The following is a 57,671-nucleotide window of genomic DNA, read 5'->3' on the forward strand; positions in this document are numbered from 1 at the left end:
CCACCACCGCCATGCCGGCGGGGATCAGGAAGGTGAGGATGCCGAGCACCCACATCGGAATCGCGGTCCAGCCTCCGCCGGCCATCACCGACGAGCCGGTGATCCAGCAGATGATGAACACATAGGCCGCCGTCAGGCCGAATGTGGTCATCACCTTGGGAAGGATCTGTTCGGGGACCAACTCGGTGGTCATGAGCTTGTCACGCTCGACGTTCGGCGAAGGCTCCGTTTGTGTCATTCGACGTCTCCCACTTGCACTTTGGTCAGTTGACGATCTGTCCGTCTTTCATCCGGACGACACGGCTCGCTTCGTCGGCCACCGTGGGGTCGTGGGTGCTCGCGACCACGGTGACTCCCATGGTCGAGCACAGGTCGCGCAGCATGCGCACCACCGTCTCCCCCGTGCGGTGGTCGAGGTTGGCCGTCGGCTCGTCGGCCAGGACGAGGGTCGGGCTGCTGATCAGTGAGCGCGCGATCGCCGTGCGCTGCTGTTCGCCGCCCGACATCTTGGTCGGCTGATGGTTGACGCGATGCCCGAGCCCGACCAGCTCGAGAAGCTCGGTGGCCCGCTTGCGCAACGATTTCCGGTCGTAGGGCTCGAACATCAGCGGTAGCTCGACGTTCTCGACAGCCGACAGGAACGGGATCAGGTTGTAGCTCTGGAAGATGAAGCCGATGGTGTCGTGCCGCAGTGCCGCGTACTGGCTCTCGGTCAGCGTCGCGGTGTCCTGCCCGGCGATCTTCACGGTGCCCTTCGTCGGCCGGTCCAGCCCGCCGATGATGTTGAGCAGAGTGGACTTGCCGCTGCCGCTCGGACCCATCAGGCAGACGAATTCGCCTGGTGTCACGGTCAGTTCGGCGGCCATCAGCGCCTTGACGACCTCGTCGCCGAGCTTGTGCAATTTCCACACGTCGGAGATCTCGATCACGGGGGCGGTGCCGGCGGTGTCGTCGAGAGCGGTCACGGTCAGCCTCCTGAGGCCAGGGATCGAATGGGCGGTCGCGACGCGGCCTTCCAGGTGGGCACGATGCTGGTGGCCAGCGCGGCGGCGATGCTGACGACGACCGCGATCCCGCCGCCGAGGGCCAACCCGGGGTAGGACACCCCGGTGGCGACGATTCCCAGCGCCGCCAGCACGATCCCGGTGACGACGGCCAGCCCCACGCCCGCCAGCGCGCCGAGCACGGCGGCGACGACGGGCTCGACGAGCAGTGCGGTCACCACCGGTGCGCGCGGAACGCCGTTGGCGGCGAGCACCCCGAGTTCGCGGGTGCGGTGGGCGACGGTCCTGGTCGTCGCCACGGCCACCTCGGCCACTCCGACGAGCAGGACCGTGACGGCGATCAGTACCACGGCGCGGGCGATTTCGTCGCCGTGACCGAGTGACGCCGACTGAGCGCGGATGCCGTCGGACATCCCGAAGACGAGGACCACCAGGAATGCGCCGGTGCCAGTCGTGACGGCCGGCAACACCATCTCGCGGACCCGGCGTCGCGCTGCCAGCCACCCGTAGGCCAGGCCCTTACCCGCACTCATCTATCGGTCCCCCAGCAGAGACACCGGCCGCTGCTGCAGCAGCCGGTGCACCGGGACCAGTGCACCGACGATCGCCATGGCCGGCAGGAACATCGCGGTCAGCGCGGCCCCCTGCAGCCACGACCCCACCGACGCGATACCCGGGATCACCAGCGCGACAGCGATTCCGGCGGCCGCGATCCCGACGACGTATGCCGCGAGGAAGACGATCGCCGACTCGACGAGGAAGAAATAGAGGACCTCGTCGGCCAGGCCGATGCTCGACATGATGCCGAACTCACGGCGCCGTTCGGTCACCGCGGCGAGGAATGACGACACCGCGATGACGAAGCCGAGACCGAGACCGATCGTGGAGATCAGACCGAGTGTCGAACTCGTCACCTGACCCGAGAACAGGGCCGAGTACTTCTGTTCGAACGTCAGCGGACCGGACCCTCCGACGGTGTCGTAGATCAACCCCGCGCCACCGGCATCCGGTTGCACCGCGGGATCGGCGGTCCACGGCAGGCCGACGGCAGCGCCGAAAACCTGGGCCAGATCGCGGCGCTGCTGCTCCCCCGCCGGCGCGCGCACCACCCACCACCCGTTGTCACCGACCGTCGCCTGAGCCACCGGCGTCGGCACCGTCACCGACTGCCCGGGCCCGCTGACCCGGACGTCCAGCTGTTGCCCGCCGATGGTCACACGGTCACCGTCGGAGACCGAAAGTCGCTCCGCTGCAGCAGATCCCACCAGCGCCTGGCCTGCGGTTGCCTGGTCTGTGCCCCGCAGCGCCACGGCTTGACCATTGACCTCGACGAGGCCCGATACGACGTGGGTTGCCGTCCACCCCTCGGGGGCGGCGAGCGCGGGTGCCGGCCCGTCGGCGATCAGCGCCTCGGCGGCGGGGTCGTAGTGCACACCGGCAGCGGGCACCACCCACAGCTGGCCGTCGGCCAGCACGTCGGCCACAGAGGCCTCACCGGTGGTCGCGAAGCCGGCCGAGATGGTCCGGACGATCGTCACGCACGCGATCGCCAGCGCGATGCCGAGCACCGCGAGCACGAACCGCTCCGGACGACGCCGAATGTTGGCCAGCGCGAACCGGACCAGGCACGTGAAGGTGTTCCCGGACCCGGCGGGGATCTGCGGTGATCGGACTGCGACCGGCGCGCTGCCGACCTGAGTGGCCTCCACGAGAAGCGATGGTGCGCAGGAAAAGTTTCGCCCACGGCCGCGCGCAGTATCGGCGCTGTTAACAGGGCCGCGGTCCCGTTACGTCAACATGTCGTGCCGCAACGGGTTTCGCCGGTCGGGCGGGTCCGTCAGTCCTGAATACGGCGCCAGGGCTGCGCCTGTTCGAGCTCGAACGCGAGCTCGAGCAGACGGGCCTCCTCGCCCACACCCGCGGCGAACATCATGCCCACCGGCAGACCCGACTGAGACTGCCCGAGCGGCAACGAGATCGCCGGCTCGCCGGTGGCATTCTGTAACGGCGTGAACGCCACCCACTCGATGAGCCGCGCGATGATCTGCTCGTACGGCGCCGTCGGATCGAGGTGTCCGACACGGGGCGGGACGTCTGCCAGGGTCGGCGTCAGCACCACGTCGTAGGTGGACTGCAGCCGCGACGTGACCCGGCGCATCCGCGCCAGCCGGGCGATCGCCGTCGGCAACCGGTGCAGGTTTCGGGCAGCGTGCCGCTCCAGGCCCAGCGACAGATTGTCCAGCCGACCGCGGTCGAAGCTCGGCCCGAACGTGCGACGGCCGCCACGCACCAAGGCGAAAGCCAAAAACGACCAGTACAACAGGAAGTCGTCCATAAACCGTTGCGGCACAGGGTTGTCGATGACGGTGATCCGGTGTCCCAGCTGCTCGAGCAGCGCCGCGGTCTTGAGCGTCAGCTCGCTGACCTCTGGACTGGCCTCGTGCAGGATGGACTGCGTGCACACCGCGATGCGCAGCCGTTGCACACCGGGACCCGTGACATCGCCGACAGGAGGCAGCTTCGGGTTCGCGACGACCTTCTCCATCTCGCGGTAGAACGCGGCGGTGTCCCGCACCGACCGGGTCACCACGCCGTTGGCGACGATGCGCAGCGGCATCTGCCGCATGTCCTTGTCCAGCGGAAGCCGGCCACGGCTCGGTTTGAGGCCCACAAGTCCGTTGCACGACGCGGGAATCCGGATGGAACCGCCGCCGTCATTGGCGTGCGCGATCGGCACCACGCCGGCGGCCACGAACGCGCCCGACCCCGACGACGAGGCACCTGCCGTGTGATCGGTGTGCCACGGGTTGCGCACCGCGCCGAGCCGAGGGTGTTCGGCGGCAGCACTGAAACCGAACTCCGACATCCGCGTCCTACCGACGGGGACCAGACCGGTCGCCAGATAGGCGCTGGCGAAATCACCGTCGTGGGCGGCGGGGACGGGCTCCCAGGCGTCGGTGCCGTTCATCGCCGGCATCCCGGCGACGGCCACGTTGTCCTTGACGAACGACGGCACCCCGTCGAAGAAGCCACCGTAGGGGCGGTGCAGTCGGGCCCGCGCCTTGGCCCGCTCGTATGCCTCGAAGGTGAGTCCGTTCAGCGCCGGGTTCGCCTTCTCGGTGCGCGCGATCGCGGCCTCGACGAGTTCGCTCGCCGACACCGCCCCGCGGCGCAGTTCGTCCACCAGACCGACGGCGTCGAGGTCACCCAGGGCGTCGTCGCCGAACGCGTTGACACGATCCATGGCCCGAACGGTACCAAAGCGTACCGGCGGGGTCCGCAATGTCGCGAAGGTCGCGCCCCGGGCTCACTCGGCCCGGCGCAGCACCGCCCCGACGGTCATCGCCAGGATCTTCCAGTCCAGCAACACCGACCAGTTCTCGATGTAGAAGTTGTCCCACTCGGCGCGGTCGGCGATCGACGTCTGCCCGCGCAGGCCGTGCACCTGCGCCCAACCGGTGATCCCGGCCTTGACCCGGTGCCGGTCACCGTAGCGGGCGATCTGGACGTTGAACAGGTCGACGTACTCCGGGCGCTCCGGACGCGGACCGACCAGACTCATCTCGCCCCTGATGACATTGATCACCTGAGGCAGCTCGTCCAGCGAATAGGCGCGCATGAACTTGCCGATCGGGGTCCGGCGGTCCTCGCCCTCGACGCCTCCGGGCGCGGAGTCGGGATCGGGGGTGAACGCGGCGTCGGACTCCGTCGGCGGGCGCATCGAGCGGAACTTCAGGCACTGGAAAACCCGGCCGTCGCGCCCGATCCGCGGCTGACCGAAGAAGATCGGGCCCGGCGAGGACAACCGCACCAACAGCATCAAGGTGAGGAACAGCGGGGAGATCAGCACCAGACCGACGGTGGCGACCATCCGGTCGGAGATGTGCTTGGCGGCGAACTGCCAGCTGCGCGGGTCGGTGCGCGGAGCGGCGATGAGCGGCAGACCGCCGATGTGGTCGATGCGGGCGTGGACGCCGATGGTGTCGTAGATCCGGGGCACGATCCACACCGCGATGCCGCGCCGGTGGGCGGTCCTGACCGCGATGGACATCGCCTCGTCCCGGGTGCGGGAGAACGCGACGATCATGCACTCGGCGCCGGTGCGGGTGATGATCTCGTCGATGCGGTCCAACTTGCCCAGGTACGGGATGCTGGCGGGCTGGTCCCGGTCGATCCCCATCGACGGAAGGTCGTCGTCGACCAGCCCGATCGGCCGCAGACCGTACTCCGGGGTGATGCGGAGCCGGTCGACCACCTTCGCGGCGATACGACCGTTGCCGACAATGAGCGTCGGTGCACTCAGCACGTTGCGCCGGAACTGATAACGCCTGTACCACAACCACAGTAGCCGGCCGAGCGGGATCAGGATCGCCGCCCACAACCACACCAGGGCGACAGCTTTACCCGCCCCTACCACCTCCGGGTTGAACACGAGGCCACTGAGCAACAGCATCGCCGTGATGGCCGCGACCGCCTCAATGGTGGGCAGCTCGTCGAGGAACGAGCGCGCGACGGACCGGCGGTACAGTCCGCGCATCGCGCTCAACGCCACCACGGTCGGCGCGAAGAAGAACATCATCCAGATGGGTGGCAACTGCCACTCGAGGAAACGGTCGGCGATGGCCATTCCGGCGGCCACCGCCAGTGACGCGGTGGTCAGGTCCATAAGCGGACCGACAACCGGCACCCGCGCCCTGCGCGTCCGCAACCGACCGGACTCCGTCGGCACGTCGTCCGAGGATTTCACCCTGGCAGCGATGTCTGCCGTCCCGCGGGACTCAACTGTATCGGTCACCACGGCCACAGCAGTTCTCATGATCCCCCATAGAGTGAGGCTAACTCAGCAAACGTCGAAAACCACCGTACTCGCCACCTTACGGCAGCGTCAGAATGGCAGCCGGGTTAGCTGGACCTTTTGCCCGCAGTCCTTGCGTGGGAAAACAGGCAAACGCGACCGAGGCCGGCCACCCATCCCTTGACCTCCCCTGGCCGACGCGAGCAAACACACCGGTGGTCCGGATTTGTTTCCCCACCGCGACGACAGGCCGACCACGAGATCCGCGTGTACCGCAGATCACGGCGGGCGAGGGCATCGCCGGGACCCTCAGTACGAAAGCACGAGGCCCCCGGGACCGTGGTCCCGGGGGCCTCGCGTGAATTCAGACCTGTCAGGCCTGACCGACCTCGAAGCGGACGAACCGCGTCACGGTCACCCCGGCCTCGTCGAGCAGCGCCTTGACCGACTTCTTGTTGTCGGACACCGCAGGCTGATCCAGCAGCACGACGTCCTTGTAGAAGCCCGTCACCCGGCCCTCGACGATCTTCGGAAGCGCCTGCTCCGGCTTGCCCTCGTTGCGGGCGGTCTCCTCGGCGATGCGCCGCTCGTTGGCGACGATGTCCTCCGGCACGTCCTCACGGGTGAGGTACTTGGCCTTCAGCGCGGCGATCTGCAGGGCGACCGCGTGAGCGGCCGACGTGTCGCCACCGGTGTACTCGACCAGCACACCCACCGCGGGCGGCAGATCGGCGGCGCGCTTGTGCAGGTAGGTCTCGGTCGTGCCGTCGAAATACGTGGCACGACGGAGCTCCAGCTTCTCGCCGATCTTGGCCGACAGGTCGGCGATCGCCTGCTCGACCGTGGTGTCACCGAGCTTGACCGCCTTGAGCGCGTCGACGTCGGCCGCCTTGGCCGCAGCCGCCGCAGCGACGATCTGATCGGCGAGCGCCTGGAACTCGCCGTTCTTGGCGACGAAGTCCGTCTCGGAGTTCAGCTCGATGAGCGCGCCGTCCTTTGCGGCGACCAGGCCCTCGGCGGTGGCGCGCTCAGCGCGCTTGCCGACGTCCTTGGCGCCCTTGATGCGCAGCAACTCGACGGCCTTGTCGAAGTCACCTTCGGCCTCGACCAGCGCGTTCTTCGAGTCCAGCATGCCGGCACCGGTCAGCTCCCGGAGGCGCTTGACGTCGGCGGCGGTGTAGTTAGCCATAGAAGTCTTTCCTTTGAGGCGTCGCGGGTGTCAGGACTGTTCGGGTGCTGCGGTCTCGCCGGCGGCAGCCTCGGGTGCGGCGGTGGTGGCACCGGCCAGCAGCTCCTGCTCCCACTCGGCAAGTGGCTCGGCCGCCTCGGCCGCGGCCTTGTCGGCACCGGCACCGGCGCGGGCCTGCAGACCCTCGGCGACCGCGGAGGCCACCACCTTGGTCAGCAGCGCAGCCGAGCGGATGGCGTCGTCGTTACCCGGGATCGGGTAGTCGACGAGATCCGGATCGCAGTTGGTGTCCAGGATCGCGATGATCGGGATGTTCAGCTTGCGGGCCTCGGCCACCGCGAGGTGTTCCTTGTTGGTGTCGACGACCCAGATCGCCGACGGCACCTTCTGCATGTCCCTGATGCCACCGAGGCTGCGCTCGAGCTTGTTCTTCTCGCGGGTCAGCATCAGGATTTCTTTCTTGGTGCGACCCTCGAAGCCACCGGTCTGCTCCATGGCCTCAAGCTCCTTGAGGCGCTGCAGGCGCTTGTGCACGGTGGAGAAGTTGGTGAGCATGCCGCCCAGCCAGCGCTGGTTCACGAACGGCATGCCGACGCGGGTGGCCTCTTCGGCGATGGATTCCTGCGCCTGCTTCTTGGTGCCGACGAACATGACGGAACCGCCGTGCGCGACGGTCTCCTTCACGAACTCATAGGCCTTGTCGATGTAGGTCAGCGTCTGCTGCAGATCGATGATGTAGATGCCGTTGCGGTCGGTGAAGATGAACCGCTTCATCTTGGGGTTCCAGCGTCGGGTCTGATGCCCGAAGTGCGCGCCGCTGTCAAGCAGCTGCTTCATTGTTACGACAGCCATAATGAGTCCAGTGGCCTTTTCTTTGTTGTCGGTTGTCGTCCGGCATCGGGTGAGCCGGACCCTGGCGACTGCTTCGATGCCGGACCCGTCTCTTGGAGGCGGGACCGCCCGGCATGCGAGGTGACGAGCTGGTGAGCCCGTGCTGCAGACGCGCGAAGTCAGCCCGCGCAAACGAGCTGCGGGTAGGAGTTTACACGCTCGGAACAGGTGCTTTTACCACCGAGCAGCGCCCCAACCGGTGATCCACAGGTTCGCAGGTTCGGGCTTTCCCTGTCCTGCGCCGGTCCGCTGAACTGGACGGATGCGGGTCCTGGCGAGTGCGATCGCCGTCGCGGTGGTGACGGCCGCGCCGGCCGCTGCCGACGACGTCCGGCTGGGCTGGCCGCTGCAACCGTCTCCGGCGGTGGTGCGCCAGTTCGACGCACCCGCCCCGAACTGGCAGCGCGGCCACCGCGGTGTCGACCTTGCCGGGACCGACGGGCAGCCGGTGTACGCGGCGGCAGCCGGCACGGTGGTGTTCGCCGGCGATCTGGCAGGCAGGCCCCTGGTGTCGATCGCGCACCCGGGCGGGCTGCGCACCACCTATGAACCCGTGCGGCCGGCGGTGCGGCGGGGACAGCAGGTGACCGCCGGGTCCGCGCTCGGCGAACTGGCCGCGGGACATCCGAACTGCGCGGCGCCGGCCTGCCTGCACTGGGGAGCGATGTGGGGGCCGGCGTCTCGGGCCGACTACGTCGACCCGGTGGGACTGCTCGGCACCACCGCGATCCGGCTCAAGCCTCTGCGCTGACGGTCCGCGGTCGATCGTTGTGAGCGCTCACGCGGGCAAGTAGATGGGTTTGAACAGGAGTTTCAGACGTTGACAGGTCACAGACGTTAACGTTAACATTCGCCAAATGTAATCCAGGCCACACCAGGAGCAAGGAGCGACCGTTGAGGAAACGAGCACTGTTCGCGGCACTGTCATTGGGGGTCGCGATCGCCACCACGCTGGCGGCATGTGGCAGCGGGCCGGCGCCCGACGGCGCAGGCGACGGCACCATCACGATGGGTTTCTCCCAAGTCGGCGCGGAAAGTGGATGGCGGACCGCCAATACCAAGTCGGTGCAGGAGGCGGCGTCAGCCGCCGGTGTCGACCTGAAGTTCTCCGACGCCAACGGAAAGCAGGAGAACCAGATCTCGGCCCTGCGGTCGTTCATCCAGCAGGGCGTCGACGTGCTGGCGTTCAGCCCCGTGGTGCGCACAGGTTGGGACGCCGTGCTGTTGGAGGCCAAGAACGCCGGCATCCCGGTGATCCTCACCGACCGCGCCGTGGACACCACGGTCCCCGACGCCTACGTGTCGTTCCTGGGCGCCGACTTCGTCGACGAGGGCCGCCGCGCCGGCCGGTGGGTGGTCGACGAGTATGCCGGTCAGACCGAGCCGGTCAACATCGTCATCCTGGAGGGCACCACCGGGGCCGACCCCGCCATCGACCGCAACACCGGCTTCGAGGAAGCGATCTCGGCATCGCCGAACCTCAACGTGATCGCCTCGCAGACAGGAGATTTCACGCGGTCAGGCGGCAAACAGGTGATGGAGGCCTTCCTCAAGGCGCATCCCGACATCGACCTGGTGTTCGCCCAGAACGACGATATGGGCCTGGGTGCGGTCGAGGCGATCCAGGCGGCGGGCAAGACCCCCGGTCAAGACATCAAGATCGTCGCGGTCGACGCGACGAGCGACGAGCGACGGCATGCGTGCGCTGGCCGACGGCAAATTCAACTTTCTCGTCGAATGCAACCCGTTGCTCGGCCCCCAGCTGATGGACCTCGCCGAGAAGGTGGTGGCCGGCGAACCGGTGCCCGCGCGCGTCGTGGTCCCGGACGAGACGTTCACCACCCAGCAGGCGATCGAAGCACTTCCCAACCGGCAGTACTGAACCCGGACAGCGAACCAGCCGACATGGACCGAGTCGACGAACCGGTGGTGCTGCTGTGCGGCATCGACGTCACCTTCCCCGGGGTGAAGGCGCTCGACGGTGTGGACTTCCGTCTGCTCCCCGGCGAAGTGCACGCCCTGATGGGTGAGAACGGCGCCGGCAAGTCCACGCTGATCAAGGCGCTGACCGGCGTCTATGACATCGACGGCGGCCAGATCACCGTCAATGGCGTCCCGCAGCGGTTCACCGGGCCGAGGCAAGCCCAGGACGCCGGGATCAGCACCGTCTACCAGGAGGTCAATCTCTGCCCGAACCTCACGGTCGCGGAGAACATCCTGCTGGGACGCGAACCCCGCCGTTTCGGCCGCATCATGTACCGGGCTGTGCATGATGCGGCGCGAGCGCTGCTGGCCCAACTCGAACTCGACATCGACCCGCGCTCGACGTTGGGCAGCCATCCGATCGCCATCCAGCAGCTGGTGGCCATCGCACGCGCCATGTCCGTATCCGCCAGGGTGCTCGTCCTGGACGAGCCCACGTCGAGCCTGGACACCGACGAGGTCGCCGAGCTGTTCCGCGTCATCCGCAGACTGCGCGACGACGGTACTGCGGTGTTGTTCGTATCCCACTTCCTGGACCAGGTCTACGAGATCTCGGACCGGATGACGGTGCTGCGCAACGGCAAGACGGTCGGCGAATGGCGCACCGCCGAACTCGACCGGCACCGGCTGATCTCGGCGATGGTCGGTCACGAACTCGATGTCCTCGGTGAGATCGCCTCCGAGGCATCGGAACTGCGTGTCGACGGGTCCGCCACCGCGTACGTGTCGGTCCGCCAGATCGAGCGTGCCCCGCAGGTCAAGCCCACCGACCTGGACATCCGCGCCGGCGAAATCGTCGGTCTGGCCGGGCTGCTCGGATCGGGACGCACCGAACTGGCCCGGTTGGTGTTCGGCGCGGACCGCGCCACCGGTGGCGACGTCAGCGTCGACGGTGCGCCCGCGCAGATCCGCTCACCACGCGCCGCGATCGGCCACGGCTTCGCGTTCACGTCGGAGAACCGCAAGACCGAGGGCATCATCGCCGATATGTCGGTGCGCGACAATCTCGTACTCGCGCTGCAGGCCCGCCGCGGATTCGCCAGACCCCTGTCCGCGCAGGCCAAGAACGACCTCGTCACCCGCTACATCGAGATGCTCCACATCCGCCCGGCCGACCCTGACACCCCGATCAAGAACCTCAGCGGGGGCAATCAGCAGAAAGTGCTGCTGGCCCGCTGGCTGATCACCCGGCCCCGGCTGCTGATCCTCGACGAACCGACCCGCGGCATCGACGTCGGCGCCAAGGCGCAGATCCAGAAATTGATCACCCAGCTGTCGGCCGACGGGATGGCGGTGCTGTTCATCTCCGCCGAACTCGATGAAGTGGCCCGCATCAGCAACCGCATCGCGGTGCTGCGCGACGGACTGACCGTAGCCGAAATCGGCGGTGGCTGTTCGGTTTCCGACCTCACCGCATTGATCGCCGGAGGTGGACGACAATGACCGGACCCACAACGAGGCTGCCGGCCCTGCGCCGGATCACCGCGTCGCCGCTGATCTGGCCGGTCCTCGCGCTGGTCGCGCTGATGGCGCTCAACGTGCTGCTCACCCCCGGATTCCTCAGCGTGCGTATCCAGGACGGCCACCTCTACGGAAGCACCATCGACATCCTGCGCAACGGTGCGCCCACCATGCTGGTCGCGCTGGGCATGACGCTGGTCATCGCCTCACGCGGGATCGACCTGTCGGTCGGTGCGGTGGTAGCGATCTCCGGCGCGCTGGCGTGCTCGCACGTGGCGGGTTCTGCCGACCCGACGAACGGCGCCACCATCGCCGCTGCGATGACGCTCGCGCTGGGCGCCGCGGCAGTACTGGGTCTGTGGAACGGCGCGCTGGTGTCGATCTTCGGGATCCAGCCGATCATCGCCACGCTCGTCCTGATGACGGCGGGCAGGGGTATCGCTCTGTTGATCACCGAAGGCCAGATCCTCACGGTCACAGGGGAACCCTTCAAGGTCCTCGGCGCCGGACACGCCTTCGGGTTGCCGGTGGCGGTGCTGGTGAGCCTCGCGGTGTTCGCCGCGGTGGGGTTGATGACCCGCTGCAGCGCGCTGGGCACGCTGTTGGAGGCAGTCGGGGTCAACCCGGAGGCCAGCAGGCTCGCCGGGGTGCGGTACCGAAGCATCGTGTTCGCGGTCTACGTGTTCTGCGCGGTCTGTGCCGGCATCGCGGGATTGATGATCGCGTCGAACATCGCCGCCGCCGACGCCAACAACGCCGGCCTCTGGATCGAGATGGATGCGATTCTCGCCGTGGTGATCGGCGGCACGTCACTGCTCGGCGGAAAGTTCAGTCTGACCGGAACACTGTTGGGCGCGTTGATCATCCAGACTCTCACCACCACGGTCTACACCGCGGGCATCACTCCGGAGACCACCTTGGTGTTCAAGGCCGCCGCGGTCATCCTGGTCTGTCTGGCGCAGGCGCCCAAGTTCCGGGCGCTGCTGCGACACGGACGCATCCGCCGGGGCCCCCGGCCGACAGCTGCTCCCACCGGGCCCGCCGGGTCCGACGCGCACCGCGCGGTCGGGACGACAGCCGAGTCGCAGTCGCAGTCGCAGTCGCAGAAGGTGACCACGTCATGAGCCTCGAGATCGCGCCCCGCCCCCGGCTCCTCGCCATACCCGGGAGAGCGGACTTCGGCGGACGCTTCCGGCCCCTGCTGGCGTCGTCGGCGTTGTTCGCCGCGCTGTTCGGCTTCGTCGTCCTCCGTTACGAATTCTCCAGTCCCACACAGCTGTTCCTGAATCTGTTGATCGACAATGGCCACCTGGTGGTGCTCGCCGTCGGGATGACCTTCGTGATCCTCACCGGCGGCATCGACCTGAGCGTCGGGTCGGTGGTGGCGCTGTCGACCGTGATCCTGGCCAAGACCCTGCAGGTGGGTTGGCCGACCCCGGTCGCCGTGACCGTGGTGCTCCTGGTCGGACCCGCGCTGGGCCTGGTGATGGGGCTGATCATCGAGTACTTCGAGGTGCAGCCGTTCATCGTGACGCTGGCCGGCATGTTCCTGGCCCGCGGATTCTGCTACCTGGTCAGCGTCGAGACGCTGCCGATCGACGATCCGGTGTTGCGCGTGTTCGGGTTGCAGTACCTCTACGTGTGGGCCGACAAGTTCATCCGCCCCACCGTCATCGTGATGTTGGTGGTGGTCGCGGTCGCGGTGTACGTCCTGCACCAGACCCGCTTCGGACGCACGGTGTACGCCGTCGGCGGTAACCGTCAGTCGGCGATGCTGATGGGTCTGGCCGCCGGCCGGGCGCGGGTGTCGGTGTACGTGGTCAGCGGCCTGTGTGCCTCGCTGGCCGGGCTGCTGCTCAGTGTGCAGAAGCTGTCCGGGTACAGCCTCAACGGGGTCGGACTCGAGCTCGACGCCATCGCCGCGGTCGTGATCGGCGGGGTGCTGCTCTCCGGCGGCGTCGGTATGGTCCTCGGCTCGGTGATCGGCGTGCTCATCCTGGGGACCATCCAGACCCTGGTCACCGCGGAGAACCTCGACTCGTACTGGACCCGGATCGTGACCGGCGTGCTGCTGTTGCTGTTCGTCCTGGTGCAGCGCGCGTTGTCGAGGGACACCCGGTGAGCGCGGACCGGACTTCGCGACGCCCCGTGATGGCCGACGTCGCCCGGCTGGCAGGCGTGTCACACCAGACGGTGTCGCGAGTCATCAACGGCGCGAACAACATCAAACCCACCACGCGTTCGCGGGTCGAGCATGCCATCGCCGCGCTGGGTTACCGGCCCAACACCGCGGCGCGCACGCTGGTCACCCGCCGGTCCAGGACCATCGGCATCATCAGCAGCAACACCTCGCAGCACGGACCGGCGCGTATCCAGCACTCCCTGCAGGAAGCCGCCCGGTCAGCGGGCTACTTCAGCAGCGTCGTGACGCTCTCCGAGATCACCCATCGGGAACTGCGCGACGCCGTCGAGCACCTCGACCGCCAATCGGTCGAGGCGATCGTGATGATCGCGACGCAGAGCGACGCGCTGGCGGTCGCGCACGCCGAATCCACCTCGACGCCGCTGATCCTGGTGGAGGGCGACCTGTCCGGGCGCGGATTGTCCGTGGGCGTCGACCAGATCGCCGGGGCGCGACTGGCGACCCGGCATCTGATCGAACTGGGGCACCGACGAATCGTGCATGTGTCCGGGCCGATGAGCTGGACCGAGGCCCGCGCCCGCCGCATCGGCTACGTCGAGGCCATGCACGGTGCCGGCCTGCCTGCCGACGCCGACTTCCAGGGCGACTGGAGCCCCGCCCGCGGTTACGCGATCGGTCGCGCGCTGGCCGAACGGCGCGACTTCACAGCGGTTTTCGTCGCCAACGACCAGATGGCCGTCGGAATCCTGCACGCCTTCGCCGAACTCGGCCTCGCCGTACCCGACGACGTCAGCGTGGTCGGCTTCGACGACATTCCCGAGGCCGCCTACACCAATCCTTCGCTGACCACCGTGCGCCAGGATTTCGCCGGGGTCGGGCGGCGCGCGATCGAGGTGGTCACCGCCGTCCTCGACGGAGCGCAGGTGATCTCCCCACTGCTGGCGCCGCAGTTGGTCGTCCGCGGCAGCAGCCGCACGCTCTCCAATCAGCAGAAAGGACTCATGGCATGATCGGTTCCCGCCTCGTCGACTCCGAGGTCTGGTTCGTCACGGGCAGCCAGTCGATGTACGGTCCCGACACCCTCGAGCAGGTGGCCTCGCAGTCCCAGGAGATCGCGGCCCGACTCGACCAGTCCGCCGAGATCCCGGTCCGGGTGCGCTGGCGGCCCACCGTCGTGTCGTCCGACGAGATCGCGGCGTTGGTCGCCGACGCGAACCGGGATCCGCACTGCATCGGGATCATCGCCTGGATGCACACCTTCTCCCCCGCCAAGATGTGGATCCGCGGACTGCGCGCACTTCAGCGGCCGCTGCTGCATCTGCACACCCAGCACAACGTGCAGCTGCCGTGGAGCACCATCGACATGGACTTCATGAACCTCAACCAGGCCGCGCACGGCGACCGCGAGTTCGGCTACATCCAGTCACGGCTGTCGATACCCCGCAAGACCGTCGCCGGCCACGTCGGCGATCCCTTGGTGCGCAATCGGATCGGTGACTGGGTTCGGGCCTCACTCGGCTTCGCCGAGGTGCGGACGATGAAGGTGGCCCGGTTCGGGGACAACATGCGCAGCGTCGCGGTCACCGAGGGCGACAAGGTGGAGGCCGAGGCGCATTTCGGGGTTTCGGTGAACAGCTTCGCCGTCAACGACCTCGCCGAGACGGTGTCGCGGGTCGCCGAGGACAGCGTCGACAAGCTGATCCGCGAGTACCGCGACCGCTACGACGTGGCCGAGGAACTGCTGCCCGGCGGTGCGCGGCACACCGCGTTGCGCGACGGCGCCCGGATCGAGGCCGGATTGCGGCGCTTCCTCGAGCAGCACGACTTCCAGGCGTTCACCACCAATTTCGAGGATCTGGGCGCGCTGAAGCAGCTGCCGGGGCTCGCCGTCCAACGACTGATGGCCGACGGATACGGTTTCGGGGGTGAAGGAGACTGGAAGACCGCGGTGATGCTGCGGACCGTGAAGGTGATGGCCGACGGGCTGCCGGGAGGCACGTCGTTCATGGAGGACTACACCTACGACCTGACGCCCGGGCGGGAACGGGTGCTCGGCGCGCACATGCTCGAGGTGTGCCCGACGATCACCGAGTCCCGGCCGTCGCTGGAAGTGCATCCGCTGTCCATCGGCAACCGCGACGACCCGGTGCGGCTGCGGTTCACCGCCACCCCCGCCGACGCGACCATCCTCGGGATCTGCGACATGGGTTCCCGATTCCGTTTGGTGGCCAACACCGTTCGGGTGGTCGAGCCGACGGCTGCTCTCCCGAAACTGCCGGTCGCGTGCGCGGTATGGGAGCCGCTGCCGAACTGGACGGTCTCCACCGAGGCGTGGCTGGCGGCGGGGGCACCCCACCACACCGTGCTCACGACCGCGTTGGGTACCGCACCCCTCGAAGATTTCGCCACCATGACCGGCACCGAACTCCTGGTCATCGACACCGAGACCACGGTGAGGTCCTTTGCGCGTGAATTGCGTTGGAACAACGCCTATCACCATCTGGCGGCCGGCCTGTGACGACCGCTCCCCCGGTTGCCTCGGCATCGACCTGCGGTGACGAATACGAGCTGACTCTGCCCGGTCCACGACCGGTACGGGCGGTGATCACCGAGGTCGGCGCCGGCCTGCGGGAGCTCTCCGTCGCAGGGGTGGCGCTGACACCGGGATACGACACCACCACGCTGCGCCCGTTCTACAGCGGGGTGGTGCTCGCGCCGTGGCCGAACCGGGTCCGCGACGGCCGCTGGACGCTGGACGGGGCACCCCAGCAACTCGACATCACCGAGCCCGAGAACGCCAACGCCCTGCACGGCCTGCTCTGCTTCACCGCCTACCGACCGACCGAGTACAGCGCCGCGGCCATCACCCTGGGCGCGCGGATCCACCCCCAGCACGGTTACCCGTTCAGTCTGCGGACCCGGGTGCGGTACGCCCTGACCGGCGACGGGTTGAGCGTCACCCACACGACCGAGAACCTCGGTGATGCGCCTGCACCCGTCGCGGTGGGCGCGCATCCGTTCCTGACGATCGGCGACGTCGCCGCCGACGAGCTCGTGCTGACCGTCGCGGCCGACCGGCACATCGACGTCGATGCCAGACTCAATCCGATCGGGACGACCGCGGTCCCCGGCACCGGGTGGGACCTGCGCCGCGGACGGCGGGTGGGCGAGTTGGATCTCGACGACTGCTGGACTGATCTGCACACCGTCGACGGCGTCAGCACCCACACCCTGCGCGCACCCGACGGCCGGTCCGTATCGCTTTGTGCCGGAGCCGGTTTCGACTACGTGCACGTCTTCGTCACCCGGCGCTACCCCGGGCCGGGCGGATGCGTCACCGCCGTGGCCGTCGAGCCGATGACCGCGGCGGCGGACGCCTTCAACAGCGGCTCGGGGCTGCGTTGGCTTCATCCGGGCCGGCACTGGTCGGCGTCGTGGTCGATCCGCTACCGGACCCCCGATCAGTAGACGCGGCGGGCCGCGGATCAGTAGACGCGGCGCGCCGCGGCCGCGCAGGTGGCAGCCAGGAACCGCGGCTCGGGCATCCCGGCTTCGCGAGCCGCGCGCAGGACGGTCTCCGCGACGACTGGGATCCGGTCGACCTCGGTGAGTGCCAGCACCGATCCGCCGAATCCGCCGCCGATCATCCGGGCGCCGAGCGCACCGGCGCCGACGGCTGCCTCGACGGCCAGGTCGAGTTCCACCGAGCTGACCTGAAGGTCGTTGCGCAACGACCGGTGCGACGCGGTCAACAACGGCCCGACAGCGGCCAACTCACCCGCACGCAGCCGGTCGACGGCGACGTCCACACGCCGGAACTCGGTGAGGACATGCCGCAGCGGCCTGCGTAGATGATGGGCGCCCAGGGTGGCGAGGTCCACCATGTCCTGCACGTCGCCGACGGCGTGCAGGACGCGGCGATCCACCCGTGCGCACGCCTGCTCGACCAGAGCGCGGCACCGACCGTAGCCGCCTTCGACGAGGCGGTGCGGCGCGTTGGTGTTGATCACCAGCAGCGCCAGTTTCGGGTTCACGCCGTCGAGTGCGACGTGGTCGACGCCGCCCACGGCGCAGTCGAGCACCATGGCGTGCCCGGCGCGGGCCCGCAACGACACGGACTGGTCCATCAGGCCGGTGGAGGCCCCCACCACCACGTTTTCCGCGGTGGCGCAGTCGCGGGCCAACACGGCTCGGCCGGTGTCGTCGGTCGCCACCCCCGACAGCTCGGCCACTCCCAACGCCACCGCGCATTCCAGCGCGGCCGAACTCGACAGGCCGGCGCCCTGCGGCACCGTGGAGCTGACGGCGATGTCGATGCCCGGCATCCGGGCGATGGTGTCGTGGTAGGCCATCGCCCACACCACCCCGGCCGCGTAGCCCGCCCACCCCGCAGGACTGCCTGGCCCGACATCACCCACACGGCCCGTCCAGTCGGGCTGCGGGCCGGTGGAGGTGCACCGCACGACGTCGTCGTCGCGAATCCGGACCGCCACCGCGGTGGCATACGGCAGCGCGAACGGCACCACCCGGCCCCCCACATAGTCGACATGTTCACCGATGAGGTTGGCCCGCCCCGGTGCGACCCAGACACCCTGCGGCGCATCCGAGAACGCCTCGGCGAACGCGGCGCTGGCATGGTCGGCGAGCACCTGGTCGGAAACCGGAGGAAGTATCCGGTGCGGGCGGGTGGACCACGACACGCTCACCGGACCTCCCGGAATCTGGCGGCGATGTCTTCGGGGGTGGTGTCGTTGATCCACGCTCCCATCCCCGATTCCGATCCGGCCAGGTACTTGAGCCGATGCGGGGCCCGCATGACCGAGAACAGCTGTAGGTGCAGTCGTCCAAGTTCCCGTTCGGCGCCCAGCGGTGCCTGGTGCCACGCCGCGACATACGGTGTTTCGTCGACCCCGTCGAAGAATCGGTCGACCCGGCCCAGCAGGTCCAGATATATCGTGGCCAGTTCGTCCCGCTCGTCCTCGCAGAGTTCGGTGAAGTCGGCGACATCGCGGTGCGGCATCAGATGTACCTCCAGGGGCCAGCGCGCCGCCGCGGGGACGAACGCGGTCCATCGCTCCCCCGCCACCACCACCCGGCGGCGGGCACGCCTTTCGGCGTCGAGCACGTCGGCGAACAGGTTGGCGCCGGTGGCGGCCCGGTGCAGTCGCGCCCGGCGCAGCACCGCCTCGGTCCGAGGCGGCAGGTACGGGTAGGCGTAGATCTGGCCGTGCGGATGGGTCAATGTCACGCCGATCTCCCGTCCACGGTTCTCGAAGCAGAACACCTGCGCGACACCCGGAAGGCGTGACAGCTCCGCGGTTCTGTCCGCCCACACGTCGATCACGGTGCGGGCGCGGCGATGACCGACCGTGGCGAAGCTGGCGTGCGGATCGCTGGTGAAGCAGACGACCTCGCAGCAGCCGATGCCGGGCTTCATCGGCCACAGCGGTTCGCCGTCGAGATACTGCGGGAGGTCCAGATCGGCCGCACGCACCGACAACGACGGGAACCGGTTCTCGAAAACCACGACGTCGTAGTCGGCGGCCGGGATCTCGGTTGCCGGCCTGCCGGGGCGTGACGGCGCCAGCGGCGACGCGCCCGCCGGCGGCAGATACGTGCGGTCCATCCGGTGGGCCGCGATCGTGATCCACTCCCCGGTCAACACGTCGAAGCGCAGCTGGGACTGCGAAGTGACCGGCGGCAGGGTGCGGGGGTCGCGATCTGTCCGCGGCGGCGCAGCGTCACTCTCGTCGTAGTAGATCAGCCGGCGCCCGTCGGCCAACGTCGTCACGGTCTTGCGCAGGGACCCAGTTCCGTTGCGGGACAGGGACGGCTGCGGGCACCGGCCGGTCAATGGCCACCGCGGCGCTTGTTGTACACGTCGAAGCCCACCGCGGCCAGCAGCACAAGGCCCTTGATGACCTGCTGAACGTCGGTGCCGATACCCAGAATCGACATCCCGTTGTTGAGCACACCGAGGACGAGGCCGCCGACGATGGCACCGAACACGGTTCCGACGCCACCGCTGGAGGAGGCGCCGCCGATGAAGGCCGCCGCGATCGCCTCCAGTTCGAAGTTGATGCCGGCCTGTGGGGTGGCCGAGTTCAGTCGGGCCGCGAACATCAGACCCGCGACGGCGGCGAGTGCGCCCATGTTGACGAACACCAGCATCGTGACCCAGCGGTTGCGGATTCCGGACAGCTTCGCCGCCGCGGCGTTGCCTCCCACCGCGTATACCTGGCGACCGAACACGGTGTTGCGCATCAGGAATGCGTAGATCAGCGTCAGCACCACCAGGATGATGCCGACGATCGGGACACCGCGGTAGCTGGCCAGCAACAGCGTGACGGTGCCCAGCGCGCCCGCGATGGCGGCACATTTGGCGACGAACAGCGGAACACCCGACACCGGTTCGCCGTACCGGATCTGAGACCGTCGCCGGCGGATCTGCATGCCGACGGCGGCGACGGTGATCGCGCCGCCGAGCAGGACCGTCGGCCAGTGGTATACCGCGTCGGTACCCCATTCGGGAAGGAACCCGCTGCTGAAGGTCTGCAGCGCCGGGGGCATCGGCGCGATGGACTGTCCCTGCAGGATGTACTGGGTGGCGCCGCGGAAGATCAGCATGCCGCCGAGGGTGACGATGAACGACGGGATACCGACGAACGCGATCCAGAACCCCTGCCAGGCACCGATCGCCGCGCCCATCGCGACGCAGAGCACCACCGCCAGCAGCCATGGCATGTCGTTGCGCACCATCAGGACCGCCGACATCGCGCCGGTGAAGGCGGCGATCGATCCGACGGACAGGTCGATGTGGCCGTTGATGATCACGATCACCATCCCGATCGCGAGCACCAGGATGTACCCGTTCTGCTGGATGATGTTGGTGACGTTGAGCGGCATCAACAGGATGCCGTCGGTCCACACCTGGAACAGCAGCACGATCGCCAACAGGGCGACCACCATGCCCGATTGCCGGATGTGGGAGGTCAGGAACCGGGAGAGCCTGTCCCGCAGACCCGTTGGCTGCGGCTGAGGTGCGCTGGGCGGCCGGGTCGCCGGGGGGTTCTGCGACGGTTGGTCGACGGTGGCGGTCACAAGATCAGCGTCCTTTCATCATCAGCCGCATCAGGGTCTCCTGATCGGCGCGTGCTCGGTCGACTTCGCCGGTGAGCCGTCCCTGGCCCAACGTGTAGATGCGGTCGCAGAGGCCGAGCAGTTCGGGCAGTTCGGAGGAGATGACGATGACGGCCTTCCCGCGGGCGGCCAGTTCGTCGATGATCTGGTAGATCTCGTACTTGGCGCCCACATCGATGCCGCGGGTCGGCTCGTCGAGGATCAGCACGTCGGGATCGGTGAACAACCACTTGCTCAGGACGACCTTCTGTTGGTTGCCGCCCGACAGTTTGCCGGCAACCGTGGTCACCGACGACGCCTTGATGCTCATCGATTCGCAGAAGCGTTCGCCCACGCGGGTTTCCGCCCGGAAGTCGATCACCGATCTGCGGCTGATCTTCGGCAACGACGGCAGCGTGATGCTGGTGGAGATGCTGTCCATCAGGTTCAGTCCGAGCTGTTTGCGGTCCTCGGTCACGTAGGCGATCCCGTTGCCGATCGCAGCCGGCACCGAGCTGGTGTCGATGTCGCGCTCTCCCTTGCTGACCCGGCCGCACACGTATCGGCCGTAGGACCGGCCGAACACGCTCATCGCCAACTCGGTCCGCCCGGCGCCCATCAGACCGGCGATCCCGACGATCTCGCCGGCCCGAACGTTCAGTGACACGTCGTCGACCACCTTTCGGTGCTGATCGATCGGGTGCAGAACCGTCCAGTTCGCCACCGAGAAGGCGACCGGACCGATCTCGCGCGTCTGTCGTGGCGGGAAGCGCTGGGTCAGGTCGCGGCCGACCATGCCCCGCACGATGTCGTCCTCGGTCAGTCCGGTGTCGACGCGGACGGTGTCGATCGTGGCTCCGTCGCGCAGGGTCGTCACCGAGTCGGCGATCTCGAGTACCTCATTGAGCTTGTGCGAGATCAGGATCGACGTCAGTCCGTGCCGGCGCAGGTCGGCGATGAGATCGAGCAGATGGCGGCTGTCTGAGTCGTTCAGCGCCGCGGTGGGCTCGTCGAGAATCAGCAACCGGACGTCCTTGGCCAGCGCCTTGGCGATCTCCACCAGTTGTTGCTTGCCCACGCCGATGTCGGCGACCCTGGTCTGTGGGCTCTCGTCGAGACCGACGCGGTCCAGCAACTCGCGCGCGCGGACCAGGGTGCGGCCCCAGTCGATGACACCGAAACGCCCGATCTCGTTGCCGAGGAACAGGTTCTCGGCGATCGAGAGGTAGGGCACCAGCGCCAGCTCCTGGTGGATGACGGCGATTCCGCACCGTTCGCTGGACCGGATGTCCTTGAACTCGCAGCGCTTTCCGTCGAAGTAGATTTCGCCGCGGTAGCTTCCGTGCGGGTACACACCGCTGAGGACCTTCATCAGGGTGGACTTGCCTGCGCCGTTCTCACCGCAGATGGCGTGCGTCTCACCGGAAGTCACCGTCAGGTCGACATCGGACAGTGCCCGGACCCCGGGGAACTCCTTGGTGATCCCCCGCATCTCCAAGAGCACAGGGCCGTGCCCCGTCATTGCACCTGGGCCTGGGTGTAGTAGCCCGAGTCGACCAGCACCTGTGCGTAGTTGGACCTGTCGACGCTCACCGGCTGGAGGAGGTGGGCCGGTACCACCTTGACCCCGTTGTCGTAGGTTCCCGTGTCGTTGACCACCGGGTCCCGCCGTTGAGCACCGCGTCGGACATCTGGACGGCGGAGCGGGCCAGCTCACGGGTGTCCTTGAACACGGTCTGGGTCTGCTCACCCGCCACGATCGACTGCACCGAGGCCAGCTCGGCATCTTGACCGGTCACCACGGGCAGCGGCCGGGCGGCGTTGCCGTAGCCGGCGCTCTTGAGCGCGGAGATCACGCCGCGCGAGATGCCGTCGTAGGGCGAGAGCACCGCGTTCACCGGCGCTGCGGTGTAGGCCTGGCTGAGCAGGTTGTCCATCCGCGACTGGGCGAGTCCACCGTCCCACCGCAGTGTGGCGACCTGATTGAAGTCGGTCTGGCCGCTACGCACCACCAGCTTGCCGTTGTCGAGGTAGGGCTGCAGCACGCTCATGGCGCCGTCGAAGAAGAAGGTGGCGTTGTTGTCGTCGGGCGAACCGGCGAACAGTTCGATGTTCAGCGGTGCCGGAGCGGCGTCGGGCTTGAGCGAGTCGACGATGTACTGCGCCTGCAACACGCCGACTTTGAAGTTGTCGAAGGTGGCGTAGTAGTCGACGTTGCCGGTACCGCGGATCAGCCGGTCATAGCTGATCACAGGAATGCCGGCGGCCGCGGCGTTCTCCAGGGTGGCGGTCAGCGAGGAACCGTCGATCGGCGCGATCACGAGCAGGTCGACGCCCTTGGTGATCATGTTCTCGATCTGGGACACCTGGTTCTGCACCACGTCGTCGCCGTACTGCAGGTCGGTCTGGTAGCCCATTTCGTGGAACTGGTCGACCATGTTCTGCCCGTCGGCGACCCACCGCTCGGAAGACTTGGTCGGCATCGCGATGCCGACCGTGCGCTGCCCGCCTCCGGAGTCGGCCGGTTCGGCGGATCTGCCGCAGCCGGCCAGCACCGCCGCCAGCAGCGCGATCACCACGACCGCCGCCCAGTTCAGTTTCCTCATCACTACCTCCCGAGACTCGGGCCGACCCGCTGCACCGAATGTGAGCGTTAACATTGCGGGGATCAGTATGTGATGGCGCTCACGTCGTTGTCAACGCCACTTCGACACGGCGAACGCCGGAAGGCCATCGCACGAGGTCGGGAGGGCTACATTCGGAGCGTGCCACCACCCCGTGAAAGAACCGGACGCCACGTCAGCATGTTCGACGTGGCCCGTCTCGCGGGTGTGTCCCATCAGACCGTCTCACGGGTACTCAACGGATCCGACGCGGTGCGGGAATCGACGCGCCAACGCGTCACCGAGGCGATCGACCAACTCGGGTACCGGCGCAACCTCGCGGCGCGCGCGCTGGTCACCCGCCGCACGGCCACGATCGGCGTCATCTGCTTCAACACCACACTGTTCGGCCCGGCCAGCATGCTCTACGCAATCGAACAGGCGGCCACCGAGGCAGGTTTTTTCGTCAGCGTCGCCACCGATTCGACAGTGGACAGCACCACCCTTCCCCGCGCCTTGCGCCGGCTGGAGGAACAGTCCGTGGAAGGCGTCATCGTCATCGCGCCACTGGCGGCCAACCGGGAAGCCCTACGCGCTCTTCGGAATCCGGTTCCCGTTGTCGCGGTGGACGCGACGCCGGGGCTGGGAATCCCGGTCGTCGGCGTCGACCAGGTCGACGGTGCCCGGCAGATGACCCGTCACCTGCTCGACGGCGGCGCCACCACGGTGTGGCACGTCGCGGGCGCCGCGGAGTGGACCGAGACCGACGCGCGGCTCGCCGGCTGGCGCAGCGAACTCCTCGAGCACGGCCGTGCGGTACCCGAGCCTCTGCGCGGCGACTGGACGCCGCGTTCGGGTTACCTCGCCGGGCTCGAACTGGGCGCCGACCCGTCCGTGGAAGCCGTCTTCGTCGCCAACGACCAGATGGCGCTCGGCGTGCTGCGGGGCCTGGCCGAATCGGGTCGCTCGGTGCCCGGCGACGTGCTGGTGGGCGGATTCGACGACGTTCCCGAGTCCGAGTTCTACTGCCCGCCGTTGACCACCGTGCGGCAGGACTTCGCGTCGGTGGGACGCCGCAGCGTCGACCTTCTCGTCGAGGAGATCGAGCGCGCGGCGAACGGGGAGGCCTCGGCATCGACGGCGGTCATCCCGGCCGAACTCATCGTGCGGCAGAGCTCGCGCAGGCGCTGAGCGCGAAGTCACCGCATTGACCCCCGCGGAATGTTATCGCTAACATGTGAGCGTTAACACATCTGCATCCAGAAGGTGTCGTCATGCCGCAGCGTTGCCCCACCGATTCGACCGATCGCGCCGGTGCACCATGACCGGACCCGAAAAGTACACCGTAGGAATCGATTTCGGCACGCTGTCGGGACGCGCCCTGGTCGTCCGGGTGTCCGACGGGGCCGAGCTGGGCAGCGCCGAGCATGCCTATCGGCACGCCGTCATCACCGACCACCTGCCGGGTCGGCCCGACACCGAGCTGCCGCCCGACTATGCGCTGCAGGTGCCTGCCGACTACCTCGAAGTGCTGCGCACCGCCGTCCCCGCCGCGGTGCACCGGGCGGGTGTCGATCCCTCCGACGTCATCGGATTGGCCACTGACTTCACCGCGTGCACGATGATCCCGACCCGGCACGACGGCACACCGCTGTGCGAGCTGCCCGCGTGGCGCGATCACCGACATGCGTACGCCAAGCTGTGGCGCCACCACGCCGCGCAGCCGCAGGCCGACCGCATCAATCGGCTCGCCGCGCAGCGCGGTGAGCCGTGGCTGGGCCGCTACGGCGGGCTGATCTCCAGCGAGTGGGAGTTCGCCAAGGCCCTGGAGATCCTCGACGAGGATCCGGAGCTGTACGCCGCCGTCGAGCGCTGGGTGGAGGCCGCCGACTGGATCGTCTGGCAGCTGTGCGGCACCTATCTGCGCAATGTCTGCACCGCCGGATACAAGGCCATCCGGCAGGACGGGCGGTACCCGTCGCGCGAGTTCCTGGCCGCGCTCGATCCGGCGTTCGCCGACGTCGTCGTCGACAAGATCGACCAACCGATCGGGCGCCTCGGCGACCGGGCGGGCGGGCTCACCGCACAGGCCGCCGAATGGACCGGGCTTCCCGTCGGCATCCCGGTCGCGGTCGGCAACGTCGACGCCCACGTCACCGCCGCGGCGGCTGACGCTCTGGATCCCGGACGACTGGTCGCCATCATGGGCACCTCGACCTGTCACGTCGTCAATGCCGCTGTGATGCAGAAGGTTCCGGGAATGTGTGGCGTCGTCGACGGCGGCATCGTCGACGGCCTGTGGGGGTATGAGGCCGGCCAGTCCGGCGTCGGGGACATCTTCGCGTGGTTCGTCGAGCACTGTGTCCCGGGCCGCTACGAACGAGAAGCCGAGCGGTCCGGCCGCACCCTGCACGAGCACCTCACCGCGCTCGCCGCCGCCCAGCACGTCGGCCAGCACGGACTGATCGCGCTGGACTGGCACAGCGGCAACCGGTCGGTGCTCGTCGATCACCGGCTCTCGGGGGTGATGGTGGGCCAGACACTGGCCACCACCTGTGTCGACCAGTACCGGGCACTACTGGAGGCCACCGCGTTCGGGACCAGGGTGATCGTGGAAACGCTGCAGCGCCATGGTGTTCCGATCATCGAGCTGGTGGTCGCAGGCGGGCTGGTGAAGAACGAGCTCCTGATGCAGATCTACGCCGACGTCACCGGCCTGCCACTGTCGTGCGTGCCGTCGGCGCAGGCGCCCGCACTCGGATCCGCCATCCACGCCGCCACCGCGGCCGGCGCCTACCCGTCGGTGCGCGAGGCGGCCGCGCGGATGGGGCGCCGCCGGCAGCGCGCCTTCGCGCCGATACCGGCCAACGTCGAGCGCTACGACGCCCTCTACGCCAAATACCTGGCGCTGCACGACTATTTCGGACGCGAGAACACGATGATGCGCGAACTGCGCGAGGCCAACCTGAATCCGAACGTGGGAGCACTCACATGACCCTCACCCTGTCCCCGGACGTGCAGGACGCGATCGCTGCCCTGCGCGACCAGTTGTGCACACTGCATGCCGAACTCACCCGCTACCAGTTGGTGATCTGGACCGCAGGCAACGTCTCGGCGCGGGTGCCCGGATCGGATCTGATGGTGATCAAACCCTCTGGGGTGCCCTATGATTCGCTCACCCCGGGCCACATGGTGGTGTGCGATCTGGACGGCCGCGCGGTGGCCGGCGAGCTGTCGCCGTCCTCGGACACCGCCGCACACGCCTACGTATACCGGCACATGCCCGACGTCGGTGGGGTGGTGCACACCCACTCGACCTATGCCACGGCGTGGGCGGCGCGCGGCGAGCCCATCCCGTGCGTGCTGACGATGATCGCCGACGAGTTCGGTGGCGATATTCCGGTGGGCCCGTTCGCCGTCATCGGCGACGACTCCATCGGGCGGGGCATCGTGGCGACCCTGGCGCGCAGCAACTCACCGGCGGTACTGATGCGCAATCACGGCCCGTTCACCGTCGGCGGCACCGCCCGCGACGCGGTCAAGGCCGCGGTCATGCTGGAGGATGTCGCCCGCACGGTCCACATCAGCCGACAGCTGGGCGCTCCGCTGCCCATCGAGACCGCCGACATCGACCGGTTGCACCGCCGCTACCAGAACGCCTACGGGCAGACCGGCGGCAACTGACTGTCGCGCCCCGTCAGGCGCGGGGGTGGGCCTGGTCGTGCACGGCTCGGAGCCGCGCCACGGTGACGTGGGTGTAGAGCTGGGTGGTGGCCAGCGACGAATGGCCGAGCAGCTCCTGCACCACCCGCAGATCGGCGCCGCCCTCGAGCAGGTGGGTCGCGGCGCTGTGCCGCAGGCCGTGCGGCCCGATGTCGGGGGCGCCGCTGACGGCGGCCATCGTCTGGTGCACGACGGTGCGCGCCTGCCTGGGGTCCAGCCGGCCGCCGCGGGCGCCGAGCAGCAGCGCCGCACCGGAACCAGCGGTGACCAGCGCGGGCCTGCCCTCGGACAGCCACGCGGTCAGGGCGGCGTGCGCGGGATCGCCGTACGGCACGGTCCTCTGCTTGTTGCCTTTGCCCAGCACCCGTAACAGCCGGCGCGCAGTGTCGACGTCATCGATGTCCAGCCCGCACAGCTCGCTGACGCGAATACCGGTGGCGTAGAGCATCTCCACAATCAACCGGTCCCGCAGGGCCAACGGATCCCCCTGCTGCGCACCTGATTTCGCGGCGTCCATGGCCTCACGTGCCTGGTCCTGACGGAGCACCGAGGGGAGGGTGCGGCGGGCCTTGGGCACCTGCAGCCGGGCCGCCGGATCCTCGGTCATCAGGCCCCGGCGCACCGCCCACGCGGTGAAGGTCTTCACCGCCGAGGTGCGGCGGGCCAGCGTCGAGCGGGCGGCCCCGGCCGTCGCCTGCGCGGCCAGCCAGGACCGAAGCACCGGCAGGGTCAGACCTCGCAGTCCGGTGTCGGGGCGACGATCGGCGAGGAAGTCGAACAACGCCCGCACATCACCCAGGTAGGCCCGCCGGGTGTGCTCGGAACGGCCACGTTCGAGCGCGAGGTACTCGTCGAACTCCTCGAGGTAGAGCCCGATTCCCGGGTCGCTGCGCTCCTGCCCGCCGTGCCCGATTCCCGGGTCGCTGCGCTCCTGCCCGCCGTGCCCGATTCCCGGGTCGCTGCGCTCCTGCCCGCCGGTCTGCACTCCCCTACCGTGGCAGACCGCGGCGCGCGGGGTCAGATGACGCGCCGCAATGTGTCCGGGGTGAGATCTGCGAGGCTGCGGTAGCCGTCGACGGCCATGATCAGATCCGCCTCGGCCAGCAGCGAGCGCAGCACGTGCACGATGCCGTCCTCGCCTCCGATGGCCAGACCGTAGGCGTAGGGCCGGCCCACCCCGACAGCAGTGGCGCCCAATGCGAGCGCCTTGACGATGTCGGCGCCGCTGCGGATCCCGGAGTCGAAGAGCACCGGCAGTCCGTCGGCGGCCTCGACCACGCCGGGCAGGCAGTCGAGCGCGGGCAGACCACCGTTGGCCTGGCGACCCCCGTGGGTGGAGCAGTAAATGCCGTCGACACCGGCGTCTTTGGCGCGGCGGACGTCGTCGGGGTGACACAGCCCCTTGAGCACCAGCGGCAGGTCGGTCAGCGACCGCAGCCACGGCAGATCCTCCCAGGTCAGCGCATTGCCAAACTGCGCGACCCACTGCAGCACCGCAGCCTGCATGTTCTCCTCGGGCGGCTGGGACAAGGCGGCGCGGAACACCGGATCGCTGGTGTAGTTGGCCAGGCAGCGGCCCCGCAGCTGCGGGAAGTTCGACATCGCCAGGTCGCGGGGTCGCCAGCCGGGGATCCAGGTGTCGAGCGTGACGATGATCGCCTTGTACCCCGCGGCTTCTGCGCGGTCGACCAGGCTGGCCGCCAGGTCCCGGTCGGTCGGCGTGTAGAGCTGGAAAAAGCCCGGGGTGTCACCGAATTCGGCGGCGACGTCCTCCAGCGGATCCTCGGTGAGCGTGGAGACGGTCATCGGCACCCCGGTGCGGGCCGCGGCGCGGGCCGCCGCCAGATCGCCGTGCCCGTTCTGCGAGCAGATCCCGATGACGCCGATCGGCGCCATGAACAGCGGCGAGGGCAGCGTCATCCCGAACAGGTCGACGGTCAGGTCGCGCTCGGTGGCGCCGACAAGCATCCGCGGTATCAGGCCCCAACGGTCGAAAGCGGTCCGGTTGGCGCGCTGGGTCTGCTCGTCGCCCGCGCCGCCCACGACGTAGGACCACACCGACGGCGGCATCGCCGACTCGGCCTTGGCCTCCCAGCCGGCGTAGTCCATGGGAAGGTTCGGCAGGACACCGGACAGGCCCTGCAGGTAGATCTCGAGCTGGTAGTTGCCGAAGGTCATGCCGCCTAGCGTGCCATCGACGCCCGGCTTCACACCGCTATTTCGCCTCGGCCTCGGCGAGTTCGCGCTTCCACTGCCGGAACGTCTCCTCGGTGCGACCCCGCCGCCAGTATCCGGAGATCGACGACGCCCACTTGGCGTCGACACCCCGTTCCTTGCGGATGTAGGGCCGCAGGTTGTGCATCACCGCCTGGGCCTCGCCGTGGATGAACACCTGAACCTGCCCCGGCAGCCACGGCGCCTCCTTGACCGCTGCGATCAACGGCGCGTGGTCGCCGGCGCTGTCCTCGGGCGCCAGGTCGGCACGGCCGCCGCGGTAGACCCACGACACGTCGACACCGGCGGGCGCCTTGAGCTCGATCTCGTCGTCCGGGCCGGCGACCTCGATGAAGACCTTGCCGATCGCATTGTCGGGCAACGCTTCCAACGCGGCGCTGATTGCGGGCAGGGCCGACTCGTCACCGGCGAAAAGGTACCAGTCGGCGGCAGGGTCGGGCGCATACGCGCCGCTCGGGCCCATCACGAACAGCCGCCGGCCAGGGGTTGCCGACGCCGCCCACGGACCGGCGACGCCGTGCTCGCCGTGCACGACGAAGTCGACGGTGATCTCGCGTTGCGCGGGGTCGGCGTGGCGGACCGTGTACGTGCGCACGACCGGCCGATGCTGGGGCGGCAGCGCGTCGAAGCTGTCCAGCGTCAGAGGCTGCTCTAACGACGACACGTCGACGTCGTCGCCGACGAACACCAACTTGACGTAGGAGTCCGTGAAATCACTGGGGGTGAACGTGTCGAAACCGTTGCCGCCGAGCACAACTCGTACGACATGGGGGGCCAGTTGCTCGGTGCGCACCACCTCGAAGGTGTGCACGGGACGTCCTGCCACTTCACTTCCTTTGCTCAGCTGTCCTTGACGACTATACGAGCGCTCCCCGCGGCACAGGCGGCTAGCGTTTGCTGAGCCTCCAGCAGCCGTCCTCCTGCACGGCCATGCCACGGATGCTCAGCATCGCCAGCGGCGCGAGCACATCTGTCGCGGGCATCCCCGCGGCGACGGCGATCTCATCGACGGTGCGGGTGCCGCGTCCCGGCAACGCCTCGAATACGGTGAGTTCGTCGTCGTCGAGGTCGTCGACCGTGGCGGCGGGACGCTCGCGATCGGGAGCGAACTCGCCGCTGCGGCCCATCACCTCGACCACCTCGGAGGCACGCGTCACGAGCTGCGCCTTACCGCCTCGGATCAACTCGTGGCAGCCTATCGACGACGACGAGGTGATGGGCCCAGGCACCGCGCACACCTGCCGGCCCAACGCCTCGGCCCAAGCTGCCGTGTTGGCCGCGCCGCTGCGCACCCCGGCCTCGACAACCACCGTTGCCCTCCCGAACGCGGCCACCAACCTGTTGCGAGTGAGGAACTGTCGCCGGGTCGGACGTGTTCCCGGCGGGTACTCACTGACCAGCAGACCATGACGGCCCACCCGGTGCAGCAAGGCGGAATGCCCTGCGGGATAGGGCACATCCAGCCCGGAGGCCAGCACCGCCACCGTCTCTCCGTCGGAGGCCAGGGCCGCGCGATGCGCTGCCCCATCGATGCCGTACGCCCCGCCTGACACCACCGCGACGTTGCGCTCGACCAGTCCCGCCGCGAAGTCCGCGGTGACGTATTCGCCGTACGACGTCGCCGCCCTCGTCCCGACGATCGCGACGCTGCGGTCGGTGGTGTCGCACAGCTGTGACGGCCCCAGCACCCACAACACCAACGGTGAGAGCGCCTGCGGCCGCTTGTCGCAATCGACGGATCTGAAAGCCATGAACGCCAGGAACGGCCATTCGTCGTCCTCCGCAGTGATCAGACGACCGCCCATCCGGTCCAGAATTGCCAAATCCTGCTCGGCGCGGTCCACGTCATGCCGCGCTTCGGTGGCCCGCTTCAGAGCGGGGTCTACATCGCGGCGGCGGATGCGGTCGGCGGTGGCGACCGCGCCTTCCGCGGACACCAGTTCGGCGATACGGCGATTGGGTGGTTCGGCCACCCTGGACAGGTATGCCCACGCCCGGCGCGTGATCTCGTCCATCAGACTGTGCCACCCTGTCGGAAACTCATCGCCTTCGCGACGTCCTCTCTGTTCGGCGACGTACGGCCGGCCAGGTCACACAGCGTCCAGGCGACCCGCATTGTGCGATCCATGCCCCGGATGCTGATCGCCCCGCGATCCACCGCCGTGCGCAGCGGTTTCATCGCCATCGGGCTCAGCCGGAACCGGCGGCGCAGCAACGAGCCGCCGACTTCGGCATTGGTGGTGATCCCGTGCTGAAGCCAACGTTCTCTGGCCGCCTCGCGTGCCGCCCAGACCCTTTTGCGGACAACCGCACTCGATTCACCCTCGTCATCTGAAAAGGTGCCCTCCCGGGACGCGTGCATCTCGACGCGCAGGTCGACACGGTCTACCAACGGTCCGGACAGCTTGCTGCGATAACGCCGCCGTTCGGCCGCGCCGCACTGACAGTCGCGTGGATCGGGCGGGGCGCACGGACACAGATTGGCGGCGAGGACGAGTTGGATCCGGCACTGGTAGCGCGCGACACCGTCGCTGCGCGCCAACCTGATCTCGCCGTCCTCCAGCGGTGTGCGAAGCGCCTCCAGCGCGGCGGAGCTGACCTCGGCGAACTCGTCGAGGAACAGCACGCCGCGGTGCGCCCGGCTGACCGCACCGGGACGGGCGAGCCCGCTACCCCCGCCGACCAGCGCCGCGACACTGGAGGTGTGGTGCGGCGCCACGAACGGTGGCCGGGTGATCAACGGGGCGTCACCGGTCAACAGTCCCGCCACCGAATGAATCGCCGTGACCTCCAACGACTCGGCAAGGGTCAGCGGTGGAAGCAGCCCCGGAAGCCGCTGCGCCAGCATGGTTTTGCCGACTCCCGGCGGCCCCGTCATCAAGAGATTGTGGCCGCCGGCCGCCGCGACCTCGACGGCGTAACGAGCCTGGGTCTGCCCGACCACGTCGCTGAGATCGGCCACGGACTCCGGGGCTTGTTCCCTGTGCTCGGCACGCGCGTGCAGATCGCCTTTGCCGGCAAGCCAGGACTGCAGCTGCCCCAAACTGCCGACACCCCACACGTCGATGCCGTCGACGAGGCTGGCCTCGGCCAGGTTCTCGACAGGCACAACCACCGTGGGCCAGCCCTGGCGCTGCGCGGCGAGCACAGCGGGCAGCACGCCTTTGACCGGCCGCACCCGCCCGTCGAGCGCGAGCTCCCCCAGCAGCACCGCCTTCTCCAACCGCGGCCAGGACTTCCTGCCGTGCGCCGACAGCACGGCCGCCGCGAGGGCCACGTCGTACACCGAGCCCATCTTCGGCAACGTCGCCGGCGACAAAGCCAGCGTGAGACGGGTCATCGGCCACTCGAAGCCGCAGTTGTTGATGGCGGCACGGACCCGGTCGCGCGACTCCCGCAGCGCGGCGTCGGCCAACCCGACCAGATTCACCACCGGCAGACCCGAGGAGATGTCCGCCTCGATCTCCACGATCTCGCCCTCGACCCCGCGCACCGCCACCGAGAACGCCCTGCCCAGCGCCATCACCCCACCCCCTGGATGTGGGTGATCTCCGGGGTGCGTCGTCGCCCGATGCGGACGGTGACGACATCGATGCGGATCGAGTCCCAACGTGCGGCCTGCGCGGCCAGCCACAGCCCGGCCAGGCGACGCAACCGGCGTACCTTGGCCGGGGTCACGGCCTGCGCGACGCCCCCGAACTGGTCGGTGGTGCGCGTCTTCACCTCGACGAACACCACCGCACGCGCCGCGTCGTCGGCGGCGATGACGTCCAGTTCGCCGTAGCGGCACCGCCAGTTGCGCGCCACCACCCGCAACCCCAGCCCCTGGAGGTAGTTCACCGCGAGCTGTTCGCCCAGCGCCCCGATCTCGGCGCGGCTCTCTGTTCTGGTCATGCCGTCACAGTGCCGACGGTCGCCGACATTGTCGCCGGATCCATCCCCAATCCCGGATCCATCCACAGACACCGGCAAAGCGGTGTCATCGGCGTCAAATCCGGGGTATGCGGGACGGTCGATCACGTTGACCACTCGGACATCGAATTTGCCTGTGTCACTTTGGCAATGGCGCCTGCGGCACCGTGCGGACCTGTTGACGCCGAGGGAAATCGCAGGATCGTGGGTGGTGAGACTTGCTAGCATCGACGCATGGGGGCTGATGCGCGGATACGCGCTCGCCGCGACGTCACGAGACTCGCCCACCGAGGTCTGGGCGTGCGGGAGTTCTCGCTGGCCGCCGCCCGCGCCATCCGGCCCGCTTTGCCGTTTCAAGGTCTGTGCATGCTGACCTTCGACCCGGCCACGCTGCTGCAGACCAGTGAGGTGACCGAGAACGGTCTCCCCGAGGTGGCGTACCCGCAGATGACCGAAATCGAGGTCGCCAAGCCCGATTTCAACAAGTTCACCGATTTGGCGCGCGCAGAACGTCCCGCGGCCAGCCTGAGTGCGGCGACGGAGGGAGATCTCGATCGCAGCCTGCGCCAGCGCGAGGTTCGGGGTCCCCATGGGTGGTTGGGCGATGAACTGCGCGTGGCCTTGGTGACCGGAGCGTCGACCTGGGGCGGCATGACGTTGCTGCGCGACAGCGGTTCCCATTTCACCGCTGCCGACGTCGACTTTCTGGCCTCACTGTCACGTCACCTGGCCGAGGGGGTTCGACGCTCGATCGCGTTGACCGCGGTCACGGAATCCCCGGAGCAGACCGACACGGGTCTGATCTTGATCGGCGACGACAACTCGGTCGCGATGGCCAATGATGCCGCGCACGAATGGATGGACCAGATCCGCTTTGCGACCGGGGACACGACGCCGCTCCCGCCGGCAGTCCATGCGGCGGTCGGCCGCGCCCGCAGCGTCGCCGCCGGGGAAGCGGTCGGCGACGCAGTCGTCCGTGTCCGCGCGCGCTCAGGACAATGGCTGGTGGTGAGCGCATCCGTGCTCGGCGAACCGCCGAGCACCCATGTGGCTGTGGTCTTCGAGCCCGCCCGGCCGCATCAACTCGCGCCGCTCATCGCCGACGCCTACGGCCTCACCGACCGCGAGCGTGCGCTGATTGAGCTTGTCGCGCAGGGGTTTTCGACGGTCGAGATCGCCGACCGGCTGCATCTGGCGCAGTACACGGTGCAGGACCACCTCAAGTCGATCTTCGACAAGGCCGGTGTGAACACCCGCGGTGCACTCGTCGCGCGGATCTTCTTCGCCGATTACGCGCCGCGGCTCGCCAGCGGCGCGTCGATCGCGTCCACCGGGTGGTTCACCCGCTAGCCGCTCGGCCGCGGCGCGTAGCAGCCAACCCGCAACTGACATCCGATACCCCAGAGTTCTGGGATCGCCTGACACCACTGCCGTCGACAGACTGGATGAGGTGGTCGGCGATGAGCGCCGGATGTGTCGACCGATCTGCCTGCAACCGATGCCGAACCGGCCGAAAGGCGGCGACCGAAATGAACGACGCGAACCGAAGTACACGACACGCAGGAATCTGCGCGGCTGTTGCCGGCGTGGTCACGGTGACCGTGCTCGCCGGATGTAACGGTTCCTCCGACTGGAGGCCCGAAGGCTTCGCCGCATCCGTCGGGCAGACCCGCACCGCGGTGGCGACCCAAACACTCGACAAGTCGCTCAAACTCGCGCCGGTCGGCATCGAGTTCACCCACTTCGCCTCGCCTACCGGAAACATCGAATGCGTGATCACCAGCTCGGACGGCACAGACGCGGTCGCCCGCAGCGTTCGATGCGATATCGACGAGCGGGACTGGTCGCCGCCGCCTGAACCCGCCGATTGCGAGCTCGACTACGGGCACGCCGTCGTCCTGGGGCCCGGTGCGCCGGCCGAGTTCCTGTGCGCGGGGGACACCACCATCGGCAGCGGCGGCGAACCACTGCCATACGGTGGGACGATCACCATCGGGCTCATTCGCTGCGAGAGCGCGCCGTCGGGCGTCAGTTGCCGCGACATCGCGTCCGGCAACGGCTTTTCGATGTCCCGTCAGGAGTATCGATTCTTCTGACCACCCGCACGCGGCCTCGACACCGGCGACGCTTCCCGACATCGCAGTTTCATCCGCGTCAAATCTGGGGTATCCGGGACCATCACCGACCAGGAGGACCCGATGGCCACCCGCCCTTCAGCATCGTCGCTGCACCGCTCCGCCCACGGCGCCGCCGACCGCGCGACCGACAGTGACGCCTTCGAATACCTGGCCCGGGCGGGATTCGCCGCCAGCGGTGTGCTGCACCTGCTGGTCGGCTTCATCATCGCCCAGCTGGCCTTCCTGGGCACGGGTGGCAACGCCGACCAGTCCGGCGCACTGGCGACGCTGGCGAGTCAGACCGGCGGCACGGTCATCCTGTGGGCCGCCGCGGCCGGTCTGGTGGCGCTGGGACTGTGGCGCATCGCCGAAGCGGTGATCGGCGCCAAACCCGGCGAGAGCTCCGGCCGCGCCGGCGACAAACCCGCCTGGAAACGCGCGAAATCCGTGGGCCTGGCCGTGGTCAACTTCGCGATCGCCTTCTCGGCCGCCCGGTACGCGATGGGAACCGGCCAGTCCAGCGCCCAACAGAATGCGGGTCTGTCCGCCCAGCTCATGCAGTCGGGGTGGGGCAAAGCGCTGCTGATCGCCGTCGGGGTGGGTGTCGTCGCGGTCGGCGCCTACCACGTGTACAAGGGCGTATCGGAGAAGTTCCTCGACGACCTGAGGGTCTCGGGCGGCACCGCCGTCACCGCCGTCGGCGTCACCGGGTACGTCGCCAAGGGCCTCGTCCTGGCCGGCGCCGGGCTGCTCGTCGTCATCGCCACCCTGCAGGCCGACCCGTCGAAGGCCACCGGCCTCGACGCCGCAGTCAAAACCCTAGGTCAGGCGCCGTTCGGCAAGGTGGCGCTGATCGCGGCGGCGGCGGGCATCGCCGCGTTCGGCGCATACAGCTTCGTCAGGAGCCGGTACGGCCGGATGTGACCCGACGGGCTTGAAGTGAGGCGAGGGTATCCTCACCCGGGTGAGCCCGCTGGTCGATCATCTGCGCAGTCACGGTGACCGTCCTGCGGTGCTCACCGCGGACCAGCAGCTCAACTACCGCGAACTCGCCGAGATGGTCGAGAGCTTCGCACACACGCTCGGACGGCGACGCCGGCTGGTGCTGCTGGAAACCCGCAACGATGTCGCGACGGTCGTCCGCCACCTGGGCGCGTTGGCCGGTCGCCATGTTGTCCTCCCGGTCCCGGCGGGCCGCGATCACACCAACCTGATCACCACCTACCGGCCCGACGTCGTCATCGACGCCGCAGGTGTGCACGTCCGCTCCGAGGCCGCGCACGAGCTGCACGACGATCTGGCCCTGCTCATGTCGACGTCGGGCAGCACCGGTTCCCCCAAACTCGTCAGGCTTTCCCGAACCAACCTGACCGCCAACGCCGGATCGATCGCCGAGTACCTGCAGATCCGCGAAACCGACCGCGCCGCAACCACCCTGCCGATGTCGTACTGCTACGGCCTGTCGGTGGTTCACAGCCACCTGCTGGTGGGTGCGGCGCTGATCATGACCGAGCAATCGGTGGCCGACGACGACTTCTGGGAGCTGTTCACCCGTCACCGCGGCACCACGTTCGCCGGTGTCCCGTACACGTTCGAGCTTCTGGACCGGATCGGCTTCGCGTCGATGCGGCTGCCGCATCTGCGCTATGTCACCCAGGCCGGGGGTCGGATGCCGCCCGAACGGGTGCGGGAGTACGCCGCACTGGCCGACCGTCGGGGTTGGCAGTTGTTCGTGATGTACGGGGCCACCGAGGCCACCGCCCGGATGGCCTACCTGCCACCGGATCTCGCACTCACCCGGAGCAACGCCATCGGGCGCCCGGTGCCCGGCGGATCGTTCTCCCTCGAACCCCTCGACGAATGGCCGGAGGTCGGCACCGGCGAACTGGTGTACCGGGGCGCCAACGTGATGATGGGTTACGCCGACGAACCGGCAGATCTCGCGCGCGGCGCCACCCTCGACGCGCTTCGCACCGGTGACATCGCCCGTCGGGACGAGCACGGACTGTACGAAATCATCGGCCGCAGAAGCCGTTTCGTCAAGATGTACGGGCTGCGAATCGACCTGCAGCAGCTTGAGAACACGCTGAGCGAGGCGGGGGTCCGCGCCCTGTGCACCGACAACGGGGACCGTCTGGCCGTGGTCGCCGGCGCCGGGCACGACCCCGACGACGTGCGCCGCACCGCGGCCGGAGCGGCCGGGGTGCCCGCCGGCGCCGTCGACGTCGCGTGCGTGCACGAGCTTCCTACGCTGCCCTCCGGCAAGCCCGACTACCCGACGGCCCGGGTGTTGGCTGCCGGTGCGCCGCGCAGGACGCAGCACGAAGGGGACCTGCGGCGGATGTTCGCCGACGTCCTGCACCTCGACCCGGCCGAGATCACCGAGGACGCCAGCTTCGTCGACCTCGGCGGCAACTCACTGACGTACGTGACACTGTCGGTGCGGCTGGAACGCGCGCTGGGCCGGTTGCCCGCCGACTGGCCGCGGTTGCCGCTGCGCGAGCTGCAGAACCTGCCCGCGCCGAGTCGTCGATGGTGGCAGTTCTGGGGCAGCACCCTGGAAACCAGCGTCGCGCTGCGCGCGGTCGCGATCGTGTTGATCGTCGGGTCACACGCCGAGCTCTTCGAGCTGTGGGGTGGTGCGCACATCCTGCTCGGGGTGGCGGGCTACAACTTCGGCCGGTTCTGCCTGACCCCGCTGCCGCGTCCGGTACGCATCAGGCATCTGCGCACCACGATCGCCTGGATCGCGATCCCCTCGGCGCTGTGGGTGGCGTTCGCGCTCGTCGTCACCGACGACTACCACGCGTCGAACCTGTTGCTGGCCAACAAGTTCCTCGGACCGCACGACAGCATGACCGCCGGGCGGCTGTGGTTCGTCGAGGTCCTGGTGTGGACGTTGATCGCGCTGGCGGTGCTGTTCTGCATCCCGGCGGTGGACCGGCTCGAACGCCGCCATCCGTTCGCACTCGCGATCACGTTCCTGGCGTTCGGCATGGCGCTGCGCTACGGCGTCGTCGGCATCGACGAGGGCCGCGATGCCTGGTTCTCGATGCTCGCGTTCTGGTTCTTCGCCGCGGGCTGGGCCGCATCCAAGGCGTCCACCGTCTGGCAGCGCGCCGCCGTGACGGCCGTGCTGGTCGTCGGCCTGCACGGCTATTTCGACGACACCCTGCGCCAACTCCTGGTGCTCACCGGCCTCGCCCTGTTGATCTGGCTGCCCGCGGTGCGCTGCCCGGCGGGTATCGCGGTGGTGGCCGGCGTGGTGGCCGAGGCCTCGCTGTACATCTACCTGACGCACTACCAGGTCTATCCGCTGTTCGGCAGCCACGAGCTGGTGGGCGTGGTCGCCGCCGTCGTGGTCGGCATCACGGTCTCGGCGGCGGTCACGCTGGCGCGGCAATGGTGGGGTGACCGCAGCTCAGCCGGCCGGATGCGTCGCGGGCTCCCGCTCGGCGACGAGCCCCTCCTGGACCAGGGTGGCGGCGAGGACGCCGTCGGAACGGATCAGGCACGCGGTCACGACGCCGCGGCCCCGCGCCGCGGCCGGTGAGCGGCATTCGAGCAGGTTCCACTGGTCGGCACGGACCTCTCGGTGGAACCAGACCGACGAGTCGGTGGTACCGCTGCGGTGGGTTCGCGATCGCATCGAGTGTCCATGTACCTGCAGCGCGGGGTCGATCAGGTACACGTCGGTGACGTAGACGGCGATCAGCGTGTGCAGCAGCGGATCGTCGGGGAGGTCGACGGTGGCCCGCCACCACAGCCGCCTGACGAACTCCTCGCCATGTCCGTCGTCGACGAGGCGGAGGTCGAGCTCGTGCAGCGGCATCGACGGCGCGGGACCGGCCGGCCCGGTGCGTGGAAGCGACTCCGGATCGGCACCACCGAGATCACGCTGACCGTGCTCCGGCCCGGGTAGGGCGGCCGCGAAAGACACTGTGGCCGTGGTCAGAAGCCTTCCGTTCTGGGTCGAGTCGACCCGCCGCGACGCCGCGGTGCGGCCGTCGTAGATCTGCTCCACCCGGTAGTCGACCGGGTCGCCGGCCTCGCCGCCGCGCAGGAACTGCAGGTGCATCGCGGTCGGCGCCTTGGCGGGCTCGACGGTGCGGGCGGCCGCCGCCAGGCTCTGCGCCGCCAGTTGCCCGCCATAGGCCCGTTTGCCCGCAGGCCCGCCGGCCCGGCCCCGCCAACTCTGCGGCCCGGCCCCGGTGACGTCGAGCAGGCCGAGGAGTGTGCTCACGCGACGGTGCCCGCCCCGAACAGGTCGTCGATCCGGCCGCGATCCATGGCCAACCAGTCCCCCAATACCGCGGCGGTGTCGTCACCGAGTGTCGGCGCGGGCGCCGCCGCCGGGTAGGCGCCGTTGATCGACAGCGGCAGCCCCGCCGCGAGGTAGCGGCCCACCCGCGGCTGATCGAGCTCGGTGAACAGTGGGTTGTCGGTGACCCGCGGGTCGGCGGCGGTCTCACCGAACGTCTGGTAGCGCTCCCACAGCACCGACGTCGCCGACAACGCGGCGGCGACCTCGGCACCTGTGTGCGAGGTGAACCATTCGGCGAACAACCCGCTCAGCGCTTCCCTGTGCCGGTACCGCTCACCCTCGTCGGAGAAGTCCGCACCGAGCGAATCTGCCAGCGCAGCAACGGCTTCGGTGGTTCCGGTGAGCGCGGTCAGGTCGCGGAAGTGGCGGCCGGTCAGGGCCACCACCATGTAGGAGATCCCGTCGCTGCTGGTGAAGTTCTGGCCATAGGTGCCGTACACCGCGTTGCCGATGCGTTGGCGTGACGTGCCGTTGATCATCGCCTCGGTGAGCAGACTGAGGTTTCCCGCGGTCGCCAGCGCAACGTTCTCCAGCGGGATGCTGATCTGCTGCCCGTGTCCGGTGGCGTCACGGTGGCGCAGGGCGGTGACCACCGACAGCGCCGCGTAGATACCGCAGGTGACGTCCCAGGCCGGCAGCACGTGGTTGACGGGCGTGGTGAGCTCGGGGGGCCCCGTGACCAACGGGAATCCGATGGCGGCGTTGACCGTGTAGTCGACCCCGGTCCCGCCGTCGTGTCGCCCGGACACCTCGACGTGGATCAGATCGGGCCGGATCTGGCGTAGAGCATCGTAGGAATGCCATTGCCGGCCAGCGACATTGGTGATGAAGACCCCGCTGTCGGCGATCAGGCGGGCGACGAGTTCCTGGCCGGCCTCAGAGCGCATGTCGACCGCCAGCGAGCGTTTGCCCTTGTTCAGGCCCGCCCAGTAGATGCTGTCGCCGGCCTCGGTGAGCGGCCAGCGCTTGTAGTCGGCGGCGCCGCCGACCGGGTCGACGCGCAGCACCTCGGCGCCGAGCTGGGCCAACGTCATCCCCGCCAACGGCACCGCGACGAAGCTCGAGATCTCGACGACCCGCACTCCGGCCAGGGGCCGCGCCGGGTCAGGCGCTGGTTCGGTCATCCGCTCAAGCTAGCAAGCGCCGGCTCACACCAACTCGATCGCCTCGGCGATGCTCGGCAGCACGCGGCTCGGCCGGAACGGGTAGCGCTCGACGTCGTCGATCGTCGTGGACCCGGTCAGCACCAGGATGGTCTCCAGCCCGGCCTCGATACCGGCCACCACGTCGGTGTCCATCCGGTCCCCCACCATGACCGTGCTTTCCGAGTGGGCCTCGATCCGGTTGAGCGCGCTGCGGAACATCATCGGGTTCGGCTTGCCGACGAAATACGGCTCGCGTCCGGTGGCCTTCGTGATCATCGCGGCCACCGACCCGGTCGCGGGCAACGGACCCTCGGCCGACGGGCCGGTCACGTCGGGGTTGGTCGCGATGAAGCGGGCGCCACCGAGGATGAGGCGCACCGCCTTGGTGATCGCCTCGAACGAGTAGGTGCGGGTCTCGCCGAGCACCACGAAGTCCGGATCGATGTCGGTGAGTGTGTAGCCGGCTTCGTGCAGCGCCGTGGTCAGCCCCGCCTCGCCGATGACGTAGGCCGAGCCGCCGGGCAACTGGTCGGACAGAAACGCCGCGGTGGCCAGTGCGGAGGTCCAGATCGCGTTCTCGGGGACGGCAAGACCGGATCGGGCCAGCCGCGCCGCCAGGTCGCGTGGGGTGAAGATCGAATTGTTGGTGAGAACCAGAAAGGGCCGCTCACGGTCGATGAGGCGCTGCAGGAACTCTGCGGCCCCGGGTAGCGCGTGTTCCTCGCGGACGAGCACACCGTCCATGTCGGTCAGCCAGCACTGCGGTGTGGAACGCACGTCGTCCAGTCTGTCAGCCGTGGCAAGTAGCCGGCTTGTCACTCACCGGTCGCTCATGAGCAGGATCGGATGAGCTACTCCGGAAGCCGCAGTTCGGGCTTGTCCACCTCTTCGATGTTGACGTCCTTGAAGGTGATCACCCGGACCTGCTTGACGAACCGGGCCGGCCGGTACATGTCCCACACCCAGGCATCGCCAAGCCGCAGTTCGAAGTAGACCTCGCCGTCGGCGTTCCGCGGGATCATCTCGACGCTGTTGGCCAGGTAGAAGCGCCGCTCGGTCTCGACGACATAGCTGAACTGACCGACGATGTCCTTGTACTCGCGGTAGAGCGAGAGTTCCATCTCGGTTTCGTACTTCTCGAGATCCTCGGCACTCATCGGCTCAGCTGTCCTTCATGTAGTACACCGTCCACTGGCATGTCCACGAGCATTTTCCCGCACCCGACTTCTCCATGCTCCTCGGGTTCCCCGTCCATCACCAGACGCCTCACATTGATGAACGAATATCGGTGCTGGCTGGACGGGCCCAATCGTGCCAGCGCCGCGCTGTGCGCACGCGTGCTGTACCCCTTGTGCTCGGCGAATCCGTAGCCGGGATGCTCGTCTTCCATCGCGACCATCAGCCGGTCGCGGCTCACCTTGGCCAGCACGCTGGCCGCCGCGATACAGGCCGCGGCCGCGTCACCGCCGACTACAGGCAGCGACGGCATCGGCAGGCCGGGAACGCGGAAACCGTCCGACAGCACATAGCCGGGTCGCAACGACAACCCGGCGACCGCCCGCCGCATCCCCTCGATGTTGGCCACGTGCACGCCGCGGCGGTCGACCTCCTGCGACGGGATGAAAACCACGTGGTAGGCCAGCGCATACCTGCGGATCAACGGAAACAGCCGCTCACGTTCGTTCTCGTTGAGCTTCTTCGAGTCGTCGAGCGCGGCAAGGCTCTCCAACCGGTTGGGCCCCAGCACACACGCCGCGACGACCAGCGGTCCGGCACACGCGCCGCGCCCCACCTCGTCGACTCCGGCCACCGGCCCCAGACCTGCGCGGTACAACGCAGATTCCAGAGTGCGCAGGCCCGACGACTTGCGGATGACCGTCCTCGGAGGCCAAGCAGCAGGCAAGTGTCCGCGCCTCCTGTTACGACTGCGGGTTCACCGAGCTCACGCCACCCCACCGCCCAGGCGGCCAGGCGATGAACCGGGCTTTGCCGATGACATTCTCCTCCGGAATCGTCCCGGCCGCCGGGTCCCCCGTGCACAGCAGGCCGCGCTGTGCGTCGGCGGGCACATTGCTGCAGTGCGTACGGGAATCGGCCGAGTGGGTGCGGTTGTCGCCCATCACCCACAGCCTGCCCTCGGGGACGGTCACCGGGCCGAACTCGTTACCCAGGCACGGGTACACCGCGGGGTCGGCCATCATCGTGTCGGGATCAAGGTAGGGCTCGTTGAGCGGCTTTCCGTCGACGGTCAGCCCGGTGTCGACCCGGCACTGCACGGTCTGCCCGCCGACCGCGATGATCCGCTTGACCAGATCGTTCTCGTCCGGGGGGACGAAGCCCACGACCGACAGCGCGTTCTGCACCCACCGCACCGCGGTGTTGTCGGACCGAATGGACTTGTAGCCGACGCTCCAGTTCGGCGGGCCCTTGAAGACGACGACGTCACCTGGCTCGGGCGAGGAGAAGCGGTAGGTGAGCTTGTCGACCATGATGCGGTCGCCCACGCATCCGTTGCACCCGTGCAGCGTCGGCTCCATCGACTCCGATGGAATCAGGTAGGGCCGCGCGATGAACGTCAGCATCACGTAGTACAGCACCAGGGCGATGCTGATCAGGATCGCGGCCTCACGAAGTGCGCCGCGCTTCTTCTTGCCGGTTTTCTCGTCGCCTTCAGAGGCAACAGGCTCCGGATTCTCGAGCGTGCGTTCGGCCGACGAGTTGTCGGGATCGGAAGGTGCCGAGTGACCCGAGGGGTCAGAAGCGGATGTCACGGGATCAGCGTAGTCACCGCGACGACAAACCCGACCCGGCGGCGCAGGTCAGCGCTTTTCCTTGATCTTGGCCTTCTTGCCACGCAGCTCGCGCAGGTAGTACAGCTTCGCGCGGCGGACGTCGCCACGGGAGACGATGTCGATGTGGTCGATGTTGGGTGAATGCACGGGGAAGGTGCGCTCGACGCCGACGCCGTAGCTCTCCTTGCGAACCGTGAAGGTCTCGCGGACCCCGCCACCCTGACGGCGGAGGACGACACCCTTGAAGACCTGGATGCGTTCCTTGGAGCCCTCGATGACCTTAACGTGGACGTTGACGGTGTCACCGGGACCAAAGGCCGGGACATCGTCACGCAGCGACGACTGGTCGACGAAATCCAGCGTGTTCATCGGTGACACTTCCTTGCTGTTCGCGGCTCCGTGCCGGCGTCTGGTGACGCGCACGGAACCGATGTGGTTTCGGACGTCTTGGGCGGGTCGTGCGGCGCGGACGTACCGGCCGTGCACAGACAACTGCCCAATTGTGCCAGACGGAGACCGGATCCTTGAAATCCGGTGGCCACCGCCACCGTCTGGAGGCGGGTTCACGCGCGGCGGCGCGGGTATGCAGCCGTTACCCTTGATCCACCGGGCCTGCCGACAGCGCTGCCCGAGTTCGGGGGGACTGCGTCGACCCAACACATCTGGAGGAGAGCGATGCGACGGCCGGCGAGGCTGTTCAGGACCACCGTTTCGATGGCGGCCGCCGTGTCCGCTCTGGCCGGATGCGCCACAGCGGACAGCAGTGCCCCACCGCTCTCGGGGGGTCCGCAGCTGACGGTGGTCGCGCCGCTGGGCACCATGGCTCCGCTGCCGGAGGCGCCGCCCGACGAGCCCGCCGCCACGTTCGCGGGACTGGCCCAGCGGGAGATGCAGGCGACGGCGCAGGCCGCCGAGGCCGGCGCCGAGATCACCGCCGCGGTCCTGGACCGCAACACCGGCCAGTTGGTGACCAACGGGAACGGCATGAAGATCGCCATCGCCTCGGTGGTGAAGCTGTTCATCGCCGACGACCTGCTGCTGCAGGTCGCCAACGGACAGACCGAGCTGTCCCCGGAGGACCGCAAGTCGCTCGACGTCATGTTGCGGGCCTCCGACGACAGCGCCGCCGAGGTGTTCTGGAACCGCAGCGGCGGCAGCGCGATCATCGACCGCGTCGTCAAGCGCTACGGGCTGTCCTCGACGAGCCGGCCCGGTAACGGGCGGTGGTTCAACACCATCAGCACGGCCACCGACCTGGTGCGCTACTACGACATGTTGCTGTCGGGCGCAGGCGGCCTGCCCCGGGAACAGGCGAACATCATCCTGTCGAACCTCGCCGCGTCGACGCCGACGGCACCCGACGGGATGGTGCCCGGCGGCGTCTATCCGCAGCGGTTCGGCATCCCGGAGGGGTTGTACGCCGAACCGGTCGCGGTCAAGCAGGGCTGGATGTGCTGCGTCGGCGCCGACTGGATGCATCTGTCGACCGGTGTGGTCGGTCTGAGCCGCCGCTACGTGATGGTGATCGGGTCGATGCAGCCGGCCGGCGATGACGCCGCGCGCCGCACGATCACCGACGCCGTCAAGACGATGTTCCCCGGCGGCAGGATCTAATCCAACAGGTCGGGACGTCGCTCCCGGGTCCGTTGCAGCCCCTGCTCGCGCCGCCACGCGGCGATGCGTGCGTGGTCACCGGAGAGCAGCACGTCGGGGACGTCGAGTCCGCGCCAACTCGCGGGCCGCGTGTAGCTGGGCCCCTCAAGCAGCCCACCGACCAGCTCGGAGTGTGAATCGTCCTGGTGCGAGGCGGGATTGCCGAGCACGTCGGGCAGCAGCCGGACGACGGCCTCGATCATCACCACCGCGGCGGATTCGCCGCCGGGCAGCACGTAGTCACCGATCGACACCTCCTCGACCCGCATCCGCCTCGCGGCGTCGTCGATCACCCGCTGGTCGATGCCCTCGTAGCGGCCGCAGGCGAAGACCAGGTGCTCTTCGCCGGACCAACGCTGCGCGGTGGCCTGGGTGAACAGCCGACCCGCCGGCGACGGGACCACCAGAAGGGTTTCCGGCGAGCAGATCTCGTCGAGCGCGGCGCCCCAGATCGGCGCCTTCATCACCATTCCCGGTCCCCCGCCGTACGGCGAATCGTCCACCGAGCGGTGCACATCATGGGTCCAGTCACGCAGATCGTGCACCGCAAGCGCCACGATCCCAGCCTCGATCGCCTTGCCCGGCAACGCCTGTCGCAACGCATCCAGGAACGCGGGAAAGATGGTCACCACGTCAATACGCACGGCTCCGCATCCTCACAGATCGAGCAGACCCTCGGGCGGATCGATCTCGATCGCGTTGTCCGCCAACGACACCGACACCACGATCGCCGACACGAACGGCACCAGCACCTCGGCACCGTCGGGGTCACGCACAGCCAGCAGTTCGCCTGCGGCAGTGTGCAGCACCTCGGCCACCGTACCGACGGGCTGCCCGCCGGTGGTGCTGACCGCCATCCCCTCGAGTTGATGGTCGTAGAACTCGTCGGGATCTTCGATCGGGGGAAGCTCGGCGGAATCGACGAGGAAGAGCGTGCCGCGCAGTGCGTCGGCGGCATCGCGGTCCCCGACGCCTTGCAGCCGCACCAGCATCCGATCGCCGTGGGCCCTCACCGATTCGATGACGAACTCGCGCTCGGCGCCGCCCCGCGAGGGACGGCCGCGCAGCACAGCGCCGGCCACGAAACGGCCCTCCGGATCGTCGGTGCGGACGTCGACGGCGAGTTCGCCCGTGACGCCGTGCGCCTTGACGACGCGCCCGACAACCAGGTCCATAGGGATGGGCGCTACTGGTCGGTGTCCACCACGTCGACGCGGATTCCGCGACCGCCGATGCCCGCCACCAGGGTGCGCAGCGCGGTCGCGGTGCGACCGCCGCGCCCGATGACCTTTCCGAGGTCCTCGGGGTGGACGTGGACCTCGACGGTGCGGCCGCGGCGATTGGTCACCATGTCCACCCGGACGTCGTCGGGATTGTCGACGATTCCGCGGACCAGGTGCTCAACGGCGTCGACGACGACGGAGCTCATTCTGCAGCGGGGGCGTCGGACTCGGCGACGGCCTCAGCCTCGGCGGGCGCCTCAGCTGCTTCGGCAGGCGCGTCCTTCTTGGCCGGGGCCTTCTTCTTCTTCGGCGTGGTGGCCTCGGTGGACGGCCCGCCCTCGGCCTCGGCCAGCGCGGCGTTGAACAGGTCCAGCTTGGACGGCTTGGGTTCCTTGACCTTCAGCGTGCCCTCGGCGCCGGGCAGGCCCTTGAACTTCTGCCAGTCACCGGTGATCTTCAGCAGCTGCAGCACGGGCTCGGTCGGCTGGGCGCCGACGCCCAGCCAGTACTGTGCGCGCTCCGAGTCGATCTCGATGACGCTCGGCTCTTCCTTCGGGTGGTACCGGCCGATGACCTCGATGGCGCGACCGTCGCGGCGGTTGCGCGCATCGGCGACGGCGATGCGGTACTGGGGATTGCGGATCTTGCCGAAGCGGGCGAGCTTGATCTTGACAGCCATGGTTGAGCGATTTCTCCTGTGATTGCCACGTTTGCAATTCGAGCGATCTCCGGCGGGATGCCGGGATCCGGTTTTGCCTTACGCGTGTGACCACGGCACGGCACATCCGATCGAGGAAGCCGTACGCGGACAGCCGCCCATTGTGCCAGACCGGCGGCCACCGCCGGAAATCCGGAGTCGCAGCTCGCCCAGTGACCTTTACAAGTCGAGCCCGAAGTGTCACCTTCTAGGTGTGGACGACGCCGCGGCACTGGTGGAGATCGAGGCGATCAAGCAGCTGAAGGCACGCTACTGCCGGTTCCTCGACATCAAGGACTGGGATTCGTGGCGGTCGCTGTTCGCCGACGACTTCCACAGTGACACCGCAGGGGCCGGCGGCAAGGTGATCGACGGGGCCGACGAATTCGTCGCGTTCACCCGAAGGAGCCTCGGTGACCGCGCGACCGTGCACCAGGTGCATGCGCCCGAGATCGAGTTGACCTCTCCGACGACCGCCACGGCGGTGTGGGCGCTGGAGGACGTCGTGCGCCTGGCGCCCGGGGTCAACCTGCGCGGCTACGGCCATTACACGGAGTCCTACGCGAAGGTCGACGGCTACTGGCTTATCACCGCGTCCACGCTGACCCGGCTGCGGGAGGACGTGTTCAACATCGCGGTCTCGGTGTACGTGTCGGACCGCATCAAACGGGTGGTCGGCAGGCTGGGTCGTCGACTGGTGCGGTGAACAGCTCACACCAGCTTGTCGAAGCACTTCTCCTCGACCCGCCGGCTCATCCGCCAGCCCTGCGCGGTGCGGACGAACTCGTCGACGTACCAGATGCCGACGAAATAGACCTGGTTGTGCTCCCCGCCCATAACCATCGGGTTGAAGCAGATGGCCCGTGAGGTCGCGGTGTCCCCGCTGATGCGGATGTCGACGTTGCCGACCAGGTGGTAGTAGGCGGGGAAGTTCGGCAGCACCTCCTTCAGCCACGCCTTCACCTCCGGAAAGCGGCCGTCCACGCCACCGCTGACGCGGTAGTCGATGTAGGCGTCGGGGGTGAACACCGCATCGAGGTCGTCGAATCGCCTTCCGTCGATCGCGCTGGAGTAGTCGATCAGCAATTGCTGGATCTCCAGCCGGTCGGAGATCTCGGCGAGGCTCAACATGGCTCGATTGAACACGACCGCGGCGCGGTTTAGGCTCACCTGCCATGACGAGGCTTCTCGCGTGCCTTGGCGCCGTGCTGTGCCTGGTCGGTTCGGTCTCTGTTCCCCACGCGGCCGCCGTGCCCGCCACCGGGATCGTGCAGCCCGCAGGTTCGATGCCGATCCCCGACGGTCCCGCCCAGGCGTGGATCGTGGCCGACATGGACACCGGCGCGGTGCTGGCCGCGCGCGACGAGCACGGCCACTTCGCGCCGGCCAGCACCATCAAGGTGCTGCTGGCGATGGTCGTTCTCGACGAACTGCCGCTCGACGCGACCATCGTGGCCAACGAGGTTGACACCAAGGTCGAGTGCAACTGCGCGGGTGTGGCACCGGGTCGGACCTACACGACCCGCCAACTGCTCGAGGCACTGCTGCTCGTGTCGGGCAACGACGCCGCCAACACGCTGGCCACCATGCTCGGCGGGCGCGACGTCGCCGTGATGAAGATGAACGCGAAGGCCGCCACGCTGGGCGCGTACGGCACCAACGCCGGTTCGCCGTCGGGCATCGACGGGCCCGGCATCGACATCTGGTCCACACCGCGCGACCTGGCGGTCATTTTCCGCGCCGCGATGGCCGACCCGGTGTTCGCGCAGATCGTCGCCCAACCCACCGCGGTCTTCCCGGCCAAGACCGGCGACGTCGTGCTGGTCAACCAGGACGAACTTCTGCACCGCTATCCGGGAACGTTCGGCGGCAAGACCGGATACACCGACCTGGCCCGCAAGACCTTCGTCGGCGGCGCCGCGCGCAACGGCAGACACCTGGTCGTCGCGCTGATGTACGGGCTGGTGAAAGAGGGCGGGCCGACGTACTGGGACCAGGCCGCCGCGCTGCTCGACTGGGGTTTCGCGCTGGGCCCGAACTCCGGCGTGAGCCGGCTCTGAGCGAAGGACCGGTCGGACTCCGATACCCGATGGAGACCTGATCGCGCGCTGGACGAGTCCTGCCGGGACTAGCGTCGCGAACCGTGCGAAGACGACTCGCGGGGCTGGCGCTCGCCCTCAGCGCGGTGCTGCCCGCCGCCTCGATGTCGATCGCCCCGCCGACGTCGGCGCAGCCCGCCGCCGAACCCGCTGCCGCGCAACCGCTTCCGGACGGACCGGCGGAGGCCTGGCTGGTCGCCGACCTCGACACCGGGCGCGTGCTCGCCAGCAAGAACCCGTACGGCACCTACGCCCCGGCCAGCACGATCAAGGTGCTTTTGGCGATGACGGTGCTCGACCACCTGCGGCCGGACAACTTCGCACGAGCCAACGAGTCGCACACCCGTGTCGAATGTTCCTGTGTCGGACTGCAACCCGGCCAGGCGTACACCACCGCCCAGCTGGTCGCGGCGATCCTGATGGTGTCGGGCAACGACGCGGCCAACATGCTCGCCGACATGCTCGGCGGCCAGCGGGTGGCCGTCGCGGCGATGAACCGCAAGGCGGCCCTAGTCGGCGCCCGCAGCACCAGGGCGTCGTCGCCGTCGGGACTCGACGGACCCGGCTGGGAATCGGTGACCACGCCGCACGATCTGGCGGTCATCATGCGCGCGGCGCTGAAGTATCCGCTGATCGCCCAGATCATGCGGTCCCCGTCCGCGCCGTTTCCCGGCAAGACGCTGCACAACCAGAATGAGTTGCTCAGCCGCTATCCCGGCGATCTCGCCGGCAAGACCGGCTTCACCAACCTGGCCCGCAAGACCTACGTCGGGGCGGCGCAACGCGGCAACCGCCGCCTGGTCGTCGTGCAGATGTACGGCACCGGAGACCTCTACGGTCAGGCGATCCGCCTGCTGGACTACGGCTTCAGCCAGCCCTAGGAGTCCTCGACCTCGGCGAAAGCGCGGACGGGGAACGTTCCGAAGCCTTCCACCGCCGGCGGCGCGGCGGTGAATCGCGCACCCCGCGCAGGCAAGGACGCCAGGTTGGTGAGGTGCTCGACGATGTGCACTCCGGCGCCCAGCAGTAGCGAATGCGCGGGACGATGTCCGCCCGACTCGGTGTCGTCGATGTTGACCGAGTCGATTCCCACCAGCACAGCGCCCGCGTCGATGAGGTGCTGGGCCGCATCGGCGGTCAGGAACGGCGCACCTGTGCCGTAGGTGTCGCCTCCGAAATACCGGTCCCACCCCGTGTGAAGCAGGACCGCCGCGCCGCGGACCTCGCGACCGGCCAGGTGTCCGACCGTGATCGCCCGGTCTGCGAGCCCGTCGAGATGGAACACCTCGGCGGGCAACCCCACCAGCGTCGAGAGATCCAGCCCCGCCAGGTCGGCCCCGTCGGAGTACCGGTGGAACGGCGAATCCAGGTACGTCCCGGTGTTCCCGATCATCGTGATCACGTCCATCGCGAATTCAGTTCCAGGAGCGTACTTCTCGCGGGAGGCTTGACGTGTCAGGTGCGGCGTGATGACTGGCGCGGGCAGCCCGGGGTAGGTGATGAGCCCGGCGCGGATCCGGTGGCTGAGATCGACGATGCGACGGGTGGACATCAGTAGACCACCCCGCGCAGCATCACCAGCGTCGGGTGGGCCAGCACCCCGGCGCCGGTGCGCGGGTCGTCGGCGAAGCACACCAGATCGGCCGAGGCTCCGTGTGCGAGGCCGGGACGGCGCAACCACTCCCGGGCGTCCCAGCACGCGGCACCGAGCGCCTCGGTCGGCGTCATGCCGATGCCCTTGAGCGCATCGACTTCCTCGGCGATGCGGCCGTGCGCCACCGCGCTGCCGGCATCGGAACCCGCGAAGATCGGCACACCCGCCTCGCGTGCGGCACCGACCCGGGCCGAACACGTTTCGTAGAGCGCGCGCATGTGCCTCTGATACGCCGGGTACTTGTCCGCAGACGCGGCGATGTCGGGGAAGTTCTCGATGTTGATCAGGGTGGGCACCAGCGCGGTGCCGTGCTGGACCATCAGGTCGATGGTGTCCTCGGTCAGCCCGGTGCCGTGCTCGATGCAGTCGATGCCGGCCTTGATCAGGCCCGGCAGCGCGTCCTCGCTGAACACGTGCGCGGTGACGCGGGCGCCGTTGGCGTGCGCGGCGTCGATCGCCGCCTCCAGCACGTCGTCGGACCACAACGGCGCCAGATCGCCGGTGTCGCGGTCGATCCAGTCCCCCACCAGCTTGACCCAGCCGTCACCCCACCGCGCCTGCTGCGCGATCGCGTCCGGCAGCTGCCACTCGTCCTCGAGTTCGACCGCGAAGCCACGCGAGTACCGCCTCGCGCGCGCCAGGTGCCGACCCGCCCGGATGATGCGCGGCAACTCCGGGCGGTCGTCGAAACTGCGGGTATCGGTCGGCGACCCGGCGTCACGCAGCAGCAGTGCGCCGACCCCGCGTTCGGTCTCGGCCTGCGCGACCGCCTCGTCCATGCCGATCGCGCCGTGCGGCCCCAGCCCCACGTGGCAGTGGGCGTCGACCAGGCCCGGCAGGATCCAACCGCCGTCAAAGACGGTCTCGGCACCGGCCACGGGTTCGGCGCTCAACCGGCCGTGGACAATCCACCACTCGACGGGTTCACCGTCGGGCAGGCTGCGGCCCCGGATGTGCAGAGGCGTGCGGTCCGCCGTCAATTCTTGGGGAACTTCAGCTTCGACAAGTCGATATCGGCCAGCCCCGGCGGCAGCTCGTCGAGCCCCTTGGGCATGTTCGACAGGTCAGGGAAGCCGGCAGGCATCCCCGGCATGCCCGCACCGAGCGGATTGCGGTTCTTCGGCGGCGTCGGGCCCTTGCGGCCTTTCTTGCCCGCCTGCTTGTTCTTGCCCTTGGCCGCCTTGCGGGTGTTCTTCCGGCCGAACGGCATGCCCATCTGCCCGGCCATCTGCGACATCATCTTGCGGGCCTCGAAGAACCGGTCGACGAGCTGGTTGACCTCGGACACCGTGACACCGGAGCCGTTGGCGATGCGCAGCCGCCGGGAGGCGTTGATGATCTTGGGATCCTCACGCTCCTGCGGCGTCATACCGCGGATGATCGCCTGCACCCGGTCGAGCTGCTTGTCGTCGACGGCGGCCAGCGCATCCTTCATCTGGCCTGCACCGGGCAGCATGCCGAGCAGGTTGCCGATCGGACCCATCTTGCGGATCGCCAGCATTTGTTCCAGGAAGTCCTCGAGGGTGAGCTCGCCACTGCCGATCTTGGCCGCGGTGGCCTCGGCCTGCGCGGCGTCGAAATGCTGCTCGGCCTGCTCGATGAGGGTGAGCACATCGCCCATGCCGAGGATCCGGCTGGCCATCCGGTCGGGATGGAAGACGTCGAAGTCTTCGAGCTTCTCGCCCGCCGACGCGAACAGGATCGGCACACCGGTGACCTCACGCACCGACAGCGCGGCACCGCCGCGGGCGTCGCCGTCGAGCTTGGTCAACACGACACCGGTGAACCCCACACCTTCGCGGAACGCATCGGCGGTGGTGACGGCGTCCTGGCCGATCATCGCGTCGAGGACGAACAGCGTCTCGTCGGGGTTGACGGCGTCGCGGATGGCGGCGGCCTGCGCCATCAGCTCGGCGTCGATGCCGAGTCGGCCCGCGGTGTCGACGATCACCACGTCGTAGTGCTTGGCTTTGGCCTCGGCCAGGCCCGCGGCGGCCACCGACACCGGATCGCCCGACGTCATCTGCTCGATCGTCGCGCCGTCCGGGGAGACGCCCGGGTGCGGCGCGAACACGCTGACGCCTGCCCGCTCACCGACGATCTGCAGCTGGTTGACCGCGCCGGGACGCTGCAGGTCGCACGCCACCAGCAGGGGCGTATGGCCTTGTCCCTTGAGCCATCTCGCGAGCTTGCCGGCCAGGGTCGTCTTACCGGAACCCTGCAGACCGGCCAGCATGATGACCGTCGGTGGGTTCCTGGCGAACGCCAGCTGACGCGTCTCGCCGCCGAGAATCCCGATGAGTTCCTCGTTGACGATCTTGACGACCTGCTGCGCGGGATTCAGCGCCGCCGACACCTCGGCGCCCTTGGCGCGCTCTTTGATGCGGGAGATGAACGCGCGCACCACGGGAAGCGAAACGTCGGCCTCGAGCAGGGCCAGTCGGATCTCGCGCGCGGTGGCGTCGATGTCGGCGTCAGTGAGCCGACCCTTGCCCCGCAGGCCCGAGAGCGCTCCGGTCAACCGGTCGGACAGGGATTCAAACACGACGCCAAGCCTATCGCGGGGATCGCGGCGGGTTCGGGCCGCCGCTGGTCATCAACTGGCCTCCACCTCGGCCGGCTTGGCCGGCGGCGCGGGAAGCACGGCGAACAGCTCGCGTTCGAGGTTCTGCCGGGCCGCCGCGCCGTCTGCGGGCAGCACGATCCCGAACGCGTCGACCACCGACGATCCCAGCGTGGTGACCTTTGCCCACGCGATGTCCACCCCGGCGCGTTCGAGAACGCGGGTGAGCACCGCGAGCAGACCGGCGCGGTCGGTGGCCCGGATCTCGGCGACCACCTGGCCGGCGCCCGCGCCCTCGTGCCACAACACCCGGGGCGGCGCCGTGGGCGGGTTGATCGGGACCGCGGCGCGGATCTCGCCCGCGCGGCCGGTGGCTGTGCTCTCCGCCTCCTTCTTCTCCAGCGCGCCCATCACGTCGAGTTCCCCGTCGATGGCCAGGATCAGCTGCTGGCGCAGCAGCTCGGCCGCGGGCGGGGAACCGAAATGCGGAGAGACAACGAAGGTGTTGATGGCCGCCCCCTCGTGACCGTTCACCGAGGCCGAGTGCACCCGAAGCGAGTTGAGGGCGAGCACGCCGGCGGTCTTGGACAGCAGACCCCGACTGTCCGGCGCGATCATCGTCACGTTGTAGATGTGCGAGTGCTCCGCCGGTGTCAGCTCGACGTGCACCCCGCCATCACCGGCCAGCGCGACGAACCGCGGGTCGACGGGGTCGGGGTGAGGCAGCGGCTCCCCGGCCATCACCAGCCGGCAGCGCCGGACCAGCTCGCCGATCAGTGACGCCTTCCAGTCCCCCCACACGCCGGGGCCGGTGGCCAGTGAATCGGCCTCGGCCAGGACGTGGAGCAGCTCGAGGACGACGAGGTCACCGTCGAGGGCGTCCACCACCGCGGCGATCGTCGCGGGATCCTGGAGATCGCGGCGGGTGGCCGTGTGCGGCAGCAGCAGGTGATGGCGCACCAGCGTGCTCAGCACGCGGATGTCGCAGGGCCACAACCCGAGCCGGCTGCCGATCTGATCGGCCAGTTCGGCGCCGATGACGCTGTGGTCCCCGCCTCTGCCCTTGCCGATGTCGTGCACAAGGGCGCCGAGTATCAGAAGATCGGGACGCGACACGCGGGTGGTGAAAGCGCTTGCGCGGGAGACGGTCTCGACGAGATGGCGGTCCACTGTCCAGATGTGGACGACGTCGCGTGGCGGCAGGTCGCGGACCGCACCCCATTCGGGGAACAGCCGACCCCACAGCCCGGTGCGGTCGAGGGCCTCGATGGTGGCCACTGCCGACGGGCCGGCGGCCAGCATCACCAGGAGATCCTTGAGGGCCTGGCCCGGCCACGGCGTGCGAAGCTCGGGGGCGGCCTCCACCAGCCGGCTCAGCGTCGAGGCGGCCATCGGCAGACCGGTGGTGGCCGATGCGGCAGCCACCCGCAGGATCAGCCCGGGATCGCGTTCCGGGCGGGCGTCGCGGGCCAGGATCACCTCGCCGTTGAACTCGATGACCCCTTCGTCGAGCGGACGTCGCACCGGGCGGCGCAGTACGGCCAGCCCGCGTCTTGGCAGTGCGTTGGCCGCGGTGCGGATCCCGGCGTCGACGTAGTAGCTCACGGTGCGGGCGGCGTCGGACAGCATGCGCGCGAGGTCGAACCGGTCGCCGATGTGAAGTGCGGCGCCGATCTCGTCGGCGTGCTGGGCCAGCAGGAGTTCACGGCCGCGGCCGGCCACCCGGTGCAGCTCGGTTCGGACATTCAGCAGTGAAAGGTGGGCTTCCCCAAGGGTTTCGGTAGGCGAAGCCAGCGATCGACTGGGGTAGACGTCGGCAAGCTGGGCGATGGCCAGCGCGTTGAGCAGCTGAACGTCTCGCAGACCGCCCCTGCCGCACTTGAGGTCCGGCTCGGCGCGGTGTGCGATCTCGCCGCTGCGTTGCCACCTGGCCCTGGTGTGCTCGACGAGTTCGTCGAATCGCGACGCGATCCCGGTGCGCCACTGCCGACGCGCTCCACCGATCAACAACGACGACAGGTCGCCGTCACCGGCGATGTGCCGCGCCTCCAGCATGGCCAGCCCGGCCGAAATGTCCGTGCCCGCGACACGCAGCGCCTCGGGGACCGTCCTTACGCTGTGATCGAGACGGATGTTGGCATCCCACAACGGATACCACAACAGCTCCGCCACCTCGCTGACGATCTCGGGGGGCATGTTGTCGTGCAGCAGCATCAGATCCAGGTCCGAATACGGCAGCAGTTCGCCCCGCCCCAGGCCTCCGGTGGCCACGATCGCGAAGCCGCTGGTGGCGGTGATGCCGATCTCGGACGCCTTTGTGGTGAGCCAGAAGTCGTAGAGATCGAGCAGCGCGTCGCGCAGCGCCGCCGCGTCGAGTTGACGGCTCCCGGAGAGCAACTGGTCCGCCGCCGCCACGAGATCCGTTGCCGGGCGCAAAGAGCCCGCCGCCGGACGCTCCCAACGGGGAGCGCCGGCGGCGGGTTGTGATTTCTGCTCTTTCATGAGTTGTCCTCCCGGCACTTGACGATCCAGTACTCACACGGCGCAACTGCCGGGAGACGACCTCTCATTCCACGATATGGATCAAAGGGCGTCGGCCCCACGCTCGCCGGTGCGCACCCGGACCACGGTCTCGACCGGGCTGACCCAGACCTTGCCGTCGCCGATCTTCCCGGTGCGGGCAGCCTGGACGATCACGTCCACCACCTTGTCGACGGCGGCGTCGTCGACGACGACCTCCACGCGCACCTTCGGGACGAAGTCCACCGAGTACTCCGCGCCGCGGTAGACCTCGGTGTGTCCCTTCTGCCGACCGTAACCCTGAACCTCGCTGACGGTCATGCCGAGGATTCCCGTCTGCTCAAGACCGGTCTTGACATCTTCCAGCGTGAACGGCTTGACGATCGCGGTTATCAGCTTCATGTAGTTGATCCCTTCCGATGAAATTGTCGCCGGTCAGGCGAGCTCGTAAGCCGTTTCGGCATGTTCGGTTTCATCGATACCAGTGTCCTCATCCTCCTTGGACACCCGCCAGCCCAATGGCTTGACGATGAACGCGATGATGGCGGTCATGATTGCGGTGAAGACTACGGCAACGAGCGCGATCACAGCCTGCACCACGAGTTGCTGCACGCCGCCACCGTAGAACAGGCCGGTTTCGGTGGCCAGGAAGCCGATACCGACGGTGCCCCACAGTCCGGCGACAAGGTGCACACCGACGACGTCGAGCGAATCGTCGTAGCCGAACTTGTACTTCAGCGAGATCGCGAGCGCCGACAGCACACCGGCGACCGCACCGAGGATCAGCGAGCCGATGGCGCTGAGCGCACCGCAGGCAGGCGTGATCGCGACCAGGCCCGCCACGATGCCCGACGCGGCGCCCACGCTCGTCGCGTGACCGTCACGGATGCGCTCCACGACCAACCAGGCCAGCATGGCGGCGGCGGTGGCGGCGGTGGTGTTCACCCACACCGAGCCGGCGAGCATGTCGGCAGCGCCCTCGGAGCCCACGTTGAAGCCGAACCAGCCGAACCACAGGATCGCCGCGCCGAGCATGACGAACGGGATGTTGTGCGGACGGTACGGGGTCTTGCCGAATCCGGTGCGCTTGCCGAGCAGGATCGCCAGCACCAGGGCGGCCATTCCGGCGTTGATGTGAACGACTGTGCCACCGGCGAAGTCGATCGGCGCGACGCTCGCGGTGCCGTCTTCGTTGAGCCCGAAGAGCTTGGCCGCGATCCCCGAATCCGCGTTCGACAGCAGGCCGCCACCCCAGACCATGTGCGACAGCGGGAAGTACACCAGCGTGACCCAGATGCCGCCGAAGAGCAGCCAGGTGCCGAACTTCATCCGCTCGGCGACCGCACCGCTGATCAGTGCCACGGTGATCACCGCGAAGGTGAGCTGGAAGGCCACCCAGACTATGGCGGGGACCGTGCCGAATCCACCGAGGACATACGTGCTCACACCGTCGATCTCGCGGACCTCGGTGAGCTGGCTGACCCCGAACAGTGCGAACGGGTTGTCGAAGACGCCGAAGAAGTCGCTCTCACCGGTGTGCGCCGAGGCGAACGACATCGAGTAACCCCACAGCACATAGATGACGCTGACGACACCGATCGAACCGAAGGACATCATCATCATGTTGAGGACGGACTTCTGACGGGACAGACCCCCGTAGAAGAACGCCAGGCCCGGTGTCATGAACAACACCAGCGCAGCGGACGTGAGCACCCACGCCGTGTCTCCGGCGCTCAGGCCCTCGGGCCCGAACGGCAGGAACGCATCGTCTGGCAAGGCTAATACCACTTTGTGTGAACCTCCTTGGGATGACGGCCGATCATGAT

54 protein-coding genes and 1 pseudogene (1 of these 55 running past the window's edge) are annotated in these 57,671 nt (G+C 68.5%); 18 read left to right on the forward strand and 37 right to left on the reverse strand.

Features of this window, described 5'->3' with window-relative positions:
• From BN976_RS20460 to rpsB, 8 genes are all read right to left on the reverse strand, one after another.
• Positions 1–238, reverse strand: the start of a protein-coding gene (locus BN976_RS20460) for an APC family permease (RefSeq protein ID WP_036373419.1). It extends 1,274 nt beyond the left edge of the window; the window shows 238 of its 1,512 coding nt (coding positions 1–238); the start codon lies at positions 236–238; the stop codon falls past the left edge of the window.
• Between the two features lie 25 nt (positions 239–263).
• Positions 264–965 carry an ABC transporter ATP-binding protein gene (locus tag BN976_RS20465; protein ID WP_011779443.1) on the reverse strand — a complete coding sequence of 234 codons (702 nt, stop codon included), beginning with the start codon at positions 963–965 and terminating at the stop codon, positions 264–266.
• 2 nt (positions 966–967) lie between these two features.
• The gene (locus tag BN976_RS20470) at positions 968–1,537 is read right to left on the reverse strand and encodes an ABC transporter permease (RefSeq protein WP_036373420.1); all 570 of its coding nucleotides are present in this window, start codon (positions 1,535–1,537) and stop codon (positions 968–970) included.
• Positions 1,538–2,713 carry an FtsX-like permease family protein gene (locus BN976_RS20475; protein ID WP_036373422.1) on the reverse strand — a complete coding sequence of 392 codons (1,176 nt, stop codon included), beginning with the start codon at positions 2,711–2,713 and terminating at the stop codon, positions 1,538–1,540.
• A 128-nt stretch (positions 2,714–2,841) separates the two neighbouring features.
• Positions 2,842–4,248 carry an amidase gene (locus BN976_RS20480; RefSeq protein WP_036373423.1) on the reverse strand — a complete coding sequence of 469 codons (1,407 nt, stop codon included), beginning with the start codon at positions 4,246–4,248 and terminating at the stop codon, positions 2,842–2,844.
• 63 nt (positions 4,249–4,311) lie between these two features.
• Positions 4,312–5,820: a sugar transferase gene (locus tag BN976_RS20485; RefSeq protein ID WP_036373425.1), complete on the reverse strand. Its 1,509-nt coding sequence runs from the start codon at positions 5,818–5,820 to the stop codon at positions 4,312–4,314.
• Between the two features lie 352 nt (positions 5,821–6,172).
• Entirely contained in the window at positions 6,173–6,988 is an 816-nt protein-coding gene (tsf, locus tag BN976_RS20490) for a translation elongation factor Ts (RefSeq protein WP_036373426.1), read from the reverse strand.
• A gap of 30 nt (positions 6,989–7,018) precedes the next feature.
• On the reverse strand, positions 7,019–7,840 hold the full coding sequence (gene rpsB / locus BN976_RS20495) for a 30S ribosomal protein S2 (protein WP_036373428.1): 822 nt from the start codon (positions 7,838–7,840) through the stop codon (positions 7,019–7,021).
• A gap of 301 nt (positions 7,841–8,141) precedes the next feature.
• On the opposite strand from rpsB, the gene BN976_RS20500 reads away from it, so the two are divergent.
• The 7 genes from BN976_RS20500 to BN976_RS20530 all read left to right on the forward strand — a co-directional run bounded on the left by BN976_RS20500 (position 8,142) and on the right by BN976_RS20530 (position 16,934).
• The gene (locus BN976_RS20500) at positions 8,142–8,630 is read left to right on the forward strand and encodes a M23 family metallopeptidase (RefSeq protein ID WP_036373430.1); all 489 of its coding nucleotides are present in this window, start codon (positions 8,142–8,144) and stop codon (positions 8,628–8,630) included.
• Between the two features lie 143 nt (positions 8,631–8,773).
• The gene (locus BN976_RS34455; RefSeq protein ID WP_235622097.1) at positions 8,774–11,305 is read left to right on the forward strand and encodes an ATP-binding cassette domain-containing protein; all 2,532 of its coding nucleotides are present in this window, start codon (positions 8,774–8,776) and stop codon (positions 11,303–11,305) included.
• A complete protein-coding gene (locus tag BN976_RS20510; protein ID WP_036373433.1) occupies positions 11,302–12,447 on the forward strand; it encodes an ABC transporter permease in 1,146 nt (381 codons plus the stop codon). Before BN976_RS34455 ends, BN976_RS20510 begins: the two co-directional genes overlap by 4 nt.
• Positions 12,444–13,445 carry an ABC transporter permease subunit gene (locus BN976_RS20515; protein ID WP_084182344.1) on the forward strand — a complete coding sequence of 334 codons (1,002 nt, stop codon included), beginning with the start codon at positions 12,444–12,446 and terminating at the stop codon, positions 13,443–13,445. Before BN976_RS20510 ends, BN976_RS20515 begins: the two co-directional genes overlap by 4 nt.
• Positions 13,442–14,476: a LacI family DNA-binding transcriptional regulator gene (locus tag BN976_RS20520; protein WP_109489634.1), complete on the forward strand. Its 1,035-nt coding sequence runs from the start codon at positions 13,442–13,444 to the stop codon at positions 14,474–14,476. Before BN976_RS20515 ends, BN976_RS20520 begins: the two co-directional genes overlap by 4 nt.
• Positions 14,473–15,984 (forward strand): L-arabinose isomerase, encoded by a 1,512-nt coding sequence (gene araA / locus BN976_RS20525; RefSeq protein WP_036373437.1) that lies wholly within the window; start codon positions 14,473–14,475, stop codon positions 15,982–15,984. Before BN976_RS20520 ends, araA begins: the two co-directional genes overlap by 4 nt.
• Positions 15,981–16,934, forward strand: a complete 954-nt coding sequence (locus BN976_RS20530) for an aldose 1-epimerase family protein (RefSeq protein ID WP_051558521.1) — start codon at positions 15,981–15,983, stop codon at positions 16,932–16,934. Before araA ends, BN976_RS20530 begins: the two co-directional genes overlap by 4 nt.
• A 17-nt stretch (positions 16,935–16,951) precedes the next feature.
• Here BN976_RS20530 and BN976_RS20535 read toward each other — a convergent pair whose 3' ends face one another.
• From BN976_RS20535 to chvE, 5 genes are all read right to left on the reverse strand, one after another.
• Complete coding sequence (locus tag BN976_RS20535) at positions 16,952–18,172, reverse strand: galactokinase (RefSeq protein WP_234935512.1); 1,221 nt, start codon at positions 18,170–18,172, stop codon at positions 16,952–16,954.
• Positions 18,169–19,320, reverse strand: a complete 1,152-nt coding sequence (gene galT / locus BN976_RS20540) for a galactose-1-phosphate uridylyltransferase (protein ID WP_375167654.1) — start codon at positions 19,318–19,320, stop codon at positions 18,169–18,171. Before galT ends, BN976_RS20535 begins: the two co-directional genes overlap by 4 nt.
• Positions 19,317–20,567, reverse strand: a complete 1,251-nt coding sequence (gene mmsB / locus BN976_RS20545; protein WP_036373444.1) for a multiple monosaccharide ABC transporter permease — start codon at positions 20,565–20,567, stop codon at positions 19,317–19,319. The genes galT and mmsB overlap by 4 nt, the downstream gene beginning before the upstream one ends.
• 4 nt (positions 20,568–20,571) lie before the next feature.
• The gene (gene mmsA, locus BN976_RS20550) at positions 20,572–22,107 is read right to left on the reverse strand and encodes a multiple monosaccharide ABC transporter ATP-binding protein (protein ID WP_036373447.1); all 1,536 of its coding nucleotides are present in this window, start codon (positions 22,105–22,107) and stop codon (positions 20,572–20,574) included.
• 67 nt (positions 22,108–22,174) lie between these two features.
• The gene (gene chvE, locus BN976_RS20555; protein WP_409366019.1) at positions 22,175–23,191 is read right to left on the reverse strand and encodes a multiple monosaccharide ABC transporter substrate-binding protein; all 1,017 of its coding nucleotides are present in this window, start codon (positions 23,189–23,191) and stop codon (positions 22,175–22,177) included.
• Positions 23,192–23,350: 159 nt separating this feature from the next.
• On the opposite strand from chvE, the gene BN976_RS20560 reads away from it, so the two are divergent.
• The 3 genes from BN976_RS20560 to BN976_RS20570 all read left to right on the forward strand — a co-directional run bounded on the left by BN976_RS20560 (position 23,351) and on the right by BN976_RS20570 (position 26,872).
• A complete protein-coding gene (locus BN976_RS20560) occupies positions 23,351–24,379 on the forward strand; it encodes a LacI family DNA-binding transcriptional regulator (protein WP_234935511.1) in 1,029 nt (342 codons plus the stop codon).
• Between the two features lie 130 nt (positions 24,380–24,509).
• Positions 24,510–26,183 carry a ribulokinase gene (araB, locus tag BN976_RS20565; RefSeq protein WP_036373452.1) on the forward strand — a complete coding sequence of 558 codons (1,674 nt, stop codon included), beginning with the start codon at positions 24,510–24,512 and terminating at the stop codon, positions 26,181–26,183.
• Positions 26,180–26,872, forward strand: coding sequence for an L-ribulose-5-phosphate 4-epimerase (locus BN976_RS20570; RefSeq protein WP_036373455.1), 693 nt, complete (start codon positions 26,180–26,182; stop codon positions 26,870–26,872). The genes araB and BN976_RS20570 overlap by 4 nt, the downstream gene beginning before the upstream one ends.
• A 13-nt stretch (positions 26,873–26,885) precedes the next feature.
• Here the strand turns inward: BN976_RS20570 and BN976_RS20575 are convergent, their stop codons facing one another.
• From BN976_RS20575 to BN976_RS20600, 6 genes are all read right to left on the reverse strand, one after another.
• On the reverse strand, positions 26,886–27,788 hold the full coding sequence (locus BN976_RS20575) for a tyrosine recombinase XerC (protein ID WP_036374140.1): 903 nt from the start codon (positions 27,786–27,788) through the stop codon (positions 26,886–26,888).
• A 140-nt stretch (positions 27,789–27,928) separates the two neighbouring features.
• Complete coding sequence (locus tag BN976_RS20580; RefSeq protein WP_036373457.1) at positions 27,929–29,089, reverse strand: lactate 2-monooxygenase; 1,161 nt, start codon at positions 29,087–29,089, stop codon at positions 27,929–27,931.
• A gap of 37 nt (positions 29,090–29,126) precedes the next feature.
• Positions 29,127–29,972: a siderophore-interacting protein gene (locus BN976_RS20585; protein WP_036373460.1), complete on the reverse strand. Its 846-nt coding sequence runs from the start codon at positions 29,970–29,972 to the stop codon at positions 29,127–29,129.
• A 61-nt stretch (positions 29,973–30,033) separates the two neighbouring features.
• Entirely contained in the window at positions 30,034–31,161 is a 1,128-nt protein-coding gene (dprA, locus tag BN976_RS20590; protein WP_036373462.1) for a DNA-processing protein DprA, read from the reverse strand.
• Entirely contained in the window at positions 31,161–32,669 is a 1,509-nt protein-coding gene (locus BN976_RS20595) for a YifB family Mg chelatase-like AAA ATPase (protein ID WP_036374143.1), read from the reverse strand. Before BN976_RS20595 ends, dprA begins: the two co-directional genes overlap by 1 nt.
• Positions 32,669–33,040 (reverse strand): YraN family protein, encoded by a 372-nt coding sequence (locus BN976_RS20600; protein WP_036374145.1) that lies wholly within the window; start codon positions 33,038–33,040, stop codon positions 32,669–32,671. Before BN976_RS20600 ends, BN976_RS20595 begins: the two co-directional genes overlap by 1 nt.
• A 252-nt stretch (positions 33,041–33,292) precedes the next feature.
• Between BN976_RS20600 and BN976_RS20605 the strand changes: the two genes are divergently transcribed.
• The 4 genes and pseudogenes from BN976_RS20605 to BN976_RS34800 form a co-directional block, all read left to right on the forward strand.
• The gene (locus tag BN976_RS20605) at positions 33,293–34,408 is read left to right on the forward strand and encodes a helix-turn-helix transcriptional regulator (RefSeq protein ID WP_084182345.1); all 1,116 of its coding nucleotides are present in this window, start codon (positions 33,293–33,295) and stop codon (positions 34,406–34,408) included.
• A 179-nt stretch (positions 34,409–34,587) separates the two neighbouring features.
• Positions 34,588–35,154, forward strand: a complete 567-nt coding sequence (locus tag BN976_RS20610) for a DUF6636 domain-containing protein (RefSeq protein WP_234935510.1) — start codon at positions 34,588–34,590, stop codon at positions 35,152–35,154.
• A 102-nt stretch (positions 35,155–35,256) separates the two neighbouring features.
• Complete coding sequence (locus tag BN976_RS20615; RefSeq protein ID WP_036373465.1) at positions 35,257–36,099, forward strand: DUF1206 domain-containing protein; 843 nt, start codon at positions 35,257–35,259, stop codon at positions 36,097–36,099.
• A gap of 385 nt (positions 36,100–36,484) precedes the next feature.
• A pseudogene (locus BN976_RS34800) lies at positions 36,485–37,579 on the forward strand (AMP-binding protein); the annotation flags it as partial.
• A 1,017-nt stretch (positions 37,580–38,596) separates the two neighbouring features.
• Here BN976_RS34800 and BN976_RS32785 read toward each other — a convergent pair.
• The 7 genes from BN976_RS32785 to rplS all read right to left on the reverse strand — a co-directional run bounded on the left by BN976_RS32785 (position 38,597) and on the right by rplS (position 43,805).
• Positions 38,597–39,418, reverse strand: coding sequence for an acyl-CoA thioesterase (locus BN976_RS32785; protein WP_084182346.1), 822 nt, complete (start codon positions 39,416–39,418; stop codon positions 38,597–38,599).
• Positions 39,415–40,623 (reverse strand): CoA transferase, encoded by a 1,209-nt coding sequence (locus BN976_RS20630; RefSeq protein ID WP_036373471.1) that lies wholly within the window; start codon positions 40,621–40,623, stop codon positions 39,415–39,417. Before BN976_RS20630 ends, BN976_RS32785 begins: the two co-directional genes overlap by 4 nt.
• Positions 40,624–40,647: 24 nt before the next feature.
• Positions 40,648–41,421, reverse strand: coding sequence for an HAD-IIA family hydrolase (locus tag BN976_RS20635; RefSeq protein ID WP_036373475.1), 774 nt, complete (start codon positions 41,419–41,421; stop codon positions 40,648–40,650).
• A gap of 74 nt (positions 41,422–41,495) precedes the next feature.
• Entirely contained in the window at positions 41,496–41,801 is a 306-nt protein-coding gene (locus BN976_RS20640) for a DUF2469 domain-containing protein (protein WP_011779423.1), read from the reverse strand.
• Positions 41,798–42,547, reverse strand: a complete 750-nt coding sequence (locus BN976_RS20645) for a ribonuclease HII (protein ID WP_011779422.1) — start codon at positions 42,545–42,547, stop codon at positions 41,798–41,800. Before BN976_RS20645 ends, BN976_RS20640 begins: the two co-directional genes overlap by 4 nt.
• Positions 42,548–42,563: 16 nt before the next feature.
• On the reverse strand, positions 42,564–43,415 hold the full coding sequence (gene lepB / locus BN976_RS20650; RefSeq protein ID WP_036373478.1) for a signal peptidase I: 852 nt from the start codon (positions 43,413–43,415) through the stop codon (positions 42,564–42,566).
• Positions 43,416–43,463: 48 nt separating this feature from the next.
• Positions 43,464–43,805 carry a 50S ribosomal protein L19 gene (gene rplS, locus BN976_RS20655; protein WP_011779420.1) on the reverse strand — a complete coding sequence of 114 codons (342 nt, stop codon included), beginning with the start codon at positions 43,803–43,805 and terminating at the stop codon, positions 43,464–43,466.
• A 306-nt stretch (positions 43,806–44,111) separates the two neighbouring features.
• Here rplS and BN976_RS20660 point away from each other — a divergent pair, with 306 nt between their 5' ends.
• Complete coding sequence (locus tag BN976_RS20660) at positions 44,112–45,050, forward strand: serine hydrolase (RefSeq protein WP_036373481.1); 939 nt, start codon at positions 44,112–44,114, stop codon at positions 45,048–45,050.
• Here the strand turns inward: BN976_RS20660 and trmD are convergent.
• From trmD to rpsP, 4 genes are read right to left on the reverse strand one after another with little or no spacing between them, the layout of a single operon-like run.
• Complete coding sequence (gene trmD / locus BN976_RS20665) at positions 45,047–45,733, reverse strand: tRNA (guanosine(37)-N1)-methyltransferase TrmD (protein ID WP_011779418.1); 687 nt, start codon at positions 45,731–45,733, stop codon at positions 45,047–45,049. The genes BN976_RS20660 and trmD overlap by 4 nt on opposite strands.
• A gap of 12 nt (positions 45,734–45,745) precedes the next feature.
• Positions 45,746–46,264 carry a ribosome maturation factor RimM gene (rimM, locus tag BN976_RS20670; RefSeq protein WP_036373484.1) on the reverse strand — a complete coding sequence of 173 codons (519 nt, stop codon included), beginning with the start codon at positions 46,262–46,264 and terminating at the stop codon, positions 45,746–45,748.
• A gap of 11 nt (positions 46,265–46,275) precedes the next feature.
• Positions 46,276–46,518: an RNA-binding protein gene (locus BN976_RS20675; protein ID WP_005148848.1), complete on the reverse strand. Its 243-nt coding sequence runs from the start codon at positions 46,516–46,518 to the stop codon at positions 46,276–46,278.
• Positions 46,515–46,991 (reverse strand): 30S ribosomal protein S16, encoded by a 477-nt coding sequence (gene rpsP / locus BN976_RS20680; protein ID WP_036373486.1) that lies wholly within the window; start codon positions 46,989–46,991, stop codon positions 46,515–46,517. The genes BN976_RS20675 and rpsP overlap by 4 nt, the downstream gene beginning before the upstream one ends.
• Positions 46,992–47,223: 232 nt before the next feature.
• On the opposite strand from rpsP, the gene BN976_RS20685 reads away from it, so the two are divergent.
• The gene (locus BN976_RS20685) at positions 47,224–47,715 is read left to right on the forward strand and encodes a nuclear transport factor 2 family protein (RefSeq protein WP_036373489.1); all 492 of its coding nucleotides are present in this window, start codon (positions 47,224–47,226) and stop codon (positions 47,713–47,715) included.
• Positions 47,716–47,720: 5 nt separating this feature from the next.
• On the opposite strand, the gene BN976_RS20690 is transcribed toward BN976_RS20685, so the two are convergent.
• The gene (locus tag BN976_RS20690) at positions 47,721–48,140 is read right to left on the reverse strand and encodes a nuclear transport factor 2 family protein (RefSeq protein WP_036373492.1); all 420 of its coding nucleotides are present in this window, start codon (positions 48,138–48,140) and stop codon (positions 47,721–47,723) included.
• Positions 48,141–48,184: 44 nt separating this feature from the next.
• Here BN976_RS20690 and BN976_RS20695 point away from each other — a divergent pair, with 44 nt between their 5' ends.
• The gene (locus BN976_RS20695; RefSeq protein ID WP_036373494.1) at positions 48,185–49,069 is read left to right on the forward strand and encodes a D-alanyl-D-alanine carboxypeptidase family protein; all 885 of its coding nucleotides are present in this window, start codon (positions 48,185–48,187) and stop codon (positions 49,067–49,069) included.
• 143 nt (positions 49,070–49,212) lie between these two features.
• On the forward strand, positions 49,213–49,989 hold the full coding sequence (locus BN976_RS20700) for a D-alanyl-D-alanine carboxypeptidase (protein WP_370501381.1): 777 nt from the start codon (positions 49,213–49,215) through the stop codon (positions 49,987–49,989).
• On the opposite strand, the gene BN976_RS20705 is transcribed toward BN976_RS20700, so the two are convergent.
• From BN976_RS20705 to BN976_RS20730, 6 genes are all read right to left on the reverse strand, one after another.
• Positions 49,986–50,660, reverse strand: a complete 675-nt coding sequence (locus BN976_RS20705) for a cyclase family protein (RefSeq protein ID WP_036373500.1) — start codon at positions 50,658–50,660, stop codon at positions 49,986–49,988. The two genes, BN976_RS20700 and BN976_RS20705, sit on opposite strands and share 4 nt — an antisense overlap.
• Positions 50,660–51,742: an amidohydrolase family protein gene (locus tag BN976_RS20710; RefSeq protein ID WP_036373503.1), complete on the reverse strand. Its 1,083-nt coding sequence runs from the start codon at positions 51,740–51,742 to the stop codon at positions 50,660–50,662. The genes BN976_RS20705 and BN976_RS20710 overlap by 1 nt, the downstream gene beginning before the upstream one ends.
• Positions 51,739–53,307 (reverse strand): signal recognition particle protein, encoded by a 1,569-nt coding sequence (ffh, locus tag BN976_RS20715; protein WP_036373506.1) that lies wholly within the window; start codon positions 53,305–53,307, stop codon positions 51,739–51,741. The genes BN976_RS20710 and ffh overlap by 4 nt, the downstream gene beginning before the upstream one ends.
• 51 nt (positions 53,308–53,358) lie before the next feature.
• Entirely contained in the window at positions 53,359–55,827 is a 2,469-nt protein-coding gene (locus BN976_RS20720; protein WP_036373509.1) for a [protein-PII] uridylyltransferase, read from the reverse strand.
• 81 nt (positions 55,828–55,908) lie between these two features.
• Positions 55,909–56,247, reverse strand: a complete 339-nt coding sequence (locus tag BN976_RS20725) for a P-II family nitrogen regulator (protein WP_011779408.1) — start codon at positions 56,245–56,247, stop codon at positions 55,909–55,911.
• A 33-nt stretch (positions 56,248–56,280) separates the two neighbouring features.
• Entirely contained in the window at positions 56,281–57,633 is a 1,353-nt protein-coding gene (locus BN976_RS20730) for an ammonium transporter (protein ID WP_011779407.1), read from the reverse strand.
• Between the last annotated feature and the right edge of the window lie 38 nt (positions 57,634–57,671).

The organism is Mycolicibacterium austroafricanum (assembly GCF_000612725.1).
GTDB lineage: Bacteria > Actinomycetota > Actinomycetes > Mycobacteriales > Mycobacteriaceae > Mycobacterium > Mycobacterium austroafricanum.

What these genes read in the sequence shown, in the direction of transcription:
- BN976_RS20725 (WP_011779408.1), bottom strand. Translation starts at nt 56,247, where the DNA reads ATGAAGCTGATAACCGCGATCGTCAAGCCGTTCACGCTGGAAGATGTC.
- BN976_RS20690 (WP_036373492.1), bottom strand. Translation starts at nt 48,140, where the DNA reads ATGTTGAGCCTCGCCGAGATCTCCGACCGGCTGGAGATCCAGCAATTG.
- BN976_RS20595 (WP_036374143.1), bottom strand. Translation starts at nt 32,669, where the DNA reads ATGGCGCTGGGCAGGGCGTTCTCGGTGGCGGTGCGCGGGGTCGAGGGC.
- dprA (WP_036373462.1), bottom strand. Translation starts at nt 31,161, where the DNA reads ATGGACGAGATCACGCGCCGGGCGTGGGCATACCTGTCCAGGGTGGCC.
- BN976_RS20510 (WP_036373433.1), top strand. Translation starts at nt 11,302, where the DNA reads ATGACCGGACCCACAACGAGGCTGCCGGCCCTGCGCCGGATCACCGCG.
- BN976_RS20600 (WP_036374145.1), bottom strand. Translation starts at nt 33,040, where the DNA reads ATGACCAGAACAGAGAGCCGCGCCGAGATCGGGGCGCTGGGCGAACAG.
- BN976_RS20470 (WP_036373420.1), bottom strand. Translation starts at nt 1,537, where the DNA reads ATGAGTGCGGGTAAGGGCCTGGCCTACGGGTGGCTGGCAGCGCGACGC.
- BN976_RS20580 (WP_036373457.1), bottom strand. Translation starts at nt 29,089, where the DNA reads ATGACCTTCGGCAACTACCAGCTCGAGATCTACCTGCAGGGCCTGTCC.
- BN976_RS20695 (WP_036373494.1), top strand. Translation starts at nt 48,185, where the DNA reads ATGACGAGGCTTCTCGCGTGCCTTGGCGCCGTGCTGTGCCTGGTCGGT.
- rimM (WP_036373484.1), bottom strand. Translation starts at nt 46,264, where the DNA reads ATGGACCTGGTTGTCGGGCGCGTCGTCAAGGCGCACGGCGTCACGGGC.
- BN976_RS20610 (WP_234935510.1), top strand. Translation starts at nt 34,588, where the DNA reads ATGAACGACGCGAACCGAAGTACACGACACGCAGGAATCTGCGCGGCT.
- BN976_RS20485 (WP_036373425.1), bottom strand. Translation starts at nt 5,820, where the DNA reads ATGAGAACTGCTGTGGCCGTGGTGACCGATACAGTTGAGTCCCGCGGG.
- BN976_RS20660 (WP_036373481.1), top strand. Translation starts at nt 44,112, where the DNA reads ATGCGACGGCCGGCGAGGCTGTTCAGGACCACCGTTTCGATGGCGGCC.
- BN976_RS20640 (WP_011779423.1), bottom strand. Translation starts at nt 41,801, where the DNA reads ATGAGTGCCGAGGATCTCGAGAAGTACGAAACCGAGATGGAACTCTCG.
- rpsB (WP_036373428.1), bottom strand. Translation starts at nt 7,840, where the DNA reads ATGGCTGTCGTAACAATGAAGCAGCTGCTTGACAGCGGCGCGCACTTC.
- araA (WP_036373437.1), top strand. Translation starts at nt 14,473, where the DNA reads ATGATCGGTTCCCGCCTCGTCGACTCCGAGGTCTGGTTCGTCACGGGC.
- BN976_RS20705 (WP_036373500.1), bottom strand. Translation starts at nt 50,660, where the DNA reads ATGTCCACCCGTCGCATCGTCGATCTCAGCCACCGGATCCGCGCCGGG.
- BN976_RS20630 (WP_036373471.1), bottom strand. Translation starts at nt 40,623, where the DNA reads ATGACCGAACCAGCGCCTGACCCGGCGCGGCCCCTGGCCGGAGTGCGG.
- araB (WP_036373452.1), top strand. Translation starts at nt 24,510, where the DNA reads ATGACCGGACCCGAAAAGTACACCGTAGGAATCGATTTCGGCACGCTG.
- BN976_RS20615 (WP_036373465.1), top strand. Translation starts at nt 35,257, where the DNA reads ATGGCCACCCGCCCTTCAGCATCGTCGCTGCACCGCTCCGCCCACGGC.
- chvE (WP_409366019.1), bottom strand. Translation starts at nt 23,191, where the DNA reads ATGAGGAAACTGAACTGGGCGGCGGTCGTGGTGATCGCGCTGCTGGCG.
- BN976_RS20500 (WP_036373430.1), top strand. Translation starts at nt 8,142, where the DNA reads ATGCGGGTCCTGGCGAGTGCGATCGCCGTCGCGGTGGTGACGGCCGCG.
- BN976_RS20480 (WP_036373423.1), bottom strand. Translation starts at nt 4,248, where the DNA reads ATGGATCGTGTCAACGCGTTCGGCGACGACGCCCTGGGTGACCTCGAC.
- BN976_RS20570 (WP_036373455.1), top strand. Translation starts at nt 26,180, where the DNA reads ATGACCCTCACCCTGTCCCCGGACGTGCAGGACGCGATCGCTGCCCTG.
- BN976_RS20675 (WP_005148848.1), bottom strand. Translation starts at nt 46,518, where the DNA reads ATGAGCTCCGTCGTCGTCGACGCCGTTGAGCACCTGGTCCGCGGAATC.
- BN976_RS20605 (WP_084182345.1), top strand. Translation starts at nt 33,293, where the DNA reads ATGGGGGCTGATGCGCGGATACGCGCTCGCCGCGACGTCACGAGACTC.
- mmsA (WP_036373447.1), bottom strand. Translation starts at nt 22,107, where the DNA reads ATGACGGGGCACGGCCCTGTGCTCTTGGAGATGCGGGGGATCACCAAG.
- BN976_RS20720 (WP_036373509.1), bottom strand. Translation starts at nt 55,827, where the DNA reads ATGAAAGAGCAGAAATCACAACCCGCCGCCGGCGCTCCCCGTTGGGAG.
- BN976_RS20700 (WP_370501381.1), top strand. Translation starts at nt 49,213, where the DNA reads ATGTCGATCGCCCCGCCGACGTCGGCGCAGCCCGCCGCCGAACCCGCT.
- BN976_RS20515 (WP_084182344.1), top strand. Translation starts at nt 12,444, where the DNA reads ATGAGCCTCGAGATCGCGCCCCGCCCCCGGCTCCTCGCCATACCCGGG.
- rplS (WP_011779420.1), bottom strand. Translation starts at nt 43,805, where the DNA reads ATGAACACGCTGGATTTCGTCGACCAGTCGTCGCTGCGTGACGATGTC.
- tsf (WP_036373426.1), bottom strand. Translation starts at nt 6,988, where the DNA reads ATGGCTAACTACACCGCCGCCGACGTCAAGCGCCTCCGGGAGCTGACC.
- rpsP (WP_036373486.1), bottom strand. Translation starts at nt 46,991, where the DNA reads ATGGCTGTCAAGATCAAGCTCGCCCGCTTCGGCAAGATCCGCAATCCC.